General features: G+C 68.9%; 50 protein-coding genes. 46 read left to right on the plus strand and 4 right to left on the minus strand.

Annotated features, from left to right (window positions below):
• The 4 genes from ACK4TH_RS07810 to ACK4TH_RS07825 form a co-directional block, all read left to right on the plus strand.
• On the plus strand, positions 1 to 818 hold an 818-nt coding region (locus ACK4TH_RS07810), incomplete at its 5' end, for a cytochrome c biogenesis protein ResB (RefSeq protein ID WP_409624684.1).
• Positions 819 to 889: 71 nt separating this feature from the next.
• Positions 890 to 2,182, plus strand: a complete 1,293-nt coding sequence (ccsB, locus tag ACK4TH_RS07815) for a c-type cytochrome biogenesis protein CcsB (protein WP_409624812.1) — start codon at positions 890 to 892, stop codon at positions 2,180 to 2,182.
• 16 nt (positions 2,183 to 2,198) lie between these two features.
• Positions 2,199 to 3,164, plus strand: a complete 966-nt coding sequence (msrP, locus tag ACK4TH_RS07820) for a protein-methionine-sulfoxide reductase catalytic subunit MsrP (protein ID WP_409624687.1) — start codon at positions 2,199 to 2,201, stop codon at positions 3,162 to 3,164.
• A gap of 1 nt (position 3,165) precedes the next feature.
• On the plus strand, positions 3,166 to 3,810 hold the full coding sequence (locus ACK4TH_RS07825) for a sulfite oxidase heme-binding subunit YedZ (protein ID WP_409624690.1): 645 nt from the start codon (positions 3,166 to 3,168) through the stop codon (positions 3,808 to 3,810).
• Here the strand turns inward: ACK4TH_RS07825 and lysA are convergent.
• Both lysA and lptM read right to left on the minus strand, forming a co-directional pair.
• Complete coding sequence (lysA, locus tag ACK4TH_RS07830; protein WP_409624692.1) at positions 3,746 to 5,047, minus strand: diaminopimelate decarboxylase; 1,302 nt, start codon at positions 5,045 to 5,047, stop codon at positions 3,746 to 3,748. The genes ACK4TH_RS07825 and lysA overlap by 65 nt on opposite strands.
• Positions 5,034 to 5,318: an LPS translocon maturation chaperone LptM gene (lptM, locus tag ACK4TH_RS07835; RefSeq protein WP_409624695.1), complete on the minus strand. Its 285-nt coding sequence runs from the start codon at positions 5,316 to 5,318 to the stop codon at positions 5,034 to 5,036. Before lptM ends, lysA begins: the two co-directional genes overlap by 14 nt.
• Between lptM and cyaY the strand changes: the two genes are divergently transcribed.
• The gene (gene cyaY / locus ACK4TH_RS07840) at positions 5,200 to 5,529 is read left to right on the plus strand and encodes an iron donor protein CyaY (RefSeq protein ID WP_409624698.1); all 330 of its coding nucleotides are present in this window, start codon (positions 5,200 to 5,202) and stop codon (positions 5,527 to 5,529) included. The two genes, lptM and cyaY, sit on opposite strands and share 119 nt — an antisense overlap.
• 35 nt (positions 5,530 to 5,564) lie before the next feature.
• Here cyaY and ACK4TH_RS07845 read toward each other — a convergent pair whose 3' ends face one another.
• Positions 5,565 to 7,940, minus strand: coding sequence for a penicillin-binding protein 1A (locus tag ACK4TH_RS07845; protein WP_409624701.1), 2,376 nt, complete (start codon positions 7,938 to 7,940; stop codon positions 5,565 to 5,567).
• 195 nt (positions 7,941 to 8,135) lie between these two features.
• Here ACK4TH_RS07845 and ACK4TH_RS07850 point away from each other — a divergent pair, with 195 nt between their 5' ends.
• The 37 genes from ACK4TH_RS07850 (at position 8,136) to tatC (ending at position 42,425) form a co-directional block, all read left to right on the plus strand.
• Positions 8,136 to 9,218, plus strand: a complete 1,083-nt coding sequence (locus ACK4TH_RS07850; RefSeq protein WP_409624703.1) for a pilus assembly protein PilM — start codon at positions 8,136 to 8,138, stop codon at positions 9,216 to 9,218.
• Positions 9,215 to 9,835: a PilN domain-containing protein gene (locus tag ACK4TH_RS07855; RefSeq protein WP_409624706.1), complete on the plus strand. Its 621-nt coding sequence runs from the start codon at positions 9,215 to 9,217 to the stop codon at positions 9,833 to 9,835. The genes ACK4TH_RS07850 and ACK4TH_RS07855 overlap by 4 nt, the downstream gene beginning before the upstream one ends.
• A gap of 20 nt (positions 9,836 to 9,855) precedes the next feature.
• Complete coding sequence (locus tag ACK4TH_RS07860; protein WP_409624709.1) at positions 9,856 to 10,542, plus strand: type 4a pilus biogenesis protein PilO; 687 nt, start codon at positions 9,856 to 9,858, stop codon at positions 10,540 to 10,542.
• Positions 10,539 to 11,105 carry a pilus assembly protein PilP gene (locus ACK4TH_RS07865; protein ID WP_409624712.1) on the plus strand — a complete coding sequence of 189 codons (567 nt, stop codon included), beginning with the start codon at positions 10,539 to 10,541 and terminating at the stop codon, positions 11,103 to 11,105. The genes ACK4TH_RS07860 and ACK4TH_RS07865 overlap by 4 nt, the downstream gene beginning before the upstream one ends.
• 59 nt (positions 11,106 to 11,164) lie before the next feature.
• Complete coding sequence (pilQ, locus tag ACK4TH_RS07870) at positions 11,165 to 13,303, plus strand: type IV pilus secretin PilQ (protein WP_409624715.1); 2,139 nt, start codon at positions 11,165 to 11,167, stop codon at positions 13,301 to 13,303.
• Between the two features lie 36 nt (positions 13,304 to 13,339).
• Entirely contained in the window at positions 13,340 to 14,503 is a 1,164-nt protein-coding gene (locus ACK4TH_RS07875) for a hypothetical protein (RefSeq protein WP_409624718.1), read from the plus strand.
• Positions 14,503 to 15,045, plus strand: coding sequence for a shikimate kinase (locus ACK4TH_RS07880; RefSeq protein ID WP_409624815.1), 543 nt, complete (start codon positions 14,503 to 14,505; stop codon positions 15,043 to 15,045). The genes ACK4TH_RS07875 and ACK4TH_RS07880 overlap by 1 nt, the downstream gene beginning before the upstream one ends.
• A 9-nt stretch (positions 15,046 to 15,054) precedes the next feature.
• The gene (gene aroB, locus ACK4TH_RS07885) at positions 15,055 to 16,209 is read left to right on the plus strand and encodes a 3-dehydroquinate synthase (RefSeq protein WP_409624721.1); all 1,155 of its coding nucleotides are present in this window, start codon (positions 15,055 to 15,057) and stop codon (positions 16,207 to 16,209) included.
• A 28-nt stretch (positions 16,210 to 16,237) separates the two neighbouring features.
• Positions 16,238 to 17,485 (plus strand): deoxyguanosinetriphosphate triphosphohydrolase, encoded by a 1,248-nt coding sequence (locus ACK4TH_RS07890; protein WP_409624724.1) that lies wholly within the window; start codon positions 16,238 to 16,240, stop codon positions 17,483 to 17,485.
• A 6-nt stretch (positions 17,486 to 17,491) separates the two neighbouring features.
• Positions 17,492 to 18,733: a CynX/NimT family MFS transporter gene (locus ACK4TH_RS07895; protein ID WP_409624727.1), complete on the plus strand. Its 1,242-nt coding sequence runs from the start codon at positions 17,492 to 17,494 to the stop codon at positions 18,731 to 18,733.
• On the plus strand, positions 18,734 to 19,420 hold the full coding sequence (locus ACK4TH_RS07900; RefSeq protein ID WP_409624730.1) for a transposase: 687 nt from the start codon (positions 18,734 to 18,736) through the stop codon (positions 19,418 to 19,420).
• Between the two features lie 134 nt (positions 19,421 to 19,554).
• On the plus strand, positions 19,555 to 24,330 hold the full coding sequence (locus tag ACK4TH_RS07905) for a glutamate synthase-related protein (protein ID WP_409624733.1): 4,776 nt from the start codon (positions 19,555 to 19,557) through the stop codon (positions 24,328 to 24,330).
• A 35-nt stretch (positions 24,331 to 24,365) separates the two neighbouring features.
• Positions 24,366 to 25,832, plus strand: a complete 1,467-nt coding sequence (locus ACK4TH_RS07910) for a glutamate synthase subunit beta (protein ID WP_409624735.1) — start codon at positions 24,366 to 24,368, stop codon at positions 25,830 to 25,832.
• Between the two features lie 81 nt (positions 25,833 to 25,913).
• Entirely contained in the window at positions 25,914 to 26,735 is an 822-nt protein-coding gene (locus tag ACK4TH_RS07915) for an ABC transporter ATP-binding protein (protein WP_409624738.1), read from the plus strand.
• A complete protein-coding gene (gene mlaE / locus ACK4TH_RS07920) occupies positions 26,735 to 27,517 on the plus strand; it encodes a lipid asymmetry maintenance ABC transporter permease subunit MlaE (protein ID WP_409624741.1) in 783 nt (260 codons plus the stop codon). The genes ACK4TH_RS07915 and mlaE overlap by 1 nt, the downstream gene beginning before the upstream one ends.
• A gap of 20 nt (positions 27,518 to 27,537) precedes the next feature.
• Positions 27,538 to 28,008 (plus strand): outer membrane lipid asymmetry maintenance protein MlaD, encoded by a 471-nt coding sequence (gene mlaD, locus ACK4TH_RS07925; protein ID WP_409624744.1) that lies wholly within the window; start codon positions 27,538 to 27,540, stop codon positions 28,006 to 28,008.
• Positions 28,005 to 28,721, plus strand: coding sequence for a VacJ family lipoprotein (locus tag ACK4TH_RS07930; protein ID WP_409624747.1), 717 nt, complete (start codon positions 28,005 to 28,007; stop codon positions 28,719 to 28,721). The genes mlaD and ACK4TH_RS07930 overlap by 4 nt, the downstream gene beginning before the upstream one ends.
• 66 nt (positions 28,722 to 28,787) lie before the next feature.
• Complete coding sequence (locus ACK4TH_RS07935; protein ID WP_409624749.1) at positions 28,788 to 29,462, plus strand: phospholipid-binding protein MlaC; 675 nt, start codon at positions 28,788 to 28,790, stop codon at positions 29,460 to 29,462.
• Between the two features lie 6 nt (positions 29,463 to 29,468).
• On the plus strand, positions 29,469 to 29,762 hold the full coding sequence (locus tag ACK4TH_RS07940; protein WP_409624752.1) for a lipid asymmetry maintenance protein MlaB: 294 nt from the start codon (positions 29,469 to 29,471) through the stop codon (positions 29,760 to 29,762).
• Positions 29,763 to 29,774: 12 nt separating this feature from the next.
• A complete protein-coding gene (locus tag ACK4TH_RS07945; RefSeq protein ID WP_409624756.1) occupies positions 29,775 to 30,701 on the plus strand; it encodes an ABC transporter ATP-binding protein in 927 nt (308 codons plus the stop codon).
• Positions 30,698 to 31,453: an ABC transporter permease gene (locus ACK4TH_RS07950; protein WP_409624758.1), complete on the plus strand. Its 756-nt coding sequence runs from the start codon at positions 30,698 to 30,700 to the stop codon at positions 31,451 to 31,453. Before ACK4TH_RS07945 ends, ACK4TH_RS07950 begins: the two co-directional genes overlap by 4 nt.
• A gap of 74 nt (positions 31,454 to 31,527) precedes the next feature.
• Positions 31,528 to 31,773, plus strand: coding sequence for a BolA family protein (locus ACK4TH_RS07955; RefSeq protein ID WP_409624818.1), 246 nt, complete (start codon positions 31,528 to 31,530; stop codon positions 31,771 to 31,773).
• Positions 31,774 to 31,783: 10 nt separating this feature from the next.
• On the plus strand, positions 31,784 to 33,058 hold the full coding sequence (gene murA / locus ACK4TH_RS07960; RefSeq protein ID WP_409624761.1) for a UDP-N-acetylglucosamine 1-carboxyvinyltransferase: 1,275 nt from the start codon (positions 31,784 to 31,786) through the stop codon (positions 33,056 to 33,058).
• On the plus strand, positions 33,055 to 33,735 hold the full coding sequence (hisG, locus tag ACK4TH_RS07965; protein WP_409624764.1) for an ATP phosphoribosyltransferase: 681 nt from the start codon (positions 33,055 to 33,057) through the stop codon (positions 33,733 to 33,735). Before murA ends, hisG begins: the two co-directional genes overlap by 4 nt.
• 78 nt (positions 33,736 to 33,813) lie before the next feature.
• Positions 33,814 to 35,157, plus strand: coding sequence for a histidinol dehydrogenase (hisD, locus tag ACK4TH_RS07970; RefSeq protein ID WP_409624767.1), 1,344 nt, complete (start codon positions 33,814 to 33,816; stop codon positions 35,155 to 35,157).
• Positions 35,154 to 36,251, plus strand: coding sequence for a histidinol-phosphate transaminase (gene hisC / locus ACK4TH_RS07975; RefSeq protein ID WP_409624770.1), 1,098 nt, complete (start codon positions 35,154 to 35,156; stop codon positions 36,249 to 36,251). The genes hisD and hisC overlap by 4 nt, the downstream gene beginning before the upstream one ends.
• The gene (hisB, locus tag ACK4TH_RS07980) at positions 36,248 to 36,865 is read left to right on the plus strand and encodes an imidazoleglycerol-phosphate dehydratase HisB (RefSeq protein WP_409624773.1); all 618 of its coding nucleotides are present in this window, start codon (positions 36,248 to 36,250) and stop codon (positions 36,863 to 36,865) included. The genes hisC and hisB overlap by 4 nt, the downstream gene beginning before the upstream one ends.
• 32 nt (positions 36,866 to 36,897) lie before the next feature.
• Positions 36,898 to 37,590 (plus strand): imidazole glycerol phosphate synthase subunit HisH, encoded by a 693-nt coding sequence (gene hisH / locus ACK4TH_RS07985; protein ID WP_409624776.1) that lies wholly within the window; start codon positions 36,898 to 36,900, stop codon positions 37,588 to 37,590.
• Positions 37,591 to 37,610: 20 nt separating this feature from the next.
• On the plus strand, positions 37,611 to 38,351 hold the full coding sequence (hisA, locus tag ACK4TH_RS07990; RefSeq protein WP_068606186.1) for a 1-(5-phosphoribosyl)-5-[(5-phosphoribosylamino)methylideneamino]imidazole-4-carboxamide isomerase: 741 nt from the start codon (positions 37,611 to 37,613) through the stop codon (positions 38,349 to 38,351).
• A gap of 2 nt (positions 38,352 to 38,353) precedes the next feature.
• Entirely contained in the window at positions 38,354 to 39,154 is an 801-nt protein-coding gene (gene hisF / locus ACK4TH_RS07995) for an imidazole glycerol phosphate synthase subunit HisF (RefSeq protein WP_409624780.1), read from the plus strand.
• A 5-nt stretch (positions 39,155 to 39,159) separates the two neighbouring features.
• Positions 39,160 to 39,558, plus strand: coding sequence for a phosphoribosyl-AMP cyclohydrolase (hisI, locus tag ACK4TH_RS08000; RefSeq protein ID WP_409624783.1), 399 nt, complete (start codon positions 39,160 to 39,162; stop codon positions 39,556 to 39,558).
• A complete protein-coding gene (locus tag ACK4TH_RS08005; RefSeq protein ID WP_409624821.1) occupies positions 39,555 to 39,959 on the plus strand; it encodes a phosphoribosyl-ATP diphosphatase in 405 nt (134 codons plus the stop codon). The genes hisI and ACK4TH_RS08005 overlap by 4 nt, the downstream gene beginning before the upstream one ends.
• Before the next feature lie 22 nt (positions 39,960 to 39,981).
• On the plus strand, positions 39,982 to 40,344 hold the full coding sequence (locus ACK4TH_RS08010; RefSeq protein ID WP_409624786.1) for a DUF4870 family protein: 363 nt from the start codon (positions 39,982 to 39,984) through the stop codon (positions 40,342 to 40,344).
• Between the two features lie 33 nt (positions 40,345 to 40,377).
• Entirely contained in the window at positions 40,378 to 40,737 is a 360-nt protein-coding gene (locus ACK4TH_RS08015; RefSeq protein WP_334154351.1) for a histidine triad nucleotide-binding protein, read from the plus strand.
• Positions 40,738 to 40,855: 118 nt separating this feature from the next.
• On the plus strand, positions 40,856 to 41,095 hold the full coding sequence (tatA, locus tag ACK4TH_RS08020; RefSeq protein WP_409624789.1) for a Sec-independent protein translocase subunit TatA: 240 nt from the start codon (positions 40,856 to 40,858) through the stop codon (positions 41,093 to 41,095).
• A gap of 16 nt (positions 41,096 to 41,111) precedes the next feature.
• Complete coding sequence (gene tatB / locus ACK4TH_RS08025) at positions 41,112 to 41,612, plus strand: Sec-independent protein translocase protein TatB (RefSeq protein ID WP_409624792.1); 501 nt, start codon at positions 41,112 to 41,114, stop codon at positions 41,610 to 41,612.
• A gap of 3 nt (positions 41,613 to 41,615) precedes the next feature.
• Positions 41,616 to 42,425: a twin-arginine translocase subunit TatC gene (tatC, locus tag ACK4TH_RS08030; RefSeq protein WP_409624795.1), complete on the plus strand. Its 810-nt coding sequence runs from the start codon at positions 41,616 to 41,618 to the stop codon at positions 42,423 to 42,425.
• Between the two features lie 6 nt (positions 42,426 to 42,431).
• Here the strand turns inward: tatC and ACK4TH_RS08035 are convergent, their stop codons facing one another.
• A complete protein-coding gene (locus ACK4TH_RS08035; RefSeq protein WP_409624798.1) occupies positions 42,432 to 43,571 on the minus strand; it encodes a S1C family serine protease in 1,140 nt (379 codons plus the stop codon).
• A 125-nt stretch (positions 43,572 to 43,696) separates the two neighbouring features.
• Here ACK4TH_RS08035 and ACK4TH_RS08040 point away from each other — a divergent pair, with 125 nt between their 5' ends.
• The 4 genes from ACK4TH_RS08040 to petA form a co-directional block, all read left to right on the plus strand.
• Positions 43,697 to 43,843, plus strand: coding sequence for a DUF3149 domain-containing protein (locus ACK4TH_RS08040; protein ID WP_409624801.1), 147 nt, complete (start codon positions 43,697 to 43,699; stop codon positions 43,841 to 43,843).
• A gap of 33 nt (positions 43,844 to 43,876) precedes the next feature.
• Entirely contained in the window at positions 43,877 to 44,677 is an 801-nt protein-coding gene (locus ACK4TH_RS08045) for a Nif3-like dinuclear metal center hexameric protein (RefSeq protein WP_409624804.1), read from the plus strand.
• Complete coding sequence (pdxA, locus tag ACK4TH_RS08050) at positions 44,677 to 45,735, plus strand: 4-hydroxythreonine-4-phosphate dehydrogenase PdxA (protein WP_409624807.1); 1,059 nt, start codon at positions 44,677 to 44,679, stop codon at positions 45,733 to 45,735. Before ACK4TH_RS08045 ends, pdxA begins: the two co-directional genes overlap by 1 nt.
• Before the next feature lie 132 nt (positions 45,736 to 45,867).
• A partial coding sequence (gene petA, locus ACK4TH_RS08055; protein WP_409624810.1) for a ubiquinol-cytochrome c reductase iron-sulfur subunit occupies positions 45,868 to 46,402 on the plus strand: 535 nt, incomplete at its 3' end.

Consider the following 46,402-nt stretch of genomic DNA (forward strand, 5'->3'; position numbering starts at 1 on the left):
GGCTTCATGGCCAGCGCGTGTACCTGCTGGGCGTGCGCGACACGCCGCAGGAGCCGTTCCGCTATCTGCGCGTGCCGGTGGACGACAACGACGGCCTGGACGGTTTTGCGCGGCTGCGCGCGGCGCTGGCCGATCCGGCGATGCGGCAGATGGCGGTGCGGCGTTACGTGGCAGCGGCCGCGCCTGACCAGCCGCCTGCCGTGGTGCAGGCGCTCGCCGGGTCGGCCCAGCGGGCGATCGACCTGTTCGCCGGCGAGGACCCCGAAATCGAGCGCCTGCCCCACAACGGCGTGCCCCGTCTGGGGGGGCTGCAGGCGCTGTCGGCCTTCATGGAGGTCAACATCCCCGAGGCCGAGCGCGAGCGCGCCGGCGAGGTGCTGCTGCGCATCCTGAACGGCACGCTGTTCGAGCTGTATCAGCTCAGCCGCCAGCAGGCCGGCCTGCCCCCGGCGCAGCGCGGCGACGCCACCGCGGCCTTCATGACGCAGGCGGTGTTGAGTCTGTCCGACGCCTTCTTCTACCCGGCGCCGCTGACCTTCCAGCTCCAGGACTTCGAGCATGTGCAGGCCAGCGTGTTCCAGGTCGCGCGCGCGCCGGGCAAGACCATTGTGTATTTGGGGTGTCTGTTGCTGATCATCGGGGTTTTTGCCATGCTCTATGTGCGCGAACGGCGCCTGTGGGTGTGGCTGGCCCCGGCCGGCGACGGCGCCCGCGCGACCATGGCGCTGTCGAGCAACCGCAAGCTGCTCGACAACGACCGCGAGTTCGACGGCCTGCGAGGCCTGTTGCATCCCCCCGCGTCCGAGGGTTCGACATGACGTCTGCTTCCCAAACCATCGACCTCAAACTCGACAAGCGCAGCGCGGCGGACCGTGGCGCGCGCGGTTGGATGGCCCGCCGCACGCTGTGGGATTGGCTCTATGCCCTGCTGGCCGTCGCAGGCGCCGCGGTGGCGCTGTGGCAGTGGGGCCACGCGATGGATGGCTACGAAAAGGCCATCCTGATCGGCGCGGTGCCCAGCCTGGTGGCGTTGGCGTGGTTCTGGCGCCCGGTACAGCCGTTGACCGTGGTGGTGGCGGCGCTGGCGCTGCTGGCCATTGGTCTGTACCAGGTGGAGGGGCGGGCGGATCTGGCGCGCGCCGAGCAGGTGTTCCTGCTGAAATACTTTCTCTCCAGCCAGTCGGCGATCCTGTGGATGAGCGTGCTGTTTTTCATGAGCACGGTGTTCTACTGGATCGGCCTGCTGGCGCCGCGCGGGGGCGAGACGGCCGAGCGGCTGGGTTCGCGCATCGCCTGGGTGGCGGTGGCACTGGCGCTCGCCGGCACGATGGTGCGCTGGTACGAGAGCCACCAGATTGGCCCCGGCATCGGGCACATCCCGGTCAGCAACCTGTACGAGGTGTTCGTGCTGTTCGCCTGGTTGACGGCAACGTATTACCTGTATTACGAGGACCGCTACCAGACGCGGCGCATGGGGGCGTTTGCGATGCTGATCGTGAGTGCCGCGGTGGGCTTTCTGCTGTGGTACACGGTGGTGCGCGAGGCGCACCAGATCCAGCCGCTGGTGCCGGCGCTGCAGAGCTGGTGGATGAAGCTGCACGTGCCGGCCAACTTCATCGGCTATGGCACGTTTGCGATCGCGGCGATGCTGGCCTTTGCCTACTTGATCAAGCAAAGCGCCGGCGAGACGAGCTGGGTCAAGCTCGCCCCGCTGTGGCTGTTGGGCATCGTGCTGTGCTTCGAGCCGCTGGTGTTCCGGCAGGATGCCGTGGCGAAAGGCGGCAGCTACTGGTTCGTCTATTTCGGCGTGTCGGCGCTGATCGTCGGTGGCATTCTGGCGGCGCGGCGGCGCATCGCCGATCGGCTGCCGAGCCTGCAGGTGCTCGACGACGTGATGTACAAGGCCATCGCGGTGGGTTTTGCCTTCTTCACCATCGCCACCGTCCTGGGCGCGCTGTGGGCGGCGGAGGCCTGGGGTGGGTACTGGAGCTGGGACCCGAAGGAGACCTGGGCGCTGATCGTCTGGCTGAATTACGCCGCCTGGCTGCACATGCGCCTGATGAAGGGCCTGCGCGGCACGGTGGCGGCGTGGTGGGCGCTGGTGGGCCTGGGCATCACGACGTTTGCGTTCCTGGGCGTCAACATGTTCCTGAGCGGCCTGCACAGCTACGGCGCGCTGTGATCCGACAGGGGCCCCCATGCAGCCGCGGCCCAGCGAGATCACGCCACGGGCGGTGGTGGAAAACCGCCGCGTATGGCTGCGGCGCGCGGGCTGGGTCACGGCGGGGGCGGCGTTCGCACCGGCCGCGTGGGCCACGGCGTCTTCCCCGGCCAGCCGGCCCGGTCAGCACCCGCCTTTGGCCGCCCGGCCCAGCACCGTCGCCGGTGCCCACACGCCCGAAGCGCGCACCCCATACGAACTCGTCACTGGCTACAACAACTTCTACGAATTCGGCACCGACAAGGAAGACCCCGCGCGCCTGGCGCCCCGCATGCGGCTGCAGCCGTGGACGGTGCAGGTGGACGGCCTGGTGGCGCGGCCGCTGACGCTGGATCTGGACGATCTGCTGAAGCGGGCGCCGATGGAGGAGCGCATCTACCGCCTGCGCTGCGTCGAGGGCTGGTCGATGGTGATCCCGTGGATCGGCTACCCGCTGTCGGCGCTGATCGAGCACGCGCGGCCGTTGGGCAGCGCCAAGTTCGTCGAGTTCCACAGCCTGGCCGACCGCGAGACGATGCCCGGCCTGCGCTCCAGCGTGCTGCTGTGGCCGTACGTCGAGGGGTTGCGGATGGACGAGGCGCGCCATCCGCTGACGCTGCTGGCGTTCGGCCTGTACGGCGAACGGCTGCCGCCGCAGAACGGCGCGCCGCTGCGCGTGGTGGTGCCGTGGAAGTACGGCTTCAAGAGCGCCAAGTCGATCGTGCGCATCCGCTTCGTCGAGCGCCAGCCGGCCACGGCCTGGAATGTGGCCGCGCCGCACGAATACGGCTTTTACGCCAACGTCAACCCGGACGTGCCGCACCCGCGCTGGAGCCAGGCCACCGAGCGGCGGCTGGGGCAGGGCGGGCTGTTAGCGCCGCGCCTGAAGACGCAGCCGTTCAATGGGTACGCCGAGCAGGTGGCGGGGCTGTACGCCGGCATGGACCTGCGGCGCTTCTACTGACGTGGACCGCTGGCTGCGCGCGGCCAAGCCCTGGGCGCTGCTGTTGCTGGCGGCCCCGGCGGTGTGGCTGTGGGGGCTGGCGCTGGCCGACCGCCTGGGCGCCAACCCGGCGGAGGCGTTGATCCGCGGTCTGGGGCTGTGGGCGTTGCGGCTGCTGTGGCTGACGCTGCTGGTCACGCCGCTGCGGCAACTGACCGGCTGGCAGGCGCTTGCGGGCTGGCGGCGCGGGCTCGGACTGTGGGCATTCGGCTACGCGCTGCTGCACCTGCTGGCGTATGCGTGGCTAGATCAGGGGGGCGACCTGGGCGCGGTGGCGCGCGACGTGGCGCAGCGGCCGTTCATTCTCGTGGGGATGTTGGCGCTGCTGTTGCTGGTGCCGCTGGCCGCGACCTCGTTCGACGGCGCGATCCGGCGCCTGGGCGCGCGGCGCTGGCGTGCGCTGCACCGGCTGGTGTACGCGGTGGCGCTGCTGGCGCTGCTGCACTGGTTTTGGATGCGCAGCGGCAAGCGCCTGTGGGGCGAGGTGGCGGTGTATGCCGCCTGGCTGGCCCTGTTGCTGGGCTGGCGGCTGCGCGCGGCGGTCAGTCGAGCGCGAGCGCGCGCTCCTGCCGCCACAGGTCGGCCACCGTCTCGCGCGCGCGGATGAGCTGCGCGCGCGCGCCGCTGACCAGCACCTCGGCCGCCTTGCCGCGCGTGTTGTAGTGGCTGGCCATGCTCATGCAGTAGGCGCCGGCCGAGCCCACCGCGAGCAGGTCCCCGGGCTGCGCGGCCAGCTCGCGGTCGCGCCCAAGCCAGTCGCCGCTTTCGCACACCGGGCCGACCACGTCCCACGTCAGCGCCGGGGCGTCGGAGCGCGGCTGCACGGGGGCGATGGCGTGGTAGGCCTCGTACATGGCCGGGCGCGGGAGGTCGTTCATCGCCGCGTCCACGATCAAAAAGTTTTTGGCCGCGCCGGGCTTGGTGTAGAGCACCTGGGTCACGCAGATGCCGGCGTTGCCGACCAGCGAGCGGCCCGGCTCCAGCAGCAGGCGACGGCGGCCGTGGCCGCGCGCGTCCAGCCGCGCCAGCAGCGCCTGCCACAGCGCATCCGCCGCCGGGGGCTGCTCGCCGTGGTATTCGATGCCCAGGCCGCCGCCCAGGTCCAGGTGGTGCAGGGGGATGCCCTCGGCCTCGATCGCCTCGACCAGGTCGAGCACGCGGTCCAGCGCATCCAGGTAGGGGCCGATGCTGGTGATTTGCGAGCCGATGTGACAGTCGATGCCCACCACCGACAGGCCGCTCAGGCGGGCGGCGTGGCGGTAGGCGTCCAGCGCCTCGTCGTGCGCGATGCCGAATTTGTTGCCCTTGAGCCCGGTGGAGATGTAGGGGTGGGTCTGCGCGTCCACGTCGGGGTTGACACGCAGGCTGACCGGCGCGCGCACGCCCAGTTCGCGCGCCACGGTGTCGAGCACGTCCAGCTCGGCGCGGCTTTCGACGTTGAAGCAGCCGATGCCGACCTGCAACGCGCGGCGCATTTCGGCCCGGGTCTTGCCCACGCCCGAAAAGACGATGCGCTCGGGTGCCGCCCCGGCGCGCAGGGCGCGCTCCAGCTCGCCGCCGGAGACGATGTCGAAGCCGCAGCCCGCCCGCGCGAACACCTCCAGGATCGCGAGCGTGGAGTTGGCCTTCATCGCGTAGCAGATGAGCGCGTCGCGCCCCTGCAGCCCGCGCTGGTAGGCGGCCACCGCCGCGCGCATGGCCGCGACCGAGTACACGAACAGCGGTGTGCCGTGCTCGCGCGCCAGATCGGCGACGCGCAGCCCTTCGGCCCACAGCTCGCCGTCGCGGTAGGCAAAATGGGGAGCGCCGGGCAGGTAAGGAAGGGGCGGTTCAGCGCGGGACATCGGTCGTGGCGGCGGGGGGCTGGGGGGAGGGGGGCAGCGTCAAGGGGCCTTTCTGGCCACATCCCGACAGGGTCATGGCCAGCACGGCCGCCCACGCGGCCAGACGCGGTCCTACAATGCGCCGACTTCTTTGCATGCGGGCGATTGTAGTGATGACCGATCTCGAATACCTGGACCGGGCCGAGGCGGCCCTGAAGGCGGTGGAGCTCAACTGCGACCGCCTGAACGAAACCACCGATGCGGACATCGACAACCAGCGCGTGGGCGGCATGATCACGCTGACCTTTCGCAACGGCAGCCAGATCGTGATCAATCTGCAAAAGCCCCTGCACGAAATCTGGATGGCGTCGCGCTCCGGCGGCTACCACTACCGCTTCGACGGCCAGCACTGGATGGACACCAAGGGCGCGGGGGAGTTTTTTGCTCACCTCTCGCGCGAGGCGTCGGCGCAGGCGGGCGTGCCGCTGACGTTTGCGCCGTGATGTGCCGCCCCGTTGCGTGACCCGGGGCCGGTGGCTTACTGCCGGAACAAGTCCAGGATGCTGCGCTTTTCGCGCGGGTCGGCTTCGCCATCGGGCGGTGCCTCGCCCGCGGGCAGGCTGGCCGCGTCGCCGAACCCCAGGCGCTTGACGTAGCTGCCGTCGGCATATTCCTCGTACACCCAATCCCCGTTCACGAATGCGACGCCCGAGGGCGGGGTGGGCTCGTGCACGGGTGTGTTGCGCAGGGCCTGGCCCATGAAGTCGATCCAGATCGGCAGTGCCAGCGCTCCGCCCGTGGCCCGTCGCCCCAGGTTGCGCGGGGTGTCGTAGCCCAGCCAGGCCGCCGCGGCCAGCGTGGGGTGAAAGCCCACGAACCACGCATCCTGCGCGTCGTTGGTCGTGCCGGTCTTGCCGTACAGATCCGGGCGCTTGAGCGTCGCCTGCGCCCGCGCGGCGGTGCCGGAGCGGGTGATTTCGTTGAGGAGTTGCCCCATCAGGAAGGCGTTGCGCTCGGGCAGCGTGCGGTTGGCCTCGTCCGGGGCCTGGGGCGGCACCTCCAGCAGTACCCGGCCCTTGGGGTCGGTGATGCGGGTGATCAGCACCGGCGGCAGGTAGTGCCCCCCGTTGGCGAACACGCTGTAGCCGGCCGCCATTTCCAGCGGCGTCACGGCCCCGGCGCCCAGCGCCATGGTCAGGTAAGGCGGATGCTTGGCGGGATCCAGCCCAAAGCGGGTGATCCACTGCTGCGCCGACTGGGTGCCGACGGCCCGCAGCACATGGATCGACACCATGTTCTTGGACTTGGCCAGCGCCGTGCGGATGGGCATCGGCCCCTCGTACTGCCCGTCGTAGTTCTTGGGCTCCCACGGTTTGCCGCCCGTGACGCTGGCCGGGAAGAACAGCGGCGCGTCGTTGGCAACCGTCTGCGGCATGATGCCCTTTTCCAGCGCGGCGGAATAAATGAACGGCTTGAAGCTGGAGCCGGGCTGGCGCTGCGACTGGGTCACGCGGTTGAACTTGTTGCGCTCGAAGTCGAAGCCGCCGACCAGCGCGCGGATGCCGCCGTCGCGCGGATCGACCGCGACGAAGGCCGCCTCCACCTCGGGGGTCTGGGTCAGGTACCAACCCCGCGCGCCCTTGACGATGCGCACCACGGCCCCTGGGCGCAGCTTCAGATGGGGCGGCGCGTTGTCGCTCAGGCCCGAGCGCACCGACTCCAGCCCCTCGCCGGTGATCTCGATCGGCGTGTCGTCGCCGCGCACCACGACCACTTGGCGCGCGTCGGCCGAGAGCACGACGGCGGTCAGCAGCGGCTCGTTGTCCGGCACGGCGGTCAGCGCATCGTCGATGGCCGCCTCGCGGGCGGCGGGGTTGGCCGGCAGGTCGATGAAGCGCTCCGGCCCGCGGTAAAACTGGCGCCGCTCGAAGTCCACGATACCCTGCCGCACGGCGCGCCAGGCCGCGCGCTGCAGGTCCGGGTCGATGGTGGTGTGGACCTTCAGTCCGGCGGTGTAGGCGTCTTCCCCATAGCGCTCGACGATGGTCTGGCGCACCATCTCGGCGATGTACTCGGCGTGGATGGCCTGCTCGGCGTCGTAGCGGCGCAGGCGCAGCGGCTCCTCGCGCGCGGTCTGGGCCTGTGCCTCGGTGATGAAGCCGTTTTCCAGCATCCGGTCGATGATGTAGAGCTGGCGTGCCCGGGCCCGCTTGGGGTTGCTGATCGGGTTGTACGCCGATGGCGCCTTGGGCAGGCCGGCCAGCATCGCCGCCTCGGCGATGGTCAGGTCCTTGAGCGATTTGCCGAAGTAGGTGCGCGCCGCCGCCGCGAAGCCGTACGAGCGGTGGCCCAGAAAGATCTGGTTCATGTAGATCTCGAGGATCTGCTCCTTGGTGAGCAGGTGCTCGAGTTTGAAGGTCAACAGCACCTCGTAGATCTTGCGCAGGTAGCTCTTTTCGCTGGACAGGTAGACGTTGCGCGCCACCTGCATGGTGATGGTGGAAGCGCCCTGGCTCTTGGCCTCGCCCAGGTTGGCCAGCGCCGCGCGCAGCAGGCCCCGGTAGTCGATGCCGCTGTGCTCGAAGAAGCGCGCATCCTCGATGGCCAGCACGGCGTTGATCATCACCGGCGGGATGTCCTCGAAAGGCACGAGGTTGCGTCGCTCCTCGCCAAACTCGGCCAGCAGCGAGCCGTCGCGCGCATACACGCGCAGCGGCAGCTTGGGGCGGTAGTCGGCCAGCTCGCTGACGTCCGGCAGGTTGGGGTAGGCCATTGCCAGGCCGAGGGCGACCAGCATCGCCGCAGCCAGCCCCGTGCCCAAGACGACCGTCAGCGCCCCCCACAGCACCCGGCGCCAACCCGATCGGGGCGCGGGCTTGGGCGGGGCGGGCGTTGGGGGTGGGGGACGTGACATGGGGCGGGCCGGTGGGCGCCGGAAACACAGCGGCAGCATTATAGGAAGCGGTCGGCGTCGGTTTCAGGCAACGCGCCGAGGCCGCGCCCCGGGGGTCTGCGCGAGATTTCGCTGAGCGATGCGGGGCGTTACTGCTAGGATTGAATCCAATAGGCATCGTGCAGGCCGGTCCGGTCCGGCCCATGGGGGTGGGATTTGACTGCATTCGGATCACTGTTCAGCCGCGAGCCAGCCCCGCTGCTCGGCATCGACATCAGCTCCACCACCCTGAAGCTGGTGGAGCTGGGGCGTGGGCGCAATGGCGGCTATGCCTTGCTGCATTGCGCCATCGAGCCGCTGGACAAGGGCTGGATTGCGGAGGGCAATGTCGAGAAGTTCGACGAGGTGGCCGAGGCGTTGCGCCGGCTCGTGCGCAAGGCCGGCACCAAGACCAAGAACGTCGCGCTGGCGTTGCCCGGCTCTGCCGTGATCACGCGCAAGGTCAGCTTGCCGGCTGGCTTGACGGAGGACGAGCTGGAAGTCCAGGTCGAGGCGGAGGCGGCGCAGTTGATTCCCTTCCCCCTGTCCGAAGTCGCGCTGGACTTTTGCGTCATCGGCCCGTCGGCCACCGCCCCCGGGTACAACGAGGTGCTGGTGGCTGCCTCCCGCAAGGAGAAGGTGTCCGACCGGCAGGGGCTGGCCGAGGCGGCAGGCCTCAACCCGGTGATCATGGACGTCGAGTCCTATGCGTCGCGGCTGGCCGCGCGCCGGGCCATCGAGCGGCTGCCCAACCAGGGCAACAATCTGCTCGTCGCGTTGTTCGAGATCGGTTCGCAGTCCACCGGTCTGCAGGTCATTCGCAACGACGAGATGATCTACGAGCGCGACCAACCGGTCGGCGGCGCGGCGCTCACCCAGGTGATTGCGCGCCAGTACGGCATTTCCTTCGAAGAGGCGGAGCAGAAAAAGAAAACCGGCAATGGCCTGCCCGCCGACTATCCGCAAACGGTGCTGCAGCCGTTTCTGGACACTCTGGGGCAGGAGCTGGGCCGCGCGCTGCAGTTCTTTTTCACCAGCACGCCGCACAACAAGGTGGACCACATCCTGCTGTCCGGCGGTGCGGCCAGCCTGCCCGGCGTGGCCGAGGCGGTGATGACGCAGACGGGCTTTGTCACGAGTGTGCTCAACCCCTTCGAGGGCATGGCCCTGCCACCCACCCTGCCTGCCGCGCGCCTGGCCATGGAGGCGACGTCCTATCTGGTGGCCACGGGGCTGGCCTTGCGGAGGTTCATGCCATGATCGCCATCAACCTGCTGCCCCACCGTGAGTGGGCGCGCAAGAAGCGGCGCGAGGCATTCTTCGTCCATCTGGCGCTGGCGGCCCTTGCCGGCATCGCGCTGGCGGGCGCGGTGTACACGGTCTTCGAGGCGCGCATTGCCGTCCAGCAAGGGCGCAACCAGCAGTTGCAGACCGAAATCGCCAAGCTCGACCAGCAGATCAAAGAAATCGCCACGCTGCAAACCGAGCTGGATGCCCTCAAGGCGCGCCAGGACGCCGTCGAGAGCCTGCAGGCCGACCGCAACCTGCCGGTCCATCTGCTCAACGAGCTGGTGCGGCGGCTGCCCGACGGGGTCTACCTGCGCTCGATCAAGCAGGAGGGCGGCGGCATCGCGATCACCGGGGTGGCCCAGTCGCAGGAGCGCGTCTCCGAGCTGCTGCGTAACCTGTCCACCCAGAGCCCCTGGCTGCGACAGCCGCAGCTCATCGAGATCACGGCCGGCACCCAGAACTTCAACCCGGGCGGGCAGCGCCGGGTCTTCAACTTTGCGCTGCGCGTCGTGCAGGGCAAGGGCGAGGGTGTGGACAAGGCGGGCGGCGGTGCGCCGGCCCCGACTGGCAAGGGCGGGGCGGTCTGACCCCGCAACCGGACGACACCATGGCCTCCAAACGCAAATCCCCCTCCATCGACTGGGCCGATCTGCAGCAGACCCTGCGGCGCCAGTTCAGCGGGCTGGACCCCAACGATCCGTCCCGCTGGCCGACGCTGCCACGGGCCTTGCTGCTGGCGGCGGTGGCGGTCTTCATCGTCGTGGCGCTGTGGTACGTCTGGTTGTCCGATCGCCGCGATGCGCTCGAGGCTGCCCAGCGGCGCGAGGGCGAGTTGCGCACCGAGTACACGCAAAAAGTCGGCAAGGCCGTCGCTCTCGACGCGCTCAAGGCGCAACTGGAGCAGGTGCGGCAGTACGTTGCGCAACTGGAAAAGCAACTGCCCAACCGGGCCGAGATGGACGCCCTGCTGTCCGACATCAACCAGGCCGGCATCGGCCGCGGGTTGCAGTTCGAGCTCTTCCGCCCCGGGCAGGAGGCGGTGCGCGACTACTATGCCGAGCTGCCCATCACCGTCCGTGTGAGCGGCTCCTACCACGACATTGGCATGTTCGTGTCCGACATCGCCTACCTGTCGCGTATCGTGACGCTGAACAATTTGTCGATCAACCCGGTGGCCAACCGCAACGACCTGCTGATCATGGAGGCCACCGCCAAGACCTTCCGCTATCTGGACCCCGACGAAGTGCTGGCTCAGAAGTCGGCGGCCAAAGCGGCCCAGGGAGGCAAGAAATGAGCCCCCGCGCGCGCCCCCTGCTTTCCGTTTGGGGTGGCTTGGGTGTCCTGGCCGTATCGGCGGGGTTGCTGGGCTGCGCCGGCGGCAACGACGAGGATTTGGCGCAGTGGATGGCGCGCCAGCGCGCATCGGCCCAACCCAAGGTGACGCCCATTCAGCCGCCCACCGCCTACCAGCCGCAGCCTTATGAGGGGGGCGATACCCTGGCGCCCTTCAGCGAGGAAAAACTGGTCCGCGTGCTGCGCAGCGACGCGGCCGGCGGGGCGGTGTCGCGCTTGATCGAGTCCGAGATGCGTCGGCGCCGCGAGCCGCTGGAGGATTTCCCCCTCGACGCGATCGCCATGGTGGGCCTGCTGGACAAGGGCGGGCGCCGCGTGGCGCTGGTCCGCGTCAATGGTCTGCTCCATCCGGTGACGGTGGGCAATTATCTGGGCCAGAACTACGGGCGGGTGACCGCCATCTCCGACAATCAGATCACGCTGCGCGAGATCGTGCAGGACGCTGCCGGCGAGTGGATCGAGCGCACCGCCACCTTGCAGCTACAGGAAGGAACCGGCAAATGACCTTCGCACATCGATCACCCGGTGATGCACCGCAGCGCCGGCCCCGGGGCGGGCGGTGGATGTCGTTCGCCCTGGCGGCTGCGGCTGTCCTGGCCAGCGGCTGGGCGCAGGCCCAAGGGGCCATTCGCTCCGTCTCGGCGGGCTTCAGCAGCGGCAACGAGGTCATTCGCATCGAAACCACCGAACCCCTGAAGGCCCTGCCCGCCGCGTTCACCATCCAGACGCCCGCGCGCATCGCGCTGGATTTCCCCGCGACCACCAACGCCACCGGGCAGGGGCTGATCGAGATCAACCAGGGCAATCTGCGCTCGGTCAACGTCATCGAGGCCAGTGGCCGCACGCGACTCGTCCTCAACCTCAACCGTGCCGTGCCCTACGACACCCAGGTCCAGGGCAACGTGCTGTTCGTCACCCTGCAAAACGCCCCCGCTGCTGCGCCCGCCGCCCCGGCTGCGGTCGGTGCCGCTACGTTCGACAGCGGCCCTACGGTCGGCGGCATGACGGCCCTGAACGACATCGACTTTCGCCGTGGCGAGGACAGTGCCGGCCGCCTGATCGTGGAACTGGGCAACCCCCAGACGGGCGTGGACATTCGGCCGCAAGGGCGCAGTCTGGTGGTGGAATTTCTGCGCACGTCGTTGCCGGAGGGCCTGCGCCGGCGTTTGGACGTGACCGACTTTGGCACGCCGGTGCGTACCGTCACGGCCACCCAGACCGGTGACCGCGTGCGCCTGCTGGTGGAAAACACCGGTGAGTGGGAGCACAGCGCCTACCAGAGCGACAACCAGTTCGTGCTGGAGGTGCGCCCGGTCAAGCCCGATCCCAACCGGCTCGTGCAGGGGCCCAAGTACAGCGGCGAGAAGTTGTCCCTCAACTTCCAAAACATCGATGTGCGCTCGCTGCTGCAGGTCATCGCCGACTTCACCAACTTCAACATCATCACCACGGACACCGTGCAGGGCAACCTGACCCTGCGCCTGAAGGACGTGCCGTGGGACCAGGCGCTGGACATCATCCTGGAGGCCAAGCAGCTGGGCATGACCAAGACGGGGAATGTCATTCGCGTGGCCCCCAAGAAGGAGCTGGATGCCGAAGCCGTGGCGCAACGCGAAGTCACCAAAAAGCTGGAGGACCTGGAGCCCTTGCGGACGGAGGTGTTCCGGTTGAATTTCGCGAAGGCGGAAGAGGTCGTCAAAACGCTCAAGGACGCGACTTCCAGCGGCGGGGGTGACAATCAGACGACCAACCGTTTGCTGTCGACGCGCGGGTCCGCGATCGCCGACGTGCGGACCAACCAGGTCTTCGTGACCGATGTGCCTGGACGGCTGGATTCGGTGCGGGATTACATCCGCCGCGTGGACAGCCCGAAGCGCCAGGTCATGATCCAAGCCCGTTTGGTGGAAGCCCGCGAGGGGTTTGGCCGTGCGCTCGGTGTGCGGCTGGGGGGCGCGGATTTGCGCACCATTCGTGGCGGGGACGCGGGCTACGGCATTGGTGGCGGTGCCCGGGTGGCGCTTGGAGGCTCGTACGATGCCATCACCGCGACCACCGGAGAGTCCGCGCTGCCCCTGACCAACCAAAACACGAACTTCGTCAACCTGCCGGCGCGCACCAGCATCAACAACACCGACATTCCTCGGATCGCGCTGTCGCTGTTCAGCCCCTCGGCCAACCGGTTTCTGAACCTCGAGCTTTCCGCGCTGGAATCGGACAACAACGGTCGCGTCATCTCCAGCCCCAAGATCGTGACCAGCGATCTCAACAAGGCAGCCATCAAACAGGGCGACCAGCTGCGATTCCTGCAGCGTCGCACCAATGCCGCGGGTCAGACCGAAGATTTGATCGTGACGATCGATGCCAACCTGCTGTTGGAGGTCACGCCTCAGATCACGCCGTCGGGCAAGGTGTTGTTGGCGCTGAAAGCGACCAAGAACCAACTGACGGGCATCACCTCGGCCGGTCCACAGCTTGCCGTGAAGGAGGTCGAGACCGAGGTGATGGTGGACAACGGTGGCACCGTGATGATTGGCGGTATTTTCGAGCAGGAAGAGACCAACAACGTGGACAAGGTCCCCGTATTGGGTGACGTACCGGTATTGGGCAACCTGTTCAAGACCCGCAACAACACGAGCACCAAGCGGGAATTGCTGATTTTTGTGACCCCCGTGGTGCTTGACGAAGCCGCAGCGGCTCAGTGATGGTCGGCATCCTGGAACGGTTTTTGGGAGATTGACGTGATCAAACGATGGATTGGATGGATCGCGGCGGCAGTGGCCGTGATGCTCGTGGCCTGTGGCGGCGGTGGCGGCTCGCCAGGTGCCAACCCGAACACCGGCGCGCTTTCGGTTGGCGGGGTGTCTGCGGTTACCGTTTTGCCGGGTGAATCCAAGCTGCTTCCGGTGACCGGTGGCGTGCCGCCCTATCGCGCCGTGACGACCGAAGCCGCTGTGGCCGTGGCGGCCATGGATGGCAATTCGCTGGTGATCGGGGGCATCGCCCCCGGGGCATCCGCCAATGTGATCGTGACGGACTATGCCGGTACGAGTCAAACGGTGTCCGTGACGGTGGGGACGAGTGTGCCCCTGTATACGACCGCCCCGGCGGCGCTGACCATCGGGGTGGGGCCATCGCAGGCGCGCACCTTCCGCGTCAGCGGCGGCGTCAAGCCCTACACCATCACCGGCAGCGCACCTTTGGTCGCGACGGTCACCCAGCTGGATGCGGAGCAGTGGAGCATCCAGGGTATGGCCATCGGGGATATGACCGTCCGTATTCGTGACGCCGCTGGGACGGAACTGGCCATGGCGGTAACGGTAGGCTCGCCGGAGCTGCGCATTTCATCGGACAACCTGACCCTGCCGATTGGCATTCCGGCGACCGTGGTGCTGTCCGGGGGACAAAAACCCTATTCGATCGCGGGCGGCATTCCCGCCGCCATCCAGGTCCGGCTGTTGCCGGGATCCGACAGCGAGTTCGAGATCCTCGGCCTGCTGGCCACGGGGGACGTCGATGTGGTGTTTTCCGACGCGGCTGGCAAAATGGTCAAGACCAAAGTGACGATCAACACCTTGACGACGCAAATCCGCGTCTCGCCCTCTGCAGTCAGCCTTGGCGAGCAATCTGGTTCCGCGGTGACATTCAGTGTCTTGACTGCGGCGAAAGGCGTGCCGACGGTTCTCAGCAGTTTCCCAGGGCTGGTCTCCATATCGACGGTGACGGCGCCGGAGTTCAATGCCGATGGTTCGATCAAGACGCCCGGTTCGTTCGTTGGCACCGTGTCGGGTACCACGTGCGTGTCGGCGGATACCCCTGTCACGCTGACAGTCATTGACAGCAATGGGTCGATTGGGACAGCGGTGGTGACGGTGGTGAACACCAATCCGGCCACGTGCCCCTGATGGCTGTCGGCGTCATCCTGATCGGCCTGCCCGGCGCCGGCAAGACCACGGTCGGCCGGCAGCTGGCGCGGCGGCTGCAGGTGCCGTTCGTCGATTCCGACGCGGTGATCGAGGAGCGGCTCGGCTGTAGCATCCGCGAATTCTTCGAGCGGGAGGGCGAGGAGCCGTTCCGCGATCTCGAGGAAGCGGTGCTGGACGAGCTGACGCGTGGTGAGCCGTGCGTGTTGTCCACGGGGGGCGGGGCCGTGCTGCGGCCGACCAACCGGCAGCGGCTGCGCGCGCGCGGGCGGGTGTTCTACCTGCGCTCCACGCCCGAGGAGCTGATGCGCCGGCTGCGCCACGACCGCACGCGCCCGCTGCTGCAGGTGGACGACCCGCTGCAGCGCCTGCGCGAGCTGCACGCGCTGCGCGACCCGCTGTACCGCGAGACGGCGCATTACGTGATCGAGACCGGCCGCCCGTCGGTGGCCACGCTCGTCAACATGATCCTGATGCAGTTGGAGCTGGGGGCGGACGCGGCCCGCGGCGCGATGGCCGGCTAAACTCGTGGCATGTCCACGCCCGCCGCTGCCGCCCTCGCCGAAGCCCCTGCGTCCACGTCCGCCGCCACCGTGCTGCACACGGTGACGATCGACCTCGGGGAGCGCAGCTACCCGATCGTCATCGGCGCCAGGCTGCTGGACGATCCGGCCACCTGGGCCGGCCTTCCGCGCGCGGCCGCCGCCGCCATCGTCACCAACACGGTGGTGGCGCCGCTGTATCTGGCGCGGCTGCGTGCGGCGCTGCAGCCGCACTATGCGCGCGTGCTGGAGGTGGTGCTGCCCGATGGCGAGGCGCACAAGGACTGGGCGACGCTGAACCGCATCTTCGACGCGCTGCTGGCGGCCGGGGCCGACCGCAAGACGGTGCTGTTCGCGCTGGGTGGGGGCGTGGTCGGCGACATGGCCGGCTTTGCCGCCGCCTGCTACATGCGCGGTGTGCCGTTCGTGCAGGTGCCCACCACCCTGCTGGCGCAGGTGGACTCGTCGGTGGGCGGCAAGACGGCGATCAACCATCCGCTGGGCAAGAACATGATCGGGGCGTTCTACCAGCCGGTGCGGGTGGTGTGCGATCTGGCGACGCTCGACACCCTGCCGCCGCGCGAGTTCGCCGCCGGGCTGGCGGAGGTGATCAAGTACGGGCCGATCGCCGACGCGGCCTTCCTCGACTGGGTCGAGGGCAACGTCAGGCGGCTGGTGGCGCGCGACCCCGCCGCGCTGGCGCACGCGGTGCGGCGCAGCTGCGAGATCAAGGCCGCCGTCGTCGGACAGGACGAGCGCGAATCCGGCCTGCGCGCCATCCTCAACTTCGGCCACACCTTCGGCCATGCGATCGAGGCGGGACTCGGCTACGGCGCCTGGCTGCACGGCGAGGCGGTGGGCTGCGGCATGGTGATGGCGGCGGAGCTGTCGCGCCGGCTCGGGTTGGTGTCGGCGGCGTGGGTGGCGCGGCTGGAGCGGCTGGTGGCCGCCGCCGGCCTGCCGGTGCGTGCGCCGGTGCTGGGGCCCGACAACGCCTCGCACTACCTGGAGCTGATGCGGGTGGACAAGAAGGCCGAGGGTGGCGAGATCCGCTTCGTCGTCGTCGACGAGGGCGGCCACGCGTTCGTGCGCCCAGCGCCGGATGCGCTGGTGACCGAGGTGATCGCGGCGCGCTGCGCCGCCTGAGCCGGGCTGGGGAGGAGGGGAGGCGGCCTTGACCCCTGCGCTGCCGTCGTTGGCCGAGGAGGCCGCCGCCGCGGCGACGCCGCCCGCGTGGCCGGGCGGGGCGCTCGCGCCATGGGCGTGTGACCCGGCGCGCAGCCGCGGCCGGCGTCACCCCGAGCCGCCAGCGCCGACGCGCAACCCGTTCCAGCGCGACCGCGACCGCGTCATTCACTCCACCGCCTTTCGGCGTCTGGTCTACAAGACGCAGGTGTTCCTCAACCACGAGGGCGACCTGTTCCGCACGCGGCTGACGCACTCGCTGGAGGTGGCGCAGCTCGGCCGCAGCATTGCGCGGGCGCTCGGCCTGCACGAGGATCTGGTGGAGGCGATCGCGCTGGCGCACGACCTCGGGCACACGCCGTTCGGCCACGCCGGGCAGGACGCGCTCAACGCCTGCCTGCACGCCGACGACGGCCCGTGGGCCGCCGAGCCGCGCGGGGAGGATGAGCCGCACGGCGGCTTCGAGCACAACCTGCAGAGCCTGCGCGTGGTCGACGAACTGGAGGAGCGCTACCCCGAGTTCGACGGCCTCAACCTCAGCTTCGAGACGCGCGAGGGGATCCTGAAGCACTGCGCGCGCGCCAATGCCGAGTGGCTGGAGGCGCGCGAGCCCGGCGGCGTGGGGGCGCGCTTCCTGCGCGGCGAGTCGCCGTCGCTGGAGGCGCAGCTGGCCAACGTCGCCGACGAGATCGCCTACAACGCGCACGACCTCGACGACGGCGTGCGCAGCGGCCTGCTGACGCTGGAGCAGCTGGAGCAGGTCGAGCTGTTCGACACGTTCCGCCGCGAGGCGCTGGCGCAGCATCCGCACCTGCAGGGCCGCCGGCTGCTGTACGAGACGATCCGCCGCATGCTCAGCGCGCAGGTGTACGACGTGATCGCCGCCACGCGCGCGGCGCTCACCGCCGCCGGCGTGCAATCCGTGGAAGACGTGCGCGCGCAACCGCCGCTGCTGGGCTTCTCGCCGGCGATGCGCGATGCGTCGGCGCGCTTGAAGCGCTTCCTGCTCGTCAACCTGTACCGCCACCCGCAGGTGATGGAGACCACGGCGCGCGCGCGCCAGGTGGTGGCCGACCTGTACCGCGCCTACTGCGCCGACCCCGCGCGGTTGCCCGCGCAGCGGCGCCGCGCCGGGCTGTCGCTGCGGCGGCAGGTGGCCGACCACATTGCCGGCATGACCGACCGCTACGCGATCCGCGAGCACGAGCGGCTGACCGGCCAGCGGCTGTTCGTCTGACCGCCTATGCCCAGCGCGCAACCCGGCCCCCGCGACCGCCAGCCCGTGCCGGCGCAGGCGCGGCTGATCGTCGCTGTGGGCATTGCCAGCGCGCTGCATGTGGGCAAACTGCCCCCGGCGCTGCCCGTGCTGGCGCAGGAACTGGGGCTGACCCTGGTGCAGGGGGGCTTTTTGCTTTCCATGATCCAGTTGGCCGGCATGAGCATGGGGGCGCTGTTCGGGCAACTGGCCGACCGGCTGGGGCCGCGGCGCGTCATGATGGCGGGTTTGCTATTGCTGGCCGCGGGCAGCGCGCTGGGGGCGCTGGTGCCGGCGGCGCACCTGTTGCTGTGGACGCGCGGCATCGAGGGCTTCGGGTTCTTGATGGCCGTCTTGCCCGCGCCGGGCCTGTTGCGCCGGTCGGTGACCGAGCCGGCCGTGCTCAACCGCGCCTTGGGCTGGTGGGGGGCGTATATGCCGATCGGAGCGGCGACGGGGCTGCTGCTGGCCCCAGCCTTGCATGCGGCCGTCGGTTGGCGTGCGGCGTGGGGCTTGCTGGCCGGGTTGGCGGTGGGGTGCGCGGTGGCCGTGCGCGCGCGCGTGGCCCCGGATGGGGCGGTCGCTGCCACCGCAGGGGCGTGGGGCGCGGCATGGCACGGCCTGCGCACGACGCTGGCTGCGCCAGGCCCGTGGTTGGTCGCGGCGGCGTTCCTCATGTACTCAGGGCAATGGCTGGCGGTGGTGGGGTTCTTGCCCACCCTCTACACCGAGGCGGGCTGGTCGCCCGCCCGGGTGGGCTGGGCCAGTGCGCTGGCCGCGGGCATCAACCTCACCGGCAACATCGCCGCGGGTCGACTGCTCGCGCGTGGGGTGGCGCCGCGCACCCTGCTGTGGACGGGCTATGCCGCCATGGCCCTGGGGGCGGTGGGTACTTTCACGGCGGGGGTGGGGTGGGCGTATGCGTCGGTGCTCGTGTTCTCTGCGGTCGGCGGCCTCATCCCGGGCACTCTGTTCACCCTGGCGGTGCGGCTGGCCCCGGGGCCGCAGACGGTTTCGACGACGGTGGGCTGGGTCCAGCAGTTGTCGTCGTTGGGGCAGTTTGTCGGGCCGCCGTTGGTCGCCTGGCTGGCGGCCCGGGTGGGGGGGTGGCATTGGACGTGGCTGGTCAACGTCGCCTGCTGTGCCGTGGGGATGGCGTTGGCGCTCGCCTTGCAGGTTCGGCTGGTCCGCATGTCTGCTTCGGGTGTCCAGCACATGGAGGAGCGCTGAATGGCACGCCTGCCCCGCCTGTCGGTGACGGATTTGCCCCACCTGGTTCTGTGGCGGGGACACAACCGGCAAGCCGTGTTTTCGGATGATGACGATCGTCAGGCCTTTGTCGCGCTGCTGAGTGATGGTGCGGCCCGCGAGGGCGTCGAGGTCCACGGGTATGCGTTGCTCGACGCGGCCCTGTGGTTGCTGGTCACGCCGCGCCGTGAGGGGGCGCTGTCGCGCCTGATGCAGGGGCTGGGGCGCAGCTATGTGCGTCGCTTCAACGCGCGGCATGGCCGCACCGGCACGCTGTGGGAGGGGCGCTACCGTGCGGCCGTGCTGGCGCCGGACCAGGTGCTGCCCGCGCTGGTGCTGTTGGACCACGAACCGGTGCGTGCGGGTTTGGCCCTGTCGCCTCAGGAGTGGCCCTGGTCCACCCATGGGCACTATGCGGGCATCGCGCCGCTGCGTGGGGTGCAGCCGCCAGCGCCTTGGTGGGGGTTGGGGGACACGCCCTTTGCCCGCGAGGCGGCCTACCGCCAGCGCGTGCACGACGGTTTGCCGCCCGCGCAGGCGCAAGGCTTGCGCGAGGCCGCGACCAAGGGCTGGCCGGTGGGCGACGCCGCCTTTTTGGCCGCGCTGCAAGCCCAGACCGGTCGGCGCACACAGCCGGCACGACCCGGGCGACCCCGTAAGCGGGTTTGATCTGTCCCTAATAAATCCAACAAAATACCGTGAGCTTGTAAACAGTACTCTGACCCCAAATAAAGTGCTTGCCCGGTTTGCTGCAATGCACTATGCTGCGGTCCGTTTTTGTCAACCCGGCCAAGGAGTCAGGCGTGACCGCTACCCCCCACACCCTCGCTGCGCAGCACGGTCTGTACGACGCTGCCCTGGAACACGACGCCTGTGGCGTCGGCTTCGTCGCCCACATCAAGGGGCAAAAGAGTCACGCCATCGTGACGCAGGCGCTCAAGATTCTGGAAAACCTCGATCACCGCGGCGCGGTCGGGGCCGACCCGCTGATGGGCGACGGCGCCGGCATCCTGCTGCAGATTCCGGATCAGCTCTACCGCGAGGAGATGGCCAAGCAGGGCGTGACCCTGCCGCCCCCGGGCGAGTACGGCGTGGGCATGATCTTCTTGCCCAAGGAGCACGCCAGCCGTCTGGCCTGCGAGCAGGAGATGGAGCGCGCCATCAAGGCCGAAGGCCAGGTGCTGCTGGGCTGGCGCGATGTGCCCGTGAACAAGGACATGCCCATGTCCCCCACGGTGCGCAAAACCGAGCCCATCATCCGCCAGGTCTTTATCGGCCGCGGCAGCGACGTCATCGTGCAAGACGCGCTGGAGCGCAAGCTGTACGTGATCCGCAAGACGGCCAGCGCCGCCATCCAGCGCCTGCAGCTGACGCACAGCAAGGAATACTACGTGCCCAGCATGAGCAGCCGCACCGTGGTCTACAAGGGGCTGCTGCTGGCCAACCAGGTGGGTGAGTACTACCTGGATCTGCAGGATCCGCGTTGTGTGTCCGCGCTGGGGTTGGTGCACCAGCGTTTCTCGACCAACACCTTCCCCGAGTGGCCGCTGGCGCACCCGTACCGGTATGTGGCCCACAACGGCGAAATCAACACCGTCAAGGGCAACTACAACTGGATGCGCGCCCGCGAGGGCGTGATGGCCTCGCCGGTGCTGGGCGCGGACCTCAAGAAGCTCTATCCGATCAGTTTCGCTGGCCAGTCCGACACGGCCACTTTCGACAACTGTCTGGAGCTGCTGACCATGGCCGGCTATCCGCTGGCGCAGGCGGTCATGATGATGATCCCCGAGCCGTGGGAGCAGCACACGCTGATGGATGAACGCCGCCGTGCGTTCTACGAATACCACGCGGCGATGCTGGAGCCGTGGGACGGCCCGGCATCCATCGTCTTCACCGACGGCCGGCAGATCGGCGCGACGCTGGACCGCAACGGTCTGCGGCCGTCGCGCTATTGCGTCACGGACGACGACTTCGTCATCATGGCGTCCGAGTCCGGCGTGCTGCCCGTGCCCGAGAGCAAGATCGTGCGCAAGTGGCGCCTGCAGCCGGGCAAGATGTTCCTGATCGACCTGGAGCAGGGCCGCCTGATCGACGACGAGGAGGTCAAGGCGACGCTGGCCAACGCCAAGCCGTACAAGCAGTGGATCGAAAACCTGCGCATCCACCTGGACGATGTGCAGCGTCCGGTCGCCGGCGACGACGAGGCCAGCGTGCGCACCGTGGCCGACGAATCGTCCCACGCGGCGATGGAGCACGTGGACGCCCAATTGCTCGACCTGCAGCAAGCCTTTGGTTACACGCAGGAGGACATCAAGTTCCTGATGGCGCCGATGGCGCAAAACGGCGAGGAGGGCGTCGGCTCGATGGGCAACGACAGTCCGCTGCCCGTGCTGTCGGACCGGCCCAAGCCGCTCTACAACTACTTCAAGCAGCTGTTCGCGCAGGTCACGAACCCGCCGATCGACCCCATCCGCGAAGCGATCGTGATGTCGCTGGTGTCGTTCGTCGGCCCGCGCCCCAACCTGCTGGACATCAACCAGGTCAACCCGCCGATGCGGCTGGAGGTCAGCCAGCCCGTGCTCAACCATGCCGACATGGCCAAGCTGCGCGACATCGAGCGGCGCACCGGCGGTAAGTTCAAGAGCAGCACGCTGGACATCACCTATCCCGTGGGGTGGGGCAAGGAAGGGGTCGAGGCCAAGCTGGCCTCGCTGTGCGCCGAGGCCGTGGATGCCATTCGCAGCGGCAGCAACATCCTGATCGTGAGCGACCGCGGCGTCAACCGCGAGCGCGTGGCCGTGCCGGCGCTGCTGGCGCTGTCCGCCATCCACCAGCATCTGGTGCGCGAGGGCCTGCGCACGGCGACCGGTCTGGTGGTGGAGACCGGCAGCGCGCGCGAGGTGCACCATTTCGCGGTGCTGGCCGGCTACGGCGCCGAGGCGGTCCACCCCTATCTGGCGCTGGACACGCTCAAGGCCATCCACCAGGACCTGCCCGGCGATCTGTCGGCCGACAAGGCCATCGCCAACTACATCAAGGCGGTCGGCAAGGGTCTGTCCAAGATCATGTCCAAGATGGGCGTGTCCACGTACATGAGCTACTGCGGCGCGCAGCTGTTCGAGGCGGTGGGCATCAACAGCGCGACGATCGAGAAGTACTTCACCGGCACCGCCAGCCGTGTCGAGGGCATCGGTGTGTTCGAGATCGCCGAGGAGGCCATCCGCCTGCACCGGCGCGCCTTCGGTGACGACCCGCTGCTGACCGACATGCTGGACGTGGGCGGTGAGTACGCCTGGCGCGCGCGCGGCGAAGAGCACATGTGGACGCCCGACGCGATTGCCAAGCTGCAGCACGCCACGCGCGCCGGCAACTACGCCACCTACAAGGAGTACGCGCAGATCATCAACGACCAGTCGCGCCGCCACATGACGCTGCGCGGGTTGTTCGAGTTCAAGGTCGATCCGGCCAAGGCGATCCCGATCGAGGAGGTCGAGCCCGCCAGCGAGATCGTCAAGCGCTTTGCCACCGGCGCGATGTCGCTGGGCTCCATCAGCACCGAGGCGCACACGACGCTGGCCATCGCGATGAACCGCATCGGCGGCAAGAGCAACACCGGCGAGGGGGGCGAGGATCCGGCGCGCTACCGCAATGAGCTGAAAGGCATTCCGATCCGCAAGGGCCAGACGGTCGGCTCGATCATCGGTCCGGACAAGGTCGAGGTCGACTACGCGCTGCAGGACGGCGACAGCCTGCGCTCGCGCATCAAGCAGGTGGCCTCCGGGCGCTTCGGTGTCACGGCCGAGTACCTGGTCAGCGCCGACCAGATCCAGATCAAGATGGCGCAGGGCGCCAAGCCCGGCGAGGGCGGCCAACTGCCCGGCACCAAGGTGTCGGAGTACATCGGCTTTTTGCGCTACTCGGTGCCGGGCGTGGGCCTGATCAGCCCGCCGCCGCACCACGACATCTACTCAATCGAGGATCTGGCGCAGCTCATCCACGACCTGAAGAACGTCAACCCGCGCGCCGACATCTCGGTCAAGCTGGTCTCGGAAGTGGGCGTGGGCACGATCGCCGCCGGTGTGGCCAAGGCCAAGGCCGACCATGTCGTCATCGCTGGTCATGACGGCGGCACGGGCGCCTCGCCGTGGTCGTCGATCAAGCACGCCGGCAGCCCGTGGGAGATCGGTCTGGCCGAGACGCAGCAGACGCTGGTGCTCAACCGCCTGCGCGGCCGCATCCGCGTGCAGGTGGACGGCCAGATCAAGACCGGCCGCGATGTGGTGATCGGCGCGCTGCTGGGCGCGGACGAGTTCGGCTTTGCCACCGCGCCGCTGGTGGTGGAAGGCTGCATCATGATGCGCAAGTGCCACCTCAACACCTGCCCGGTGGGGGTGGCGACGCAGGACCCGGTGCTGCGCAAGAAGTTCGCCGGCAAGCCCGAGCACGTCGTCAACTACTTTTTCTTCGTCGCCGAGGAGGTGCGCGCCATCATGGCGCAGCTGGGCATCCGCCGCTTCGACGACCTGATCGGGCGCACCGATCTGCTCGACATGAAGAAAGGCATCGACCACTGGAAGGCCAAGGGGCTGGACTACAGCCGCCTGCTGTATCAGCCGCCCGCTTCGGCCGAGGTGGCCCACCGCCATGTCGAGACGCAGGACCACGGGCTGAGCCGCGCGCTGGACGTCAAGCTCATCGAGAAGTCGCGCCCGGCCATCGAGCGTGGCGAAAAGGTGCACTTCATCGAAAGCGTGCGCAATGTCAACCGCACCGTCGGCGCCATGCTGTCGGGCGAGGTGACGCGCCACCACCCCGAGGGGCTGCCGGACGACACCATCCGCATCCAGATGGAAGGCACCGGCGGCCAGTCGTTCGGCGCCTTCCTGTGCAAGGGCATCACGCTGTACCTGATCGGCGACGCCAACGACTACACCGGCAAGGGCCTGTCGGGCGGTCGCATCGTCGTGCGGCCGAGCATCGACTTCCGCGGCGATGCCGGGCAGAACATCATCGTCGGCAACACGGTGCTGTACGGCGCCACGCGCGGGGAGGCGTTCTTCCGCGGCGTGGCGGGCGAGCGCTTCGCGGTGCGCCTGTCGGGTGCCACCGCCGTGGTGGAGGGCACCGGCGACCACGGGTGCGAATACATGACCGGCGGCACCGTGGTGGTGCTCGGCAAGACCGGGCGCAACTTTGCCGCCGGCATGAGCGGCGGCATCGCCTACGTCTACGATGAGGACGGGATGTTTGCCAAACGCTGCAACACGGCGATGGTGGCGCTCGACCGCGTGGTCACCAGCGCCGAGCAGGAGGCGACCGTGGACCCCGCCGTCTGGCACCGCGGCCAGACCGACGAGGCGCAGTTGCGCCAGCTGCTGGAGGACCACCACCGCTGGACCGGCTCGACCAAGGCGCGCGCGCTGCTGGACGACTGGGCGACCGCGCGCACGCGCTTCGTCAAGGTCTTCCCGCACGAGTACAAGCGCGCGCTGGCCGAAAACGCCACCAAACGCACTGCCGCTCCGGCCGAGCCCGCTGCCACCAAGCCGGCCAAGGCCCGCAAGACCGCCGCAGCCTGAGCGCCACCGACCATTGCATCACGAGGCAACCGATCATGGGAAAGATCACCGGCTTCATGGAATTCGAGCGCATCGAGGAGGGCTATCAGCCCCCCGCCGAGCGACTCAAGCACTACCGCGAATTCGTCATCGGGCTGGATGACGCGCAGGCCAAGGTGCAGGGGGCACGCTGCATGGACTGCGGCACACCGTTTTGCAACAACGGCTGCCCCATCAACAACATCATTCCGGACTTCAACGATCTGGTCTATCGCGGTGACTGGAAGAACGCCATCGCCGTGCTGCACAGCACCAACAACTTCCCCGAGTTCACCGGGCGCATCTGCCCGGCGCCGTGCGAGGCGGCGTGCACGCTCAACATCAACGACGATCCGGTGGGCATCAAGTCCATCGAACACGCCATCATCGACCGCGCCTGGGCCGAAGGCTGGGTCGTGCCCCAGCCGCCCAAGGCCAAGACGGGCAAGAAGGTGGCTGTCGTGGGTTCCGGCCCGGCCGGGCTGGCGGCGGCGCAGCAACTGGCGCGCGCCGGCCACGACGTGACGGTGTTCGAGAAGAACGACCGCATCGGCGGCCTGCTGCGCTACGGCATCCCCGACTTCAAGATGGAGAAGTGGCTGATCGACCGCCGCATCGAGCAGATGCAGGCCGAGGGCGTGACCTTCCGTACCCGGGTGCTGGTCGGCGCCCTGCCCGACGGCAGCAAGGTCACCAACGACGCGCGCGATGCGGTCAGCCCCGAGCAGCTGCGCGCCGAGTTCGACGCCGTGCTGCTGTGCGGTGGCGCCGAGCAGCCGCGCGACCTGCCGGTGCCGGGGCGCGAACTGGACGGCATCCATTTCGCGATGGAGTTTCTGCCGCAGCAGAACAAGGTCAACGCCGGCGACAAGCTCAAAAAGCAGATCTCTGCGGCTGGCAAGCACGTGGTCGTCATCGGCGGTGGTGACACCGGCAGCGACTGCGTCGGCACCAGCAACCGCCACGGCGCGGCCAGCGTGACGCAGTTCGAAGTGATGCCGCAGCCGCCGGCGCAGGAGAACAAGCCGCTGACGTGGCCGTACTGGCCGCTGAAGCTGCGCACCAGCTCCAGCCACGAGGAAGGCTGCCAGCGCGAGTTCGCCATCGCCACCAAGGCGTTCGTCGGCAAGAACGGCAAGGTCACGGCCGTGCGCACCGTCCATGTCGAGATGAAGGACGGCAAGCTGGTCGAGATTCCCGGCACCGAGAAGGAGTACAAGGCCGACCTGGTGCTGCTGGCGATGGGCTTCGTGTCGCCGATCGCATCGGTGCTGGACGCCTTTGGCGTCGAGAAAGACGCGCGCGGCAACGCCAAAGCCACCACCGAGCTGGTCGGCGGCTATGCCACCAACGTGCCGAAGGTGTTTGCCGCCGGCGATATGCGCCGCGGCCAGTCGCTGGTGGTGTGGGCGATCCGTGAAGGCCGTCAGGCCGCGCGCGCGGTGGACGAGTTCCTGATGGGGCACTCCGTCCTGCCCCGTTGACCCGCGGTGCCCGGCGCACTTCCGGGTAATCCCGTATGATTCGGCAGCCGGCTCGACCGGCTGCTGTCATTTTTTGCCTCTATGAATGCCCCCGCCCTCGTCGAACTGCGCGACGTCGTCTTCGGCTACGACGAGCGGCCCGTGCTCGACCGGGTCAGCCTGCACGTGCCGCGCGGCAAGGTGACGGTGCTGATCGGCACCTCCGGCGGTGGCAAGACCACGCTGCTGCGCCTGATCGGCGGGCAGCTGCGCGCGCGCAGCGGGCAGGTGCTCTTCGATGGCGAGGACGTCGGCGCGCTGGACCGCGACGGGCTGTACCGGGTCCGGCAGCGCATGGGGCTGCTGTTCCAGTTCGGCGCGCTGTTCACCGACCTGTCGGTGTTCGACAACGTGGCCTTTCCGCTGCGCGAGCACACGCGCCTGCCCGAGGCGCTGATCCGCGACATCGTGCTGATGAAGCTGCACGCGGTGGGCCTGCGCGGCGCGCGCGACCTGATGCCGGCCGAGCTCTCCGGCGGCATGGCGCGGCGCGTGGCGCTGGCGCGCGCGATCGCGCTCGACCCGGAGCTGATCATGTACGACGAGCCGTTCTCGGGGCTGGATCCGATCTCGCTCGGCACCGCCGCGCGGCTGATCCGCCAGCTCAACGACACGCTGGGCCTGACCAGCATCATGGTGTCGCACGAGCTGGAGTCCACCTTCGCGGTGGCCGACCACATCGTCGTGCTGGCCAACGGCCGCGTGGCGATGGAGGGCACGCCCGACGAGGTGCGCTACAGCGACGATCCGCTCATCCGGCAGTACGTCATGGCCTCGCCGGACGGGCCGGTGCGCTTCCACTACCCCGCGCGGCTGGTGGAGGAGGACTACGGGCCGGCCGTGGCGGCCGGGGGAGGGCGGTGATGCGCTACTGGCATCCGGCCGACGTGGGGCTGGCGGTGCGCGCCAAGCTGGCCGACCTCGGGCTGGGCGCGCGGCTGTTCGCGCGGCTGCTGCTCGGCACCTGGGCCAGTTTCCGGCGTTTCGGGCTGATCCGCGACCAGATCCACTTCCTTGGCAACTATTCGCTGTCCATCATCGCCGTCTCGGGGCTGTTCGTCGGCTTCGTGTTCGGGCTGCAGGGCTACTACACGCTGCAGCGCTACGGCTCGTCGGAGGCGCTGGGCCTGCTGGTGACGCTGAGCCTGGTGCGCGAGCTGGGGCCGGTGGTGACGGCGCTGCTGTTCGCCGGCCGCGCCGGCACCTCGCTGACCGCCGAGATCGGCCTGATGAAGGCCGGCGAGCAGTTGAGCGCCATGGAGATGATGGCGGTGGACCCGATCGACCGGGTGCTGGCGCCGCGCTTCTGGGGCGGGGTGATCGTGATGCCGCTGCTGGCGGCGGTGTTCAGCGCGATGGGCATCATCGGCGGCTGGGTGGTGGGTGTGCTGATGATCGGCGTGGACGGCGGCGCGTTCTGGAGCCAGATCCAGGGTGGCGTGGATGTCTGGTCCGACGTCGGCAACGGCATCGTCAAGAGCGTGGTGTTCGGCATCGCGGTGACGTTCATCGCGCTGCTGCAGGGCTTCGATTCGAACCCGACGCCGGAGGGGGTCTCGCGCGCGACCACGCGCACCGTGGTGATGGCGTCGCTGACCGTGCTGGGGCTGGACTTCATCCTGACCGCGCTGATGTTCACGATCTGATCCGGGGAAGGATTCGACGGATGCAACGTTCCAAGATCGATGTGTGGGTGGGCCTGTTCGTGCTGATCGGCGCGGCGGCCATCCTGTTTCTGGCGCTGCAGGCGGCCAACCTGCTCAACCTGAGCCTGGCGCCGACGTACCGCGTGACGGCTACGTTCGACAACGTCGGCTCGCTCAAGCCCAAGGCGGCGGTGCGCAGCGCCGGCGTGGTGGTGGGGCGCGTGGAGTCGATCGCCTTCGACGACCAGACCTTCCAGGCGCGCGTGGTGCTGGCGCTGGAGTCGCGCTACGCCTTCCCGAAGGACAGCTCGTTCAAGATCCTGACCAGCGGGCTGTTGGGCGAGCAGTACATCGGTGTGGAGCCGGGCGGGGCCGACGAGAACCTGGCCCAGGGCGACGTGGTGACCCGCACGCAGTCGGCCGTGGTCCTGGAAAATCTGATCGGCCAGTTCCTGTTCAACAAAGCCGCCGAGGCGGGAGACGGCAAATGAATCTTTGGTGCCTGCGCAGCCGGGTCGCGCGCGGGGTCGGTCTTGGGATGGCCCTGGGGGCCCTGGCCGGTTGTGCCACCGGGCCCGACGCGCATCCGCGCGACCCCCTGGAGCCGTTCAACCGTGGCGTCTACCAGTTCAACGAGGCGGTGGACCGCGCGGTGCTCAAGCCTGTCGCCGAAGGCTATGTGGCGGCCGTGCCTGGGCCGGTGCGCACGGGAGTGGGCAACTTTTTTGGCAACCTGCGTGACCTGTGGTCCGCGGTGAATGCGGCTTTGCAAGCCCGTCCGCAGCCCGCGGTGGAAAACGCCATGCGCTTTGGCGTCAACACGGTCCTCGGCTTCGGGGGGGTGATCGACCTGGCGACGGAGATGGGCATCCCGCGCACGACGCTGGACTTTGGCCACACCCTGGGCCGCTGGGGCGTGCCGTCCGGGCCGTATTTGGTGCTGCCGCTGTTGGGCCCGTCCAGCGTGCGCGAGACGGTAGCGCTGCCCATCGACCGCCGGGCGGACCCCGTGTCCCAAGGCATCGACGATGTGGCAACCCGCAACACCGCCCAGACGCTGCGGCTGGTGGATACGCGCGCCACCCTGCTGCGCGCGGGCGATCTGCTGGAACAGGCGGCGCTGGACAAATACGGGTTCACGCGCGACGCCTATCTGGCGCGGCGCCAAAGCCAGGTCGATGCGGCCCGCGGCGACGATGACTGACGTGTGACGGCCGTAACCATGGGTAACCGACCGGAACCTGCGACCGCCCCCCTGACCCCAATGGACATGAGCAAGCCGACCCTACCCCTTTCTGCCCGCCCAGTGGGTGCGATCTCCGGCCGCCGCCAGTGGCTGACCCGGATGGCCGTGGTCGCCGTGACCGCGCTGCCGGCCTGGCCGCTGCGGGCTCAGGCCGTGGAGGCCCCCGATGCGCTGATCCAGCGCGTGGCCAACGACGTGTTCGAGACCGTCAAGCGCGACCCGGCGATCCGCAACGGCGACATGGCCCGCATCGTCGAGCTGGTGGACACCAAGCTGATGCCGCATGTCAATTTCGAGCGCATGACATCGTCCGCGGTGGGCCGCTTCTGGCGTCAGGCCACGCCCGAGCAGCGCCAGCGTCTGCAGGCGGAGTTCAAGACCCTGCTGGTGCGTACCTACGCCGGCGCGCTGACGCAGATTCGCGACCAAACGCTGGTGATTCGCCCGCTGCGCGCGGCGGCGGGTGCGACCGAGGTGGTCGTGCGCTCCGAAATCCGCGGCAAGGGCGACCCGATCCAGCTCGACTACCGGCTGGAGCAAACCCCGTCGGGCTGGAAGGTGTACGACCTGAATGTGCTGGGCGTGTGGCTGGTCGAGACCTACCGCACCCAGTTCGCGCAGGAAATCGGCGCCAAGGGCATCGATGGGCTGATCGACGCGCTGGCCGAGCGCAACCGGGCCAACGCCCAGCGGGGCTGAGCCGCCATGGACGCTCCGCTCGCCGTGACCCTGCCGGCGCTGCCCGCCACCCTGACGCATGCGCAGGCGGCGGCCTATCTGGCGCAGTGCCGCGCGGCGCTGACCGCCGCGGGCCGCGGCGCGACGGTGCAGCTGGATGCCTCGGCCCTGCACGAGTTCGACTCCTCCGCGCTGGCAGTGCTGCTCGCGGTGCGGCGCGAGGTGCTGGCGCTCGGGGCGCAGTGGCGGCTGAATGGCCTGAACGAGCGGGCGCGGGTGCTGGCCGGTTTGTACGGCGTGGCCGAACTGCTGCCGGCGTAAAATGACCGATTTATGTCCGCCGCCGTCTCTTTCCAGCAGATCAACAAGCGTTTCGACACCTCGCGCGGGCCGCTGCAGGCGCTCCAGGATGTGACGTTCGACATCCAGCCGGGCGAATTCTTCGGTCTGCTCGGCCCCAACGGCGCGGGCAAGACCACCCTCATCAGCATTCTGGCGGGCCTGAGCCGGCCGACCCGCGGGCGCGTCACCGTGTTTGGCGCCGATGTGCACGCGCAGCCCATGGAGGCCCGGCGGCGACTCGGCATCGTGCCGCAAGAGCTGGTGTTCGACCCCTTCTTCACGGTGCGCGAGGCCCTGCGCTTTCAGTCCGGCTACTTTGGCATCCAGGGCAACGGCGCATGGATCGACGAGCTGCTGACCGGGCTGGGGCTGGCCGACAAAGCCGACACCAACATGCGCCAGCTCTCCGGCGGCATGAAGCGCCGCGTCATGGTGGCGCAGGCGCTGGTGCACCGGCCCCAGGTCATCGTGCTGGACGAGCCGACCGCCGGCGTGGATGTGGAGCTGCGGCAGACGTTGTGGGCCTTCATCTCGCGCCTCAACCGCGACGGCTGCACCGTGCTGCTGACCACCCACTATCTGGAGGAGGCCGAGGCCCTGTGCGGCCGCATCGCGATGCTGCGGGCCGGCCGCGTGATCGCGCTGGAGCGCACCGCCGAGCTGTTGCGCCGCGCCTCGTCCAACGTGCTGCATTTCAAGACCGATCAGGTCCTGCCGGACGCGCTGGCCGCGCGCGCCCGTGTGACGGGCCGCATCAAGCAGATCAAGGTGCACGACGCCTACGAGGTCGAGCAGACGCTGGCGGCGCTGCGCCAGGCCGGCATCGTCATGGAAGACATCGAGGTCCACAAGGCGGACCTGGAGGATGTGTTTCTGGAGCTGATGGCCGGGCAAGCGGACGGGGAGGGGCGCGCGTGAGTGGCTGGCAGACCCTGTTTCTGAAAGAGGTGCTGCGGTTCTGGAAGGTGGCCTTCCAGACCGTGGCGGCGCCGATCGTCACGGCGATTTTGTACCTGCTGATCTTCGGCCATGTGCTGGAGGAGCATGTGCAGGTCTACGACGGCGTGGGCTATACGGCCTTTTTGCTGCCGGGGCTGGCGATGATGAGCCTGCTGCAAAACGCATTTGCCAACAGCTCGTCCAGCCTGATCCAGAGCAAGATCATGGGCAATCTGGTCTTCGTCCTGCTCACCCCGCTGTCGCACCGCGCCTGGTTTGCGGCGTACGTCGGGTCGTCCGTGGTGCGCGGGCTGGTGGTCGGCGCTGGGGTGCTGCTGGTGACGGCCTGGGCGGCGGACCTGCGTTTCGCGCATCCGCTGTGGATCGTGGCGTTTGCCGTGCTGGGAGCCGGGCTGCTGGGTTCGCTGGGGGTCATCGCGGGGCTGTGGGCCGAAAAATTCGACCAGATGGCCGCCTTCCAGAACTTCATCATCATGCCGATGACGTTCCTCTCCGGCGTGTTTTATTCCATCCATTCGCTGCCCCCCTTCTGGCAGACCGTCAGCCACCTCAATCCGTTTTTCTACATGATCGATGGGGCGCGCTACGGCTTTTTCGGGGTCAGTGACGTATCGCCGTGGCTGAGTCTGGCGGTGGTGGCGGGGGCTTTCCTGGCCGTGGCCGCCCTGACCTTGCACCTGCTGCGCATCGGGTACAAGATCCGCCATTGACCCTGGGCCATCGATTCCGCGCGGCGCGCAAAGCGCACCGCGCCGACCTGCCGCTTTGCCCTCCACCTCCCATGATGACTGCCGACCAACTCCGCTCCCTCATCGCTGCCGGCCTGCCCTGCGACCATCTGGAGGTGTCCGGCGACGGCCGCCACTGGGCGGCGGTGATCGTCTCGCCCGCGTTCGAGGGGCGGCGTGCCGTGCAGCGCCACCAGATGGTCTACGCCACGCTGGGCCAGCGCATCCACACCGACGAGGTGCATGCGCTGTCCATGAAGACCTACACCCCGGCCGAGTGGCGTGCCACCGGCCGCGCCTGAGGGGGTGAGGATGGACCGGCTCCTGATCCGTGGCGGCCAGCGCCTGCATGGCGAGGTGCTCGTCTCCGGCGCCAAGAACGCGGCGCTGCCCGAGCTGTGCGCGGCGCTGCTGACCGACCAGCCGGTGGTGCTGCGCAACGTCCCCCGGCTGCGTGACGTGGCCACCATGCGCACGCTGCTGGAGCGCATGGGCGTGCAGGTGCAAACGCATGGTGAGCGCGGCGGCATGACGCTGCACGCCGCGGCGGCGCTGGATCCGGTTGCGCCGTACGAACTGGTCAAGACCATGCGCGCCTCGGTGCTGGTGCTGGGGCCCCTGGTGGCCCGCTGCGGTCAGGCGCGGGTGTCGTTGCCGGGTGGGTGTGCCATCGGCTCGCGGCCGGTGGATCAGCACATCAAGGGCCTGCAGGCCATGGGGGCCGAGATCGCGGTCGAGCACGGCTACATCGAGGCCCGATTGCCCGCCGGCCGCTCGCGCCTGCGCGGCGCGCGCATCACCACCGACATGGTCACCGTGACTGGCACCGAAAACCTGATGATGGCCGCCACGCTCGCCGAGGGCGAGACCGTGCTGGAAAACGCCGCTCAGGAGCCGGAGGTGGTCGATCTGGCCGAGATGCTGATCCGCATGGGCGCGTGCATCGAGGGGCACGGCACCAGCCGCATCCGCATCGAAGGCGTGCCGGCCTTGGGCGGCACCGAACACACCGTGGTGGCCGACCGCATCGAGGCCGGCACCTTCCTGTGCGCGGTGGCGGCCACCGGCGGCGAGGCCTGGTTGCGCGGTGGGCGGGGGGATCACCTCGATGCCGTCATCGACAAGCTGCGCGAGGCAGGCGCCACCGTGCAGGCCGATGCCACCGGTATCCGCGTGCGCTCGCCGGGCGGCGCGGCCCTGCGCGCGCAGAGCTTTCGCACGACCGAATACCCGGGCTTCCCGACCGACATGCAGGCGCAATTCATGGCGCTCAACTGCGTCGCTCAGGGGCCCAGCGCCGTCACCGAGACGATTTTCGAGAACCGCTTCATGCATGTGCAGGAGCTGGCCCGGCTGGGGGCGCGCATCCACATCGATGGGCGCACCGCCGTCGTCGAGGGCGGCCAGCGCCTGACCGGCGCTGCCGTCATGGCGACCGATCTGCGCGCGTCGGCCAGCCTGGTGATTGCCGGGCTGGTGGCCGATGGCGAGACGGTCGTCGACCGCATCTACCACCTGGACCGCGGCTACGACCGGATGGAGCGAAAGCTGCAGGCCCTGGGGGCCGACATCGAAAGGATCGCATGAGCGCCGAAACCGTCACCCTGGCCCTGTCCAAGGGCCGCATTTTCGAGGAGACGCTGCCCCTGCTGCGCGCCGCCGGCATCGAGGTGCTGGAGGACCCTGACACCTCGCGCAAGCTGATCCTGCCCACCAACCGGCCCGAGGTGCGCGTGGTGCTGGTGCGTGCCACCGACGTGCCGACCTATGTGGAGCACGGCGGGGCTGACCTGGGCGTGTGTGGCAAGGACACGCTGATCGAGCACGAGGCCGCCTGGGGCGATGCGGCCCAGGTGGGGCTGTATCGGCCGCTGGATCTGGGCATCGCCCGCTGCCGCATGAGCGTGGCCGTACCGGCGGACTTCGACTACGTGCGCGCCGTGCGCCAGGGCGCGCGCCTGCGTGTCGCGACCAAGTACGTCGCCATCGCGCGCGAGTTTTTTGCCAGCAAGGGTGTGCATGTGGATCTGATCAAGCTCTACGGGAGCATGGAGCTGGCGCCCCTGACCGGGCTGGCCGACGCCATCGTCGATCTGGTGTCCACGGGCAACACGCTCAAGGCCAACCGGCTCGTGGAGGTGGAGCGCATCATGGACATTTCCTCCCAGCTCGTGGTGCGGCCGACCTCGCTCAAACTCAAGCGTGCGCGCATTCGCCCCATTCTGGACGCCTTCGCGCGGGCAGTGGCGGCCCCCATCGTCTGAGTCGCCGACCCCGCCGCTGCCGCCCGCAGGCTGCGCGGGCGGCCCCGCTTTCCCCGCTGTGCTGCGACAATCGTGCCCATGACTGCTGCCGATACCCCCCGAGCCCGGCCCCTGCGGCTGGATACCGCCGATGCCGACTTCGAGGCGCGTTTTGCGGCCCGCCTGCATTGGTCGGCGGACACCGATGCGGCGATCGAATCGCGCGTGGCGGCGATCCTGGCCGACGTGCGGGCCCGGGGCGATGCGGCGGTGCTCGAGTACACCCGCCGGTTCGACGCGGTGGAGGCCGAGCGCGTGGCCGACCTGGAGCTGGGCGCCGATGTGTTGCGCGCCGCCTTCGAGGCTATCCCCGCCGAGCAGCGCGAGGCACTGCAACAGGCCGCCGCGCGCGTGCGCCGCTACCACGAGGCGCAACTCGAAGCCTGTGGCCGCTCGTGGCAGGTTCGCGATGCCGATGGCACGCTGCTCGGCCAAAAAGTGACGCCGCTGGACCGCGTCGGCATCTACGTGCCGGGCGGCAAGGCCGCCTACCCGTCCAGCGTGTTGATGAACGCCATCCCCGCCCACGTCGCCGGCGTGCCGGAGATCGTGATGGTCGTGCCGACGCCGCGCGGCGAGCGCAACCCGCTGGTGCTGGCCGCTGCGCACGTCGCGGGGGTGAGCCGCGCGTTTGCGATCGGTGGGGCGCAGGCGGTGGCGGCGCTGGCCTACGGCACGGCGACCATTCCCCAGGTGGACAAGATCACCGGCCCGGGCAATGCCTACGTCGCCAGCGCCAAGAAGCATGTGTTCGGCATCGTCGGCATCGACATGATCGCGGGGCCGAGCGAGATCCTGGTGTTGGCCGACGGCACCACGCCGCCCGACTGGGTGGCGATGGATCTGTTCAGCCAGGCCGAGCACGACGAGCTGGCGCAGTCCATCCTGCTGTGCCCGGACGCGGCCTATCTGGATGCGGTGCAGGCCGCCATCGACCGGCTGCTGCCGACGATGCCGCGCGCGGACATCATCGTGCGCAGCCTCGAGGGCCGGGGCGCGCTGATCCGCACCCGCAGCATGGAGGAGGCCTGCGCGCTGAGCAACCGCATCGCGCCCGAGCACCTGGAGATCGCCAGCCGCGAGCCGCACCGCTGGGAGCCGCTGCTGCGCCATGCGGGGGCCATCTTCCTGGGTGCCTACACCAGCGAGAGTCTGGGCGACTACTGCGCCGGCCCCAACCATGTGTTGCCCACCAGTGGCACGGCGCGCTTTTCCAGCCCGCTGGGGGTGTACGACTTTCAAAAGCGCTCCAGCCTGATCGAAGTCAGCGCCGAGGGGGCGCAGACGCTGGGGCGCATCGCGTCGGTGCTGGCGCACGGCGAGGGCCTGACCGCCCACGCGCGCGCCGCCGAGCTGCGCCTGCGCGAGGAGGGCGCGGCATGAACCCGTTGTTGGAGGCCGCGCTGCAGCGCATCCGCCAGGACGTGCAGGGCATGCACGCCTACGCCATTCAGGATGCGACCGGCCTGATCAAGCTGGACGCGATGGAAAACCCCTACCCGCTGCCCGAGGCGCTGCAACACGCGCTCGGCCAGCGGTTGGGTGCGGTGGCCGTCAACCGCTACCCGGGCCCGCGCATCGAGGACCTCAAACGCGCGCTGGCGGCGCACGTCGGGCTGCCCGCAGGTGCCGCGCTCATGCTGGGCAACGGCTCGGACGAGCTGATCAGCCTGCTGGCGATGGCCTGCGACCGGCCGGGCGCGGCCATCCTTGCGCCGGTGCCGGGCTTCGTCATGTACGCCATGAGTGCCCAGTTGCAGGGGCTGGCCTTCCACGGCGTGCCGCTGGCGCCCGACTTTGCCCTCGACGAGGCGGCGATGCTCGAGGCCATCGCCCGGGTTCGGCCGGCCATCACCTACTTGGCCTATCCCAACAACCCGACGGCCAACTGCTGGGATCCGGCCGCGATCCGGCGCCTGATTGCCGCCGTCGGCGCGGTGGGGGGGCTGGTCGTCATGGACGAGGCCTACCAGCCCTTTGCCAGCCACACCTGGCTCGACGAATGGCGGGCCGACCCGGTCGCCCACGGCCATGTGCTGGTCATGCGCACGCTCTCCAAGTTCGGCCTGGCCGGCGTGCGCTTGGGCTACCTGATCGGGGCGGCGCCGCTCGTGGCGCAGATCGACAAGGTGCGTCCGCCCTACAACGTCAGTGCCCTCAATGCCGAGTGTGCGCTGTTCGCGCTGGAGCACGCGGACGTGTTTGCCGAACAGGCCGCGGCGATCCGCGCCGAGCGGCAGCGGTTGATGCACGCCCTGGCCGCGTTGCCCGGCGTGCAGCCCTACCCCAGCGAGGCGAACATGATTCTCGTGCGGGTGCCCGATGCCGCCAAGGCGTTTGCCGGCCTGCGCGCGCGTGGCGTCCTCGTGAAGAATGTTTCTACAATGCACCCGATGCTTGCCAACTGCTTGCGGCTGACCGTGGGCACCCCCGCCGAGAACGAGGCGCTGCTCGCGGCGCTGCCGCCATCGCTATGACCACCCTGCCTGCTCCCAGCGCCACCGCCCGCACCGCGGACGTCCAGCGCGTGACGGCCGAGACCCAGATCCGCGTGCGCGTGGACCTCGACGGCACCGGCCGCGCCCGGCTCGACACCGGCATCGGCTTTTTCGACCACATGCTGGATCAGATCGCCCGTCACGGGCTGATCGACCTGGAAATCGAGTGCCGCGGCGACCTGCACATCGACGGACACCACACGGTGGAGGACGTCGGCATCACCCTCGGACAGGCGGTGGCGCGCGCGGTCGGTGACAAGCGCGGCATTCGCCGTTACGGTCACGCCTATGTGCCGCTGGACGAGGCGCTGTCGCGCGTGGTGGTGGATTTTTCCGGACGCCCGGGCCTGCACATGGACGTGCGGTTCACGGCCGGGATGATCGGCCAGCTCGACACCCAGCTCGTTTACGAGTTTTTTCAGGGCTTCGTCAACCACGCCGGCGTGACGCTGCACATCGACAACCTCAAGGGCCACAACGCCCACCACCAGTGCGAGACGATTTTCAAGGCGTTCGCGCGCGCCCTGCGCGCCGCGCTGGAGCGCGACCCCCGGCTGGGCGATGTCGTCCCCTCGACCAAGGGTAGCCTGTGAGGCCGGTGCACACCGATTCTCCCTCCGCCACGATGAACATTCCGGTCAGGCGCGAGACGGTTGCGGTCGTCGACTACGGCATGGGCAATCTGCGCTCGGTGGCGCAGGCGGTCATCCATGCGGCGCTGGCCACCGACCATGTCGATGTGGTCGTGACCGCGAGTCCGCAGGTGGTGCGCGATGCGCACCGTGTCGTGCTGCCGGGGCAGGGCGCCATGCCCGACTGCATGGCCGAGCTGGAGCGCAGCGGCCTGCGCGAGGCGGTCCTGCACGCCGCGGCCACCAAGCCGCTCTTCGGGGTGTGTGTCGGCATGCAGATGCTGCTGGACCACTCCGAGGAAGGCGACACGGCCGGGCTGGGCCTGATCGCCGGTCAGGTGGTGCGGTTTCGCCTGGAGGGCCAAAGCCAGCCGGACGGCAGCCGCTTCAAGGTGCCGCAGATGGGCTGGAATCGGGTGTGGTACGGCTTCGAGCACGGCGCCGCCGAGCGGCCTGCCCCCCATCCGCTGTGGGCCGGCATTCCGGATGGCAGCTACTATTATTTCGTGCACAGCTACCACGCCCATCCGGCCGACCCGGCCCATGCCGCCGGCATGACCGAGTACGGCGTGCGCTTTGCCAGCGCCATCGCGCGCGACAACCTGTTCGCCACCCAGTTCCACCCCGAAAAAAGCTCGGCTCAGGGGTTGGCGCTGTACCGCAACTTCCTGCACTGGAACCCCTGAAGCCCCACCCCCGACGAGCCATGCTGCTGATCCCTGCCATCGACCTGAAAGACGGTCAGTGCGTGCGCCTCAAGCAAGGCGACATGGACCAGTCCACCGTGTTCAGCGACGACCCCGCCGCCATGGCCCGCCATTGGGTCGAGCAGGGTGCGCGTCGCCTGCACCTGGTGGACCTCAACGGTGCCTTCGCCGGCAAACCCCGCAACGAGGCCGCCATCCGCAGCATCCTGCGCGAGGTCGGCGACGAAGTCGATGTGCAGCTCGGCGGCGGCATTCGTGACCTCGACACCATCGAGCGCTACCTGGACGCCGGACTGCGCTACGTCATCATCGGCACCGCGGCGGTCAAGAATCCCGGCTTCCTGCAGGACGCCTGCACGGCGTTTGGCGGTCACATCATCGTTGGGTTGGACGCCAAGGACGGCAAGGTCGCCACCGACGGCTGGAGCAAGCTCACCGGCCATGAGGTGGTGGACTTGGCGCGCAAGTTCGAGGACTACGGCGTCGAGTCCGTCATCTACACCGACATCGGCCGCGACGGCATGCTCACCGGCATCAACATCGAGGCCACGGTGCGGCTGGCGCAGGCCCTGTCCATCCCGGTCATCGCCTCGGGTGGGCTGTCCAACCTGGACGATGTCCGCCGGCTGTGCGAGGTCGAGTCCGAGGGCGTGGAGGGCGTCATCTGCGGTCGTGCCATCTACAGCGGCGATTTGGACTACGCCGCGGCGGTCCGCCTCGTCGACGGCGTGGGTGCCTGACGATGCTGGTCAAGCGCATCATCCCGTGCCTGGACGTCACCGGCGGGCGCGTCGTCAAGGGTGTCAACTTCGTCGAGCTGCGTGACGCCGGCGACCCGGTGGAGATTGCCGCGCGCTACAACGAGCAGGGCGCCGACGAGCTGACGTTTCTGGACATCACGGCCACCAGCGACGGGCGCGACCTCATCCTGCCGATCATCGAGGCGGTGGCGAGCCAGGTGTTCATTCCTCTCACGGTGGGTGGCGGCGTGCGCACCGTGGAGGACGTGCGCCGGCTGCTCAATGCTGGGGCGGACAAGGTCAGCTTCAATTCCGCTGCCATCGCCAATCCCCAGGTCATCCGCGATGCGTCGGGCAAGTACGGCTCGCAGTGCATCGTCGTGGCCATCGACGCCAAGCGGCGCACGGCCGACGAGTGCCAACGCCCCGGCCCGGACGGCCGACCCCTGGGGCCCGGATGGGACGTCTATTCCCACGGGGGGCGCAAAAACGTCGGGCTGGATGCGGTGGCCTGGGCGCGCCAGATGGCGGACTTTGGCGCGGGCGAAATCCTGCTCACCAGCATGGACCGCGATGGCACCAAGGCGGGCTTCGACCTCGAACTCACCCGTGCCGTCAGCGATGCCGTGGATGTGCCCGTGATCGCCTCGGGCGGGGTGGGTCACCTGGACCACCTGGTGGACGGCATCCGCATCGGCGGTGCCGACGCGGTGCTCGCGGCCAGCATCTTCCACTACGGCGAATACACCATCGCCCAGGCCAAGCAGCGCATGGCCGAGGCGGGCATCCCGGTGCGGAGGTGAGGGGCATGGCCGACTGGCTCGATCGGATCAAGTGGGACGCACAGGGCCTGGTGCCCGTGATCGCCCAGGAGCGCGGGACTGGCGATGTGCTGATGTTCGCTTGGATGAACCGCGAGGCTCTGCAAAAGACCGCCGAACTCGGCCGCGCCGTCTACTACAGCCGCTCGCGCGGCCGCCTGTGGTACAAGGGGGAGGAATCCGGCCATGTGCAGCAGGTGCACGAAATCCGCCTCGACTGCGACGACGACGTGGTGCTGCTGCAGGTGACGCAACTGGGCCACGAGCCGGGCATCGCCTGCCACACCGGGCGCCACAGTTGCTTTTATCAGCGCCTGGACACGCAGCGCGGCGAGTGGCAGGCGGTCGATCCGGTGCTCAAGGAACCGCAATCCATCTACCGCTGACCATGACCGACACTCCGCCGCTCGACACCTTGTTGCGCCTGGCCGCCGTCATCGACAGCCGCAAACCAGCCGCCGGTGGCGACCCCGAGCGCAGTTACGTCGCGCGCCTGCTGCACAAGGGGCCGGATGCCTTCCTGAAAAAGATCGCCGAGGAGGCAGGCGAAGCCGTGATGGCCGCCAAGGACCTGCAGCACGGCGCCGGCAGCGCGCAGGCTTTCGTTGGCGAGGTGGCCGACCTCTGGTTCCACAGCCTGATCGCGCTGGCGCATTTCGGCCTCGGGCCGGCCGACGTGGTGGCCGAACTGGCGCGCCGCGAGGGGCTGTCTGGGCTGGAAGAAAAAGCCCTGCGCAAGGCCCGCGCGCGCGAGGCCGAGGCGCAGTCCCCACCCGCCCAACCGTGAGCGCGACCCGCAGGAGGCGCACATGTCGGCCCCACCCGTGATCGACGTCACACCCAAGACCCCCGAGCAACTCGCCAGCCTGCGCCGGCTGACGCTGGCGGTCTATATCCTCTACGCGGCCTCGTGGTTCGTCGCCGTGACCGCGCTCGTGGGCATCATCGTCAACTACGTCAAGCGCGAGGATGTCGCCGGCACGCTCTACGAGAGCCATTTCACCTGGCAGATCCGCACCTTCTGGTGGAGCCTGCTGTGGGCTGCGCTCGGCTTTCTCACGCTCGTCGTCGGGGTGGGCGCGGTGATTTTGCTCGCCGCGGCCGTTTGGTCCCTGTACCGGCTGGTCAAAGGTTTTTTGTACTGGAACGACCGCCGGCCCATGCCCGTCTGATTCGCTCCCCTTCCGATCCCGACCCGACCGACCATGTCGCACGACCCCAACTGCATCTTTTGCAAGATCGTCGCCGGCCAGATCCCCAGCCGCAAGGTCTACGAAGACGACGAGCTGTACGCCTTCCACGACATTCAGCCCTGGGCGCCGGTGCATTTTTTGATCGTCCCCAAGGCGCACATTCCGTCCATGGCCCAGTTGACCGCCGAGCACGAGCGCTTGATGGGCCGCTTGATGGTGCTCGCCCCGCGTCTGGCGCTGGAGCAGGGCTGCCTGCCGTACCCGGAAGGGGGGTTCCGCATCGTCGCCAACACCGGCGAGCACGGCGGGCAGGAGGTGCACCACCTGCATGTGCACGTCATCGGCGGCCCGCGCCCCTGGCGCAAGGGCTGACCCCATCCCCGCGCCCTTTCGGGCACAATCGCGGCATTCCCGCGCCCGGGCGAACCCCCGGCGCTGCGTAGAATCGAACATGGCATCGGGGCCGGCTGCCCCGTCGTTGGAGTAGAACATGGGCAGTTTTTCCATTTGGCACTGGCTGGTCGTCCTGCTGATCGTGGTGCTGGTCTTTGGCACCAAGAAGCTCAAGAACATCGGGTCCGACCTGGGCAGTGCGGTCAAGGGCTTCAAGGACGGCATGCGCGACGGCAGCGCGTCGGAGTCGTCGTCCACCGCCACGGCGCAGGTGGGACAGGACAAGGCGGCCGCCGAAAAGACCACCATCGACGTCGACGCCAAGACCAAGTCGTGAGCGCGGCCGCCCCCGCATGATCGACCTCGGTATTTCCAAGCTCGCCCTCATCGGGGTCGTGGCGCTCGTCGTCATCGGCCCCGAGAAGCTGCCGCGCGTAGCCCGCACCGTGGGCGCGCTGCTGGGCAAGGCGCAGCGCTACGTGGCCGAGGTCAAGGCCGAGGTCAACCGCACCATCGAGCTCGAAGAGCTCAAGCGCATGAAAGAGGCGGTCGAAAAGACCGCCCGCGACGTCGAGACCCAGGTCAGCTCGACCGCGGCCGATTTCGAGCGCGAATGGTCCGAGGTGACGGCCGGACTCGAAGGCCAGTCGTCATCGGTCTCATCGACGTCGTACGACGATTTGGCGTCCATCGGTGCGCCGGTGTATCCCGAGTATCGGCGGCCGAAAAAGAACTTTCGCCTCAAGCGCCAGGCCGTGCCCCAGTGGTACAAGGCCCGCACCGGCGTGCGCACCCGGGCCCTGTCCGGCGCAGCGCGCGTGGCGCGCTACCGTCCCAAGACTCCCCTGCGCTGATTCATGGCCGATCCCCGAGACTCCGCCGACGAGCTCGCCGGCACCGAGCAGCCGTTCGTCGCGCACCTGATGGAATTGCGTGACCGCATCCTGTACGCCCTGGGGGGCGTGGGGGTGTGCATGGTGCTGCTCGCCATCTGGCCCGGCCCGAGCGGCCTCATCGACCTGATCGCCGTGCCGATCCGGGCGCACATGCCGCCGGATGTCAAGCTCATCGCGGTCGGGGTGTTCACCCCGTTTTTCGTGCCACTCAAGGTCCTGATGATGGCGGGGCTGCTGCTGGCGCTGCCCTGGGTCATTTACCAGATTTGGGCGTTCGTCGCGCCGGGCCTGTACAGCCACGAAAAGCGCTTTGCCCTGCCGCTCATCATCATCGGCAGCCTGTTGGCCTACCTGGGCATCGCGTTCGTCCAGTTTTTCGTGCTGGACAAGATGTTTGCTTTCATCCAGGGCTTCACCCCGGCCAGCGTCAACGCCACGCCGGACATCGCCTCTTATGTGGAGGCGATTCTGTCGCTCTACCTCGCCTTCGGTCTGGCCTTCCAGGTCCCGGTGGTGGTGATGCTGATGGTGCGCTTCGAGATGGTGTCCATCGACAAGCTCAAGTCCTTTCGCGGCTACTTCATCGTCGTGGCCTTCATCATTGCGGCGGTGGTCACCCCGCCCGATGTGATTTCGCAGCTGGCACTGGCCATTCCGATGTGCCTGCTGTACGAACTGGGCATCATCGGCGCGCGCTGGTTCGCGCGCGGCAAACCCAGCACCGAAGCGGAAGCCTCCTCGTCCGCGACGGACGGCTCCTCTTCGTCGTGACGCGCGTCAACGCGCAGCGGCAGACGGCCGGCGCGCGGGGACGACGGTCAGCGTGCGTGCACCGTCTCGCCGCTGCACCTCCAACTCGGCAGGCGTGCCGGGTTGGAGTTCCGCCACCGCGGCGAGCAGGCCCGCCACGTCTCGAATGGGCGTCCCCCCGACGCGGCTGATGATGTCCCCCGGGCGGATGCCGGCATTGGCCGCGGGCCCGTCCTGGAGGACGCCCGTCACGATCACCCCGCTGGCCTGCGGCACGCCAAAATGTTCGGCCAGCTCGGGTGTCAGCTCTTGCGGCTCCACGCCGATCCAGCCGCGCGTGACGGCGCCGTCGCGCACGATGGCCTCCATCACCTCCCGCGCCGTCGCCATCGGGATGGCAAAGCCGATGCCCATCGAGCCGCCCGAGCGGGAATAGATGGCCGTGTTGATGCCGACCAGGTGCCCCTCGGCGTCCACGAGTGCGCCGCCGGAGTTGCCCGGGTTGATTGCCGCATCGGTCTGGATGAAGTTTTCGAAGGTGTTGATGCCGAGCTGGCTGCGTCCCAGGGCACTGACGATGCCGGCGGTCACCGTCTGCCCCACGCCGAACGGGTTGCCGATCGCCAGCACCCGGTCGCCCACCTCCAGCGACTCGGAGCGTCCCAGGACGATCACCGGCAAATCGGGCAGGGCAATGCGCAGCACCGCCAGATCGGTGTCGGGGTCGGTGCCGATGACCTGGGCCGGTGCTTGCCGGCCGTCGCTGAGCTGTACGAGGATCTCGTCCGCCTCTTCGATCACGTGGTTGTTGGTCAGGATGTAGCCGGCCGGGCTGACGATCACGCCCGACCCCAGTCCGGCCTGGGGTTGGAACTCCGGCCGGTCGCCAAAGAAAAACCGGAACCACGGCTCCTGCGCATGCGGGTGGCGCACCGCTTTGCTGGTGCTGATGCTCACCACCGCGGGAGCGGCGGCCCGCGCCGCGGCACTCAGGCTGGCTCCGGCGATGGTGGGGCTGCGGGTGTCGGGCTCGACCTCGAAGACCGGCACCACGCTCGACAGCGAGGGCCGTTGGGTCAACCAGTGCGGCTTGAGCGTCGCCACCACGAACCAGATGGCCAGCAGCACGGTGACGGTCTGGGAGAAGATCAGCCAGTGGCGCTTCATGGACACTTTCCGCCGGCGGCCCGCCGGCCAAACCCCTGAGTGCATCAGGGTTGATATGGGTCAACACGGCTCCCGCCGTCCCCGGCTCCAATAGACCAGCGATTCAAACGATGCAGGAGCGCAGTATGAAAGCGATTGTGGACCTTTTTTCGACCGATTACGGGCTCATGAGCGCCGGGGTGATTGCCTTCATCGTCGTCATGGCGGTGTGGTTCTACCGCTTCTTCTCGCGCAAGATGGCCGAGTCCGAGCGCGCCGCCGGCAAGCCCTGACGGTCCGTGCCCGGGCGGTGCGACAATCCGCCCATGCAGGATCTGCCCCCCTCCGCCGCGGACGTCGCATCTGGCGGCACCACCCGTGACGCCCTGTTGGCGGCGCTGGACGCGCTGCTGGAGCCGGCGCGTTTTCAGGACTATGGCCCCAACGGATTGCAGGTCGAGGGGCGCCGGCCGATCCGCCGCTTGGTCAGCGGCGTCACCGCCAGTTTGGCCTTGATCGAGGCGGCCATCGACGCCGGTGCCGATGCCATTTTGGTCCACCACGGCCTGTTTTGGCGCGGACAGCGCGGCACCATCACCGGCTGGATGAAAACCCGCCTGCAGCGGCTGCTGACGCACGACATCAATCTGTATGCATACCACCTGCCGCTCGATGCGCATGCCGAACTGGGCAACAACGCCCAACTCGGGCAGCGCCTGGGCTTTGCGCCGCTGAGCGAGGGGTGGGGGCGGTTTGGGGAGCAGCAGCTCGGCTTTCTGGGGGGGGGTGATGCGCGGGACGTGGCCGCATTGGCCGCCCGGGTCGAAGCGGTGCTGGGCCGGCGCATCACCTGCGTGCCGGGGGACGGTCGGCCGATCCGCCGGGTGGCGTGGTGCAGCGGCGGTGCGCAGGGCTATTTCGAGGCCGCCATCGCGGCGGGCGCCGACGCCTTTTTGACCGGTGAAATCTCCGAACCCCAGGCGCACCTGGCGCGCGAGTGTGGTGTGGCCTTCCTGGCGTGCGGGCACCACGCCACGGAACGCTTCGGTGCGCCGGCCGTCGGCGCGCATGTGGCCGCCCAGCTCGGCATCGAGCACCGTTTCATCGACATCGACAACCCCGCCTGATGGACGCGCCCCGCTTGCCCGCCGACGGGGGCGACGCCCCCATCGCCATCACCATGGGGGATGCGGCCGGCATCGGCCCGGAGATCGTGGCCGAAGTGTTCCGCCGCTGGCCGGAGTGGTCGTCCCGCTGCGTGGTGGTGGGGGATTTGGCCGTGATGCGGCGCGCGGCGCAGGTGAGCGGGGGTCTGCTGCCGGTGGCCGTGCTGGATGGGCCGGGTCAGGCGGCGCACGTCCCGCCGCGGTGCGTGCCCGTGTGGCCCGTGGTGTCGATCCCGGCGCTGCCGCGCTTTGGCGAGATCAGTGCCGTGGCGGGCCGGGCGGCCGCCGATGCCGTCATCGCCGCCGCCCATGCCGCGCTGCGCGGCGAGGTCGGCGCCATCGTCACGGCCCCCTTGCACAAAGCCGCCCTGGCCGCTGCCGGCGTCGATGTGCCCGGCCACACCGAACTGCTGCAACGCATCGCCGCGCAGGCACGCGGCTTGACGCCGGCCGAACTGCCGGTGCGCATGATGCTGTCCAACGACGCGTTGCGCACCGTGCTCGTCAGCATCCATGTCGCCTTGCGCGAGGCGATCGAGGCCGTCACCGAGGCGGCGGTCTGGGAGACGCTGCGCATCACCCACGACCATTTCTGCGGTCTGCTGGGCTGGCCGCGCTGCCGCATCGCTGTCGCCGGCCTCAATCCGCACGCGGGCGAGGGCGGACTGTTCGGGCGGGAGGAGATCGACGCCATCGCCCCGGCCATCGCCCGGGCGCAGGCCGCCGGGTGGGCGGTCACCGGCCCGCACCCCCCCGACACCGTGTTCATGCGCGCGCGGGCCGGGGAGTTCGACGTGGTCATCGCCATGTACCACGACCAGGGGCTCATCCCGGTGAAGTACCTGGGGCTCGAGCGGGGCGTCAACACCACGCTGGGCCTGCCGTTCGTGCGCACCAGCCCCGACCATGGGACGGCGTTCGACCTGGCGGGGCGGGGGCTGGCCGATCCCTCCAGCCTGCTGGCGGCGCTGGAGTCGGCCTGGGCGATGCGTGCGCGGCGGGCGACGGCGGCGGTTTGACCTGCCGACGTCATGGATCAGGGTTTGTCCGAACGGCGATCCCTTACAATGCGCAGTGGCTTTTGTGCGCAGGCCGCCCGGTGGCGGTGCGCGCGTTCCGTCTTGCTCCAGCCTTTCAGAAAGACCTCCCCCATGAGCGAAGCCAACCTAGACCAAGACCGCCGGACCTGGCTGATCACCTCGTGTGCCGTGGGTGGCGCGGGCGTGGCCGCCGTTGCGGTCCCCTTCGTCCGTTCGTTCTCGCCGTCCGAGCGCGCCAAGGCCGCCGGCGCGTCGGTGGAGGTGGACGTCTCCAAGCTCCAGCCCGGCGAAAAGGTCGTCGTGGAATGGCGGGGCAAGCCGGTGTGGGTCATGCGCCGCACACCGGAGCAACTGGCGTCGCTGGAGCAGGTCGAGTCCCAACTGGCCGACCCCGAGTCTGACCGCAAGGCGTACCCGACGCCGCCGTATGCGAAGAACCGCCACCGCTCGATCAAGCCCGAAATCCTGGTTGCGGTGGGCATTTGCACGCACCTGGGCTGCTCGCCCGTGGACAAGCTGCAGCCCGGTCCGCAGCCATCGCTGCCGGACGACTGGAAAGGCGGCTTCCTGTGCCCCTGCCACGGCTCCACCTTCGACAGGGCGGGCCGGGTGTTCACCAACAAGCCCGCGCCGGACAACCTCGAAG

This window comes from Tepidimonas sp. (assembly GCF_046292505.1).
Taxonomy (GTDB): Bacteria; Pseudomonadota; Gammaproteobacteria; order Burkholderiales; family Burkholderiaceae_C; genus Tepidimonas.

Bases quoted from the DNA above. Each gene is read 5' to 3' on its own strand.
- ACK4TH_RS08035 (WP_409624798.1), bottom strand. From the start codon at position 43,571: ATGAAGCGCCACTGGCTGATCTTCTCCCAGACCGTCACCGTGCTGCTG.
- aroB (WP_409624721.1), top strand. From the start codon at position 15,055: ATGTCCACGCCCGCCGCTGCCGCCCTCGCCGAAGCCCCTGCGTCCACG.
- tatB (WP_409624792.1), top strand. From the start codon at position 41,112: ATGATCGACCTCGGTATTTCCAAGCTCGCCCTCATCGGGGTCGTGGCG.
- hisH (WP_409624776.1), top strand. From the start codon at position 36,898: ATGAACATTCCGGTCAGGCGCGAGACGGTTGCGGTCGTCGACTACGGC.
- ACK4TH_RS07945 (WP_409624756.1), top strand. From the start codon at position 29,775: ATGTCCGCCGCCGTCTCTTTCCAGCAGATCAACAAGCGTTTCGACACC.
- pilQ (WP_409624715.1), top strand. From the start codon at position 11,165: ATGTCGTTCGCCCTGGCGGCTGCGGCTGTCCTGGCCAGCGGCTGGGCG.
- ACK4TH_RS07930 (WP_409624747.1), top strand. From the start codon at position 28,005: ATGAATCTTTGGTGCCTGCGCAGCCGGGTCGCGCGCGGGGTCGGTCTT.
- ACK4TH_RS07900 (WP_409624730.1), top strand. From the start codon at position 18,734: ATGGCACGCCTGCCCCGCCTGTCGGTGACGGATTTGCCCCACCTGGTT.
- murA (WP_409624761.1), top strand. From the start codon at position 31,784: ATGGACCGGCTCCTGATCCGTGGCGGCCAGCGCCTGCATGGCGAGGTG.
- ACK4TH_RS07940 (WP_409624752.1), top strand. From the start codon at position 29,469: ATGGACGCTCCGCTCGCCGTGACCCTGCCGGCGCTGCCCGCCACCCTG.
- ACK4TH_RS08040 (WP_409624801.1), top strand. From the start codon at position 43,697: ATGAAAGCGATTGTGGACCTTTTTTCGACCGATTACGGGCTCATGAGC.
- ACK4TH_RS07910 (WP_409624735.1), top strand. From the start codon at position 24,366: ATGGGAAAGATCACCGGCTTCATGGAATTCGAGCGCATCGAGGAGGGC.
- ACK4TH_RS07955 (WP_409624818.1), top strand. From the start codon at position 31,528: ATGACTGCCGACCAACTCCGCTCCCTCATCGCTGCCGGCCTGCCCTGC.
- hisI (WP_409624783.1), top strand. From the start codon at position 39,160: ATGGCCGACTGGCTCGATCGGATCAAGTGGGACGCACAGGGCCTGGTG.
- hisA (WP_068606186.1), top strand. From the start codon at position 37,611: ATGCTGCTGATCCCTGCCATCGACCTGAAAGACGGTCAGTGCGTGCGC.
- hisF (WP_409624780.1), top strand. From the start codon at position 38,354: ATGCTGGTCAAGCGCATCATCCCGTGCCTGGACGTCACCGGCGGGCGC.
- tatC (WP_409624795.1), top strand. From the start codon at position 41,616: ATGGCCGATCCCCGAGACTCCGCCGACGAGCTCGCCGGCACCGAGCAG.
- ACK4TH_RS07915 (WP_409624738.1), top strand. From the start codon at position 25,914: ATGAATGCCCCCGCCCTCGTCGAACTGCGCGACGTCGTCTTCGGCTAC.
- cyaY (WP_409624698.1), top strand. From the start codon at position 5,200: ATGACCGATCTCGAATACCTGGACCGGGCCGAGGCGGCCCTGAAGGCG.
- ACK4TH_RS08010 (WP_409624786.1), top strand. From the start codon at position 39,982: ATGTCGGCCCCACCCGTGATCGACGTCACACCCAAGACCCCCGAGCAA.
- mlaD (WP_409624744.1), top strand. From the start codon at position 27,538: ATGCAACGTTCCAAGATCGATGTGTGGGTGGGCCTGTTCGTGCTGATC.
- msrP (WP_409624687.1), top strand. From the start codon at position 2,199: ATGCAGCCGCGGCCCAGCGAGATCACGCCACGGGCGGTGGTGGAAAAC.
- lysA (WP_409624692.1), bottom strand. From the start codon at position 5,047: ATGTCCCGCGCTGAACCGCCCCTTCCTTACCTGCCCGGCGCTCCCCAT.
- ACK4TH_RS08015 (WP_334154351.1), top strand. From the start codon at position 40,378: ATGTCGCACGACCCCAACTGCATCTTTTGCAAGATCGTCGCCGGCCAG.
- ACK4TH_RS07860 (WP_409624709.1), top strand. From the start codon at position 9,856: ATGGCCTCCAAACGCAAATCCCCCTCCATCGACTGGGCCGATCTGCAG.
- ACK4TH_RS07935 (WP_409624749.1), top strand. From the start codon at position 28,788: ATGAGCAAGCCGACCCTACCCCTTTCTGCCCGCCCAGTGGGTGCGATC.
- ACK4TH_RS08045 (WP_409624804.1), top strand. From the start codon at position 43,877: ATGCAGGATCTGCCCCCCTCCGCCGCGGACGTCGCATCTGGCGGCACC.
- hisC (WP_409624770.1), top strand. From the start codon at position 35,154: ATGAACCCGTTGTTGGAGGCCGCGCTGCAGCGCATCCGCCAGGACGTG.
- tatA (WP_409624789.1), top strand. From the start codon at position 40,856: ATGGGCAGTTTTTCCATTTGGCACTGGCTGGTCGTCCTGCTGATCGTG.
- ACK4TH_RS07855 (WP_409624706.1), top strand. From the start codon at position 9,215: ATGATCGCCATCAACCTGCTGCCCCACCGTGAGTGGGCGCGCAAGAAG.
- hisG (WP_409624764.1), top strand. From the start codon at position 33,055: ATGAGCGCCGAAACCGTCACCCTGGCCCTGTCCAAGGGCCGCATTTTC.
- ACK4TH_RS07895 (WP_409624727.1), top strand. From the start codon at position 17,492: ATGCCCAGCGCGCAACCCGGCCCCCGCGACCGCCAGCCCGTGCCGGCG.
- hisB (WP_409624773.1), top strand. From the start codon at position 36,248: ATGACCACCCTGCCTGCTCCCAGCGCCACCGCCCGCACCGCGGACGTC.
- ACK4TH_RS07845 (WP_409624701.1), bottom strand. From the start codon at position 7,940: ATGTCACGTCCCCCACCCCCAACGCCCGCCCCGCCCAAGCCCGCGCCC.
- lptM (WP_409624695.1), bottom strand. From the start codon at position 5,318: ATGCCGCCCACGCGCTGGTTGTCGATGTCCGCATCGGTGGTTTCGTTC.
- ACK4TH_RS07865 (WP_409624712.1), top strand. From the start codon at position 10,539: ATGAGCCCCCGCGCGCGCCCCCTGCTTTCCGTTTGGGGTGGCTTGGGT.
- mlaE (WP_409624741.1), top strand. From the start codon at position 26,735: ATGCGCTACTGGCATCCGGCCGACGTGGGGCTGGCGGTGCGCGCCAAG.
- ACK4TH_RS07880 (WP_409624815.1), top strand. From the start codon at position 14,503: ATGGCTGTCGGCGTCATCCTGATCGGCCTGCCCGGCGCCGGCAAGACC.
- pdxA (WP_409624807.1), top strand. From the start codon at position 44,677: ATGGACGCGCCCCGCTTGCCCGCCGACGGGGGCGACGCCCCCATCGCC.
- ccsB (WP_409624812.1), top strand. From the start codon at position 890: ATGGCCCGCCGCACGCTGTGGGATTGGCTCTATGCCCTGCTGGCCGTC.
- hisD (WP_409624767.1), top strand. From the start codon at position 33,814: ATGACTGCTGCCGATACCCCCCGAGCCCGGCCCCTGCGGCTGGATACC.